Here is a 57,671-nt window from a genome sequence, read left to right on the forward strand (position 1 = left end):
CAAAATGACATGGAGAATGAATCCCATTATACTTCCTAGTATAGAACTAAAGACGCCATATAATAAGCCTTCTTTTAAAATCATACTGCTTATTTCATCTTTTCCCATTCCTATAGCTCGGATCATTCCAAATTCTTGTCTGCGCAGTATAATATTCATGCTTATTGTATTTATTATATTTATTATTCCTATAATAGCTATGATAATTACAAAGCTATATAGTATTACAGATATGCTTCTCTGAGCATCCTTATAAAATTCTAGTTGATCCTTATAGGATATTAGCTTTCCTTCTTTTTGATCTTTTGCATACTCATTAAGCCGTTTTTTTACATAATTCTCATATAAATCCTTTTTTGTATTTATTCTTAATACTTTATACTTATCTTCTTTTAACCAATTCTTTAAAACATCCTCATGAATAATAACCACAATATTAATTCCACGATCCATTGTTGGAAAGGGTAGCTTGTTTAATACTGCACCTATTGAAACTTTTTTATTATATTGGTTCCACGTATCATTCTCTTTCATAGCACTCTTTATATTAAGTTCATCGCTTATTATTAAATTTGTACTTTTGTTATTTGAAAAGTTTTGAACTAAAACTACTTTACTAGTATTCTTCATATCTTCTATATCTAGCTTTCCATCATCTAAATATTTGCTCATTTTTTTCAATTCTTCATCATTACATCCATATAATTCTATTGGAACATTATAAATATTACTTTTTGTATTGGAATCATCCCTATTATTCTGTAAAGATACTTTATTCAATTTTTCTTTGTATGCTTCTGTAATTTTATCTCCAAGAATGTCCAATGATGCTCTAAAATATAAACTTTTATTAACAGAGGTTATACCTTGTATATCTAATATTTCACGTACAACATTCCTATCGTAACCTGCATTTTTTTCACTATCGCTGGCAGTTAAAATATAATCAGAATTTATATCTGCATCTACGTTTTTTACGGGATCAACCCATACACAAAAGCTTGTCACTGTAATAAAAAGTACTATACTTATACTTAAGGATATAACTGTTGCTAAAAATCTTTTTTTATTCCTTGTTAAGTTTGTATATGCCATGCCTGTTGTGAATTTACCGAACACTCTAATTTTTTTCTTACCCATTGGATTCTCTAATTGCTCTCCTTGAACAGAGGTATTATTTATTGCTTCCATTGGAGATACTTTTGCCGCTTTTTTCGTTGGAAAATATATAGATATAAATATAGCTATAAAACATACTATAAACGATATCAGAATTCCACTAAAAGGTATTCCTGAACTACTTTTCAAATTAGTACTAAAGTTAAATAATTTATTTATTTCATTCATAGAAATGAGGCTTAATAAAATCCCAAGTGGTATAAATATACAGCCTAATATGATGCCCTCTCCAAACATTAATTTTTTAATTTGCTGTGTATCTGCCCCAATGGCTCTTAAAATCCCAAATTCGTGTATTCTTTCTACTACTGAAATACTATATATATTATAAATTACAGATATAGCCGAAATTATTATTATTATACCTAAGGAAAAAAAAATCATATTTGCTTTTTGCGCAGAATTTAAAGTATTTATGTAGCTATAGTTCTCACTAATAGAAACTCCTTGTATTTTACCTATGCTTGTCAATGTTTCTTTTATATCAGCAGATGGCTTAAGTGTGAAATGATGTATATATCTATATTCATCCTGTGTAAGTGTATTTTTCACACTATCTATAGTCAAATACCCTTTAGCTTTTTTGTCTCTCATTGAATCCAATCTGTTTTCCAATATACCAGTTAAAATAAATTGTTTTTCTCCAATTTTAACCCCAGGTAACTCCTTATCACCTTTAAACTTTATATAATTGAATATATAATTAAGATTTACCTTGTCACCTATTTTAAGTTTATCTTTAAATTTATTAAGCACCCATTTTTCTAGTGCTACTTCTGAATCTTTCTCTGGAAATCTTCCTTGTTCCAATCTAAAATCCAAAAGTTCTCTATCTATCTTGTCATAACCATTTAATTCAATTTTATTATCAGTGTCAAAAGTTTTAGCATAACCCATTAGTATAGTAGTTCCAAACTTATCTATTAAGGGTTCACTTTTTAGTGTTTTTATACTTTCAAAATTTCCTGCTTCCGTGCAAGAAGCATAATAATGACCTCCACTTTGTTTTTTACCGTTTTCTATTTTTTGCTCCTTGTAATTTGATAATGTTAAACTTAGACTTGTAATTAACATGGCCGAAAGTAATATACTTATGGATATAAATAAGGTTCTCTTTTTATTTTTTATCAAACTCCTTGGTATAAGACCCCAAAAACTCTTCATTGGCTCATCCTCGTGTCCTCGATAATTTCTCCATCGGATATAGTTATAACCCTATCTGCACAGGCCGCAACCTTAGGGTCATGGGTAATCATAACAAGAGTTTGATTATATTTTTTTATAGACATGGTAAGGAGCTCCAAAACCTCCTTACTATTTTTACTATCTAAATTTCCAGTAGGCTCGTCCGCAAATATAATTGAGGGTTTAGTAGATAGTGCTCTTGCTATAGATACCCTTTGCTGCTGCCCTCCTGATATTTCTCCTGGCAAGTGATTTTTTCTATTTTTTATATCTAAAATTTCCATAAGCTCATTTATATAATCGTTGTCCACTTTTTTTCCATCCATTAAAATTGGAAGTTTAATATTTTCTTCAACGGATAATATGGGAATTAAATTAAAAAATTGAAATATAAATCCTATGTTTCTTCTTCTAAATCTAGATAATTCTTTTTCACTCATAGAATAAATATCGGCTCCATTAATATACACATGTCCTGACGATGGCTTATCAAGACCAGCTAATAAATGTAGAAGTGTACTTTTTCCTGAACCACTTGGCCCTACTATTGCAGTAAATTCACCTTTTTCAATAACTAAGTCTGTGGATTTTAATGCTTTAACAGATGCCTCACCTGTGCCATAGATTTTTTGTAAATACTCTGTTTTTAATAACTCCATAATCCATTACCTCCAGATATCATTATTTTCAATAGCACTTATTTAATAATATTAATAAGTTCTCACCTTAAAATAAATTCAATTATTTTCTTTAAATGTTTTAATATTCTATAACTAGTATAAATTAATTTATTGCAAATGCAACATTTTTCCAAACTATTTATGTTGTTTTTGCGTTTTAATATACGTATTGTAATATATATCATGCTATTGGTTAGGTACTTTTATAAATGAGGATATCAAAATAGGAAAGCTTAATATTTTTTTATTATATTTTAAATTTTTTCGGGGGATTTCTTCCTTATTTGTTACTAAATATATGAAAGGCCTTGAAAATATGGTAAATTAAGAATGATTCTAGATATTATAAATTAGGACTACAAATGGTTAGGTGGAGATAGATGATAAAAAATATTTTTAATATGAACAAAGAAAATTTCAAGGAAATATATGATACAAATTTTAACTATGTTTATTCTTTTGTATTTTTAAGATTAGGAGCAAACAAAGAAGCCACCGAAGATATAGTTCAGGAGACTTTTATCAGTGCAATGAAAGGACTTATAAGCTATAAAGCTGCAAGTTCCTGTAAAACTTGGCTCTGTGGAATAGCAAAAAATAAAATATTAAATTATTATAGAGATAATATCCGTAAGGAGGGTTTTGCCTGCATAGAAGAACTGGATTATTTAGAGGATAATCAAGATATTGAACTTATGCTTATCAATTTAGAAACTAGAAAGGTAATCTTAGAAACTTTAAATAATTTAAAGCCTATTTATAAGTATGTCCTTATTCTCAAATATATAGATGATTATAGTGTAAAGGGCATTGCAAAATGTTTATGTAAAACGCCAAAGGCTATTGATGGTATATTACAAAGATCAAAGAACAGTTTCAAAAAAGAATTTATCAAGATATCAGGAGATGAATTATATGATAAAAGAGGATGAAATCTTAAAAGAAATGTTTAAATTCATAGATGTAGAAATTGAACCGCCAGAGGGAACTAAAGAAAGAATATATCAAAAAGTTCTTTATGACTCAAATCAACTGGGTTGTTGTTATTTACCTTGTGTTTCTTTGATTTTAGAAAAAATTTTGAAATTTATAATTCAATTATGGCTTTTAATATGTATATATATGACCATTTTCACCCCCATTATTGCATGGTAATTTTTACGAGGAGGAGAGTTAAGTGAAACTATTAAAAAATTTTATAAAAGGGTGGGTACCACCAATACTTGCAGCAATAATTTTGGCAGCTTTAATAAGAGGATTTCTATTTTACCAAGTCAGAGTTCCATCAGAGTCTATGTATCCTACAATTAAGATAGGAGATAGAATTGTAGTTACAAAAGTTTATGATAAAACTAAATTAAAAAGAAGCGACATAGTAGTCTTTTATTCATATGAATTAAAAGAGAAATTAATAAAAAGACTGATAGGCCTACCAGGAGATGTAGTTGATGTAAAAGGTAATGGAGAAGTTTTTATTAATGGAAAGAAATCTGAAGAACCATATGTAGTATACAAGGAGGATTTAGGTAAACAATTTAAGGTTCCCGAAAATAAATATTTGTTTTTCGGAGATAATAGAGCTAGGTCCTTGGATGCTAGAAAATGGGAAAATCCCTATATAGATAGTAGTGATATAAAAGGAAAGGCACAGTTTGTTACATATCCATTTAAGAGATTCGGAAAATTTGTAGTTGGAAATGATGCTATTAATCATTAGAATAAATATATAGCTTTTTATGGAATTTTTCTAATGTGTTATGCATATTATATTATATAGTGTACGAATGAAGTATGCGATAGTTAGTGGCCATTCTCCTTAAGAGAGTGGCCATTTTTTTAATTTTTTATATAACCTTTTACACGGATTATTCATGCAACACTAAAAAGCTATGCCTTACATAGTCGGATGCAGGACTTTTATTATATAAAGAACTACAACTATGATAGGTAATAATTTTAGCTACTGCTTATGTAAGCCAGAAAAATGTTGGAGAGATCCCTTAATCAATATAACCAATAAAAGTATATGAATGATATTATATGATTTTTTTACTTTAATTGACACCTTGAAAGTGCTATGTTAATATACTAGCATCTTGGTCAAGAAAATATATTTAGAAAGAAGTATGTGTATTAAAAGTAAAAATGAGATGGTGTAAGGGCTTAATGTCTCTTAACGCTAGATATATTAAGGAAGTGAGTTTATGAGTTTATTTGCTACAATCAAAAGAGGTCTTAATAGAACCAAAACCATTTCGGTCTTTCTGTTTATTTTCTTCATTTCAATATTTGCTTTTTATATACAAGCTAGCTTTGATTTTGGACATCCAGCTATTTTTTTGCGTTCTGCTTATGAAAATACTCTGTTTACCGCACTTGGTATTAGGTTTATAATGCTTATCATTGCTATAGTGGGTCCATTGATTATTTCTTTTGCATTTGGTGATATATATTTTGATGATTTAGAAAGTAATTGTGTTTCTCTTATATTAACAAGAGAAAATAAGAAGAAATATCATAGAAATAACCTTTTAGCAGTTTTTATATTATCATTTATCATTATGCTAATTCCTTTATTAATTAATCTTGCATTATGTTTGTTTACATATCCTTTAGAAGGTTTAGATAACGGAACCTTTACGCCTTCATTTGTAATCAATTTACCTAAAGGTAATTATATTGAATATTTAAGGATTCTTCATCCTTTAGCTTATAATATGTTTTACATTCTTACTCCTTCAATAATTTTTGCTCTTTTTGCCTGCATAACTTATTGTTTATCAATGATAATAAAAGCTAATAAATACCTTTGTTGTTTTGTATCTTATGGACTTTATATTGGCTTAGGTATTATTTTAGACAAGCTTCACTTAGAAAAATACAAATTTTCTAGTTATATTAACATATTGTCTGTCAATGCGGGAATTGGTGGTTTTATTAAAATCACTATAATTTTAATAGCAATTATATTTGTAATGTATCTAATAGGAGTAAATAACGAAATAGAGGTGAATTAAATGACATTTAAAAAAGAACTCTTTATGATTTTTTCGCTTTTTATAATATTGTATTTAACAAAAAGTTTTTATGATAGCTACCGTTTATTCGTATTTTTTACTCCAATCTATTTATGGCTTCTTTATGATAATTTAAGAAATTACTATTCATATTATTCAATTACACGATTTTCGGCTTTTTTTAGCTGGCAAAAAAAGCTACTTTTAATAATTGGGGAATATTCAATCATTGGTGCTTTAATATTGTCTATAGATAATGTGTTTATTTCAAATATACCTGCTAATACAAATTTAATTGGTGCTTTATTTTTACAATATTTTTTATTTTTATCTCTACTGGGTGTTGTGCTTATTATTTTGCAGCTTAGCTATAGACGTAGCATTATCGCAGCTGTTATTCTTCTTTTACTGTCCATGACGGACATTCCAATATTTAGATTCTTAATAACACTTTATGATTTGAGACAAATAAAAAATACTAATATCTTTTTATCTATTATTTATTTCTTTGTATTAAATATAATTTCATACAGCGTTTACCTGATTAACAATAAGTTAAAGGGAGGCAGCTATGAATATAGCTAAGGTAAAAAGACTGATTTTTTATATGTTACTAGCAATTATGTTTATAGCATTAAAATACAATATACTTGATACTGCTAGTGATATAAGTACTGCTGTAATATTTATATATAATAGCTTTGATTATAGATATCTTATAGATGTTTATAGTATTTCCATATATGCTATTCCCATCGCTCTTTGGACTTTAATTATAACTATTAGTTGCAATAGCTTTTATGAAAATTATATATTTTTAGTAACTAGATTAGGTGGACAAAAGGTTTTTAAAAGTAAGATCTGTATTAAAGCTATATTTGAAACATTTTGTTTAATTCTATCTACTTACATATTTACTATGCTATTTCTTTACTTGTTGGGTAAATATTCTATTGGAAATATAGGCGTAATACTTTTCTCATTTACAATAAATTATTCAACTGTACTCTTTTTAGTTTTAATCACTCTTATTTTTAGAATTCATCACGCCTTTTCTATTTCCATAGCTTTTACTTATTTAATAGAAATAAGTTTACTTGTGATAGGCGTGTTTTTCGAGTACTTTCAGGTGAATAATTTTTTGATTACTAATCCCTTAATGAGTAGTATATTGTTTTTCCATAATAAACCTTCTAAAAATCATATGCTTATTTCATCCAAAAGTATTGTAATTAATATAGCCTTAATAGTTATAGTATATATCCTATATAACATTCTTTTAAGAAAAAAGGAGGAGAGTTAATGCTTAAAATAAATAATCTATGCAAAAGCTTTAAACATAATGATGTACTTAAAAACATAAATTATACTTTTAAAGCAGGTACAATATATTGTATTCAAGGTAAAAATGGTTCTGGGAAAACCGTATTTCTTAAATCCATTTGTGGTCTTACAAAAGTGACAAGTGGAACAATTGAATATGAGGGTAAAATTTTAAATAAAGATTTTTCTATATTACCTTCTCTTGGCGTAATAATTGAAACACCTATATTTTGGAAGGATAAAACAGGTTTAGAGACCCTTGAATTTCTGACATCTATAAAGGGAAATGTTAAAAAAGAAGAATGCATTGAGGCTTTAAATAAAGTTGGGTTAAGAGATGTAAAAAATGCAAGAATAAGAAAGTACTCCTTAGGCATGAAGCAACGCTTAGCAATAGCCCAAGCTATAGTTGAAAAACCAAAAATTCTACTCCTGGATGAACCTACAAACAGTTTAGACGTTGATGGTGTAGAAATTTTTCAAAAAATAATGCTTGAAGAAAAAGCACGTGGAACTACTATTTTAATAGTAAGTCATGTTATGGATGACATTGAGCAAATTTGTGATAAAAAATTAATTTTGTCTAATGGTATATTAGAAGAAGTTAATTACCAATAAGGAGTATTAATATGAATAAAAAATTCCTATGGATTATCTGTATAACTATTGTAATTGGATCTTCATTCTTTACAGCTTTTAAAGTTAAAAATTCTTTTTTGCCAAGTCCTACACTTAAAGAGGAGAAGAAAATAAATCCGTCTGTTTCTTACTTGTGGCACGACGATGAATCCTTTAAAAGTTCATATCCATATTTTACACTTGATATCAATAATTTTACAGACATTGAAACTGCCTCTGATTTAATATTAGAAGTTGAGCCAGTAGACGACGGAAAACTTGTTGCTTACTCTCTTTTAAGAAAGTGTAAAGTAATAAATACTTTTAAGGGAAAACTAACTGAAAATACAATTTATTTATATGAAAATAGTTATTTTCATCATAGTTGGAATTATTTTTGTTATGAAGGCTACATTAATATGAAAAAAGGTGAAAAATATATTGTTTTTCTCAATAGAATTGAAAACTCTGATAAAGTAGAGAAATCAGAATTGCGTAATGGATATATATTTACAACTCCTAGATTTGGCAAATACGAAATAAATCACCAAGCCAAATTAGTAGAACATGACCCTGATAAAGATGAAATTCATTTTAATGATATAGCTGATTTACCAGTTTTTTTTAATAAAAAATCCTACGTGGATACGTATAATAACATATTAACTGATATTGAAAGAAAATACTTTCAATAATTTCAGTTTTATTTAAGCAAACAATTCTTTACAAATATTAATATTTGAATAGGTAATACTTTCAGTCTTTGGTAGTTATACCTTTAATCCGCCTGCTTAAGTAGGTGAGTAGTTTGAAAAAGAGGGAAATGATATGATAACTTTAATTAAACTAGATTTAAAAAATTGCATAAAAAACGAAAAATTTAAAATATGTTTCTTATCTTTGTTAGGTATTTGTCTATTTTCATTTTTAGCTGTTTGTACAGATTCCTTTATGAGCAACTCATTACAATTAGATTTTACAAATAAAATGGGAATAATGTTAGGAACTAAGGTACGTTCAGTATTTCATTTTATATTATTAGCTATTCCTTTAATTGCATGTGGTATTTATTCTGATTCATTTATATATGAAAGAGATAATAACATATGTGTATATTATTTAACAAGAACTAATAAACGAAAATATTTTACATCTAAAATATTTTCGATTTTTATTATAGTTTTTTTTACTATATTATTGCCACTAAGTATAAATGAACTATTAACGTTTTTAGCTATACCCAATATAGGAATAAATCATGGATATGGCATTACTGTATATCAATTGAAAGCTAATATAAGTGAATTTTTTTTACAAAGTATCTACAATAATCATCCTTATTTATATAATTATCTATTAATTTTAATAACATCATTTTTTGGAGCATTAGTAGCTGTTATAGGGTTTAATCTATCTCTACTGTTTCAAATGAAAAAAATCAACTTGCTTATTTATATGTTTCTAGGAGTTCACTTAACGTCATTTGTTTTACCAAATAGGTTTCAAATATATAATTATATACAATCTTCTCCAGGCAAGCTTAGCGATTTTATTATTGCATTAATTGGGTGGATAGTGCTATGTATCATAAGCGGAACAATTGGTATATGGAAGGAGACTAGAATATAGTTATGAATAAATACATTTACTTAAAGAAGACGATTTTAAGTAAACAAGCTATTCTACTATGGATTCTACTGATAGTAGTAATATTAGTTTTATTTAAAATAAAAGAAAATCTAGGCGATAACAATTTGTCTATTTATATTAATTCTGATTGCTTATTTAGTTACGGCATAGTAATTATACAATTATACGATATTTGAATATTTCAGAATTAATGAAAGTTGTAATAATAAACATTATATTTTTAACATTAATATTCGTAATAGGTTTTAACATAATTCTGCTTATAGGAGTAAAATTGAATTATAAAAACATTTTAATTTTTAAAGATTTAAAATATATTTTATTTACAATCTTAATACAGTTTCTATCATTCTTAATTTTAGGGTTTATTTATTTAGTTATATTTTTTAAAACATACAGCGTAAAAGAATCTCTTATTCCAACTTTTATTATTTATATGATAGCTACTATGAGTAGTTACAAGATATGCTTATATTTTATATTACCTATAAAAGCTAATCAAATTGAAATAATGAATATGATTAGAAATATGCTAAGTATACATTTTATATTTTTATTGTATTTCATAAACAGAAAAAGTAAAGGCATAGAATTATATGAAAAGTAGATATAACAAACTAAATCTAATTTTATTAAATATATTCACAATGATGCTCATAGCAACAATATTATCTGGAGACTTACATGGAATTACTCTTGATATTAAAGATATTTTTATATACTATTATTCGCATACATTTTTAGGAGAAAAAATCACCATAATAAATATACTCACTTCGGCATTTCCTATTATAATAGTGATTTCTATATTTGCAGATGAGGTATCGGTTGAGCTAGAGAAAAATGCAACTTATATATTTACTAGATCAATAAAACGTAAAAAGTGGATTACTTATAAGTTTATACATATTTTTATTAGTCTTATAAAAATTCAATTAATCCAATTTAGTATATCATTTATGTATTTTAGTGCGTTAGGGTATAGAATAAATGATCTAAAATCATCACTAGTAGTTATTATAGAACTGTTTATATTAACCATATTAACTCAGTATATTCTTATAGTAATAGCTAGTTTAGTGACATTAAAAACAAATAATATCTATGGATATATTATCTGTAATTTTATATTTTTAATTAACATACTAATTTTTCATTTGTTTTACTTTAAAAAACAAACATTAGTGAAATATTTACCTTTTACTCAATATATTTTATCTATTCAAGAAAATATATTAGTTAATAGAGATATAAGGTATCTCTCTAATTTTATTGCTGGGTATAATTTTACTCAGGCCGTAATTTACGATATTATAATTACTTTAATATTAATTGGAAGAAAAATAATAGAAAAACATGAATTTTATTAGGAGGAAATATGAGTTATATAGAAATTAAAAATCTTACTAAAACTATAAAGGGAAATAAGGTATTAGACAATATAAATATTAACTTGAGTAATGGGAAAATATATGGATTTATAGGTAGGAATGGTTCAGGGAAGACTATGCTGTTTAGGGCCATATGTGGGCTAATAAGGCCTACTACTGGAGATGTTACTATAGACGGAAAAATTATTTCAAAAGATATAGATTTTCCTGATTCCTGCGGGGCAGTTTTAGAGACACCAGGATTTTGGGATAATCAAACAGGCTTAGAGTGTTTAAAAAATATAGCAAGTATAAAATCAATTATTAATAAAGATATAATATCTCAGTGGATGCTTAAATTAGGATTGGACCCAAAAGACAAAAAAATCTTTAAAAAATATTCATTAGGAATGAAACAAAAGTTAGCTTTAGTACAAGCTCTTATGGAATCACCGGATTTAATCATTTTAGACGAACCAACAAATTCTCTAGATGAAGAAAGCGTTTTTATTTTAAGAGATATTCTAAGAAAAGAAAGAGAAAGAGGCGCAACTATATTACTTTCTAGTCATAATAAAACAGATATTGAAGAATTAAGCGATAAAATTTTTAAAATAGATGCTGGTAGGGTCAAAGAGGTGTAGACATGAAAATTACAAATAAATTATTTCTTTTTATAATAACTATTTCTATATCAATATCTTTAATTGCGGCTATCGTAGTTAGGTTATCCATTTCAAAATTTGAATATCCTGATATTCCTAGGTTAGCAAGTAAAATTATTTATTACCCATATGTAGAAATTGAATTTAGTGGCTCCTTTAAGGATGTACGCGCAACGAAAGATACTAGCACACTTTATAAATATATAGTAAAAGGCAAAGCAACAGGACATAGAGAGATTTTAAAAGGTGCAGTACTTACAGAAATCGAAGTTAATAATGTATTGCAAGGATCTATAAATAGTAAATATATTTATATTTATGAGCCAATAGATATATCTATTGCTAAAGTATCGATGTTATCTACGTTTGAGGGATACAATTTTATAAAATATAATAAGGAATATATTTTTTGTTTATGTGATTTAGATAAAAAATATTATAATATTTTTACTAAGGGTAAAAAAAACATATTTATGTATACAACCCCTTTCTTTGGGAAGTTTCCATTAAAATATAAACCCGAGGATTTTGCTGTAATTAGTGAAAAGGACTTTCTGGTTAAACCTTTTAAGTATTATAATGAATATAGTCATTACGAACAAATATTTAGTTCAGAAAAAACAAAAAATAAATACTTTAAAGAATATAATAGACTTTTAAAACTTACTTTAAAATAATTTTGTCACCTCATTATTTTGGGCACGGCAACCATTCACTGCTAGGTTACCACCCAGTCAATTCTTCCCTTATGCACTCCTTTTGGGCACATAAAGAATATTATTCTTTATGCCTCGCTAACTTTCTGTCTACGCTTAGAGATGTTACGTTACCGCAACATCTCTAAGACTCAATCTTATTTATTCATATTTTCAGATAGGTTCAATAGGTTACCTGATACTTCGCTTAATCTTTGACTGCCAGATGCAATTTGTTCTGCTTGTGCAGCCTGTGATTCACTTGTAACAGAAAATTTGCTTAAGACATCCATTATGGCATTTGTATTTATTTTAATCTTTGCTAGTGCTTCACTAACCTGACCTGTAGAGTTTTTACTATTAGTAGCAAGCTTTCTTATTTCACCAGCTACAACATTAAATCCTATCCCATGCTCACCAGCTCTTGCTGCTTCAATTGCAGCATTAAGACCTAATAGATTTGTAGTGTCTGCTATACTTTTTATATATGAAATTATACCATCCATACTTGTAATGCTGCTTTGAGTTTCAGCTACTAAATGGCTAACATTTTGACTATTTGTAGCTAATTCCTGCGTAGAAGCAGCTAGTTCCTCAGAAGATGCCGCCAACTCTTCTGAAAATGCCTGTAATTCATTGGCCATTTCATTTAGTTCAATTTCTTTTTGCAAAGAAATTGCATAGGTTATTGTGCCAACTACATTTTTGGTACTTGGATTAATTACTGGTATCCCATAGGCAGTAATTGGAAAACCAAAAGTTTCTTTTGAGTAATGTATCGATTGCCTATGTCCTGTTTTTATGGCAATTTCAGAAACCCCGCCCGCTACTACTTGCATACCCTCGTTAATATTTAATTTAAATGTTTCTGCTTGCTTAACAAATACATACTTTCCCTTATCTGTAATTGACATAGATACATCTGATGCGAATAAGGTTGGTAAAATGCTATATACTGTTTTTAATGCCTCAAAAAATTCTTCATCGCTTGTGTTCATTGTTTACTTCCTCCTCATTAACCTAATTAGCTTATATTATATAATCTTTATTACTAAATAGCTATTAATTATTATTCATATAAACTACATATTTATAATTTATTATCTATTTAGAAAAGGAGTATTATACCATTACTTTATGTAAACCAACACCAAAGGTAGAGTTTTTGCATGAATGTTTGATGTATCCCATTATGGTGCTTGTATAATTATTACCGCAAGATTTAAGGGGGAAAGTCGTCTATGTCTACTTCTGAAGTAGTTAATTACAGCAGCGCAGATGATGATTTAATTGTAAATGGCTTTTGCATTTCTGAATAAATCCAATCAAGTCTTTTGTTAACCTCCTGGATGCTACCCTCACCTGCAATCCTTATTGTTGGATACACTTTTTCCATTCTAAATGGTCTAATAATCTGATATAAATCATTCATTTTTTCCTTTTCTTCAGGACTCAACTTATAATTTTCACAGTAGCCTTCCAAAAATTTTGATAATTTACCTTCCATTTCAAGTAATTCTTCTTTGGTGTTCCAAAAATCATCACTCCAATAGGCAAGAAAAATACCTTCTTGTAGCATGTGATTGACAAAAACATCATTCCCACCAATATTAAAATCAATAATCCCACACAAGGAATGATTAGTATCCACCAAAATATTATTTGTTGATAAATCACCTTGAATAGCACCATTTGGCAAGATATCGTAACCTATCTTAATTCTTTCTCTTATTTCATTGTAATTTTTCCAGATTTTTTCTAATAAATCATGATTAACAGACATTTTTTTCAATTCCGTATATAAGGTATATGCATTTAAATAATTTTCATCAAATTCATCTTCTTTACAGAATTTATCAAATAATACCCAAGCACTATTCCAATTAAATTTGAAATTTTTATCTTTAGCTGCTGTATGCATTCTGCCAAGGTACTTTCCTAATTGCCCAAATAGCTTTTCACTTATATGCTCACCTAGATTTAAATCATCTAATGTTTTACCTGATAAATAATCCTCTACCCAAATTAAATATTCTTTTCCTTCAAATTCCTTTAAAATAGCATAATTGCCATCTGAAAATTTTTTGAACTCTGGAACGTTAATTTGCTGCTGTTTATATATTATAGCTAGTTTTGCCCATCCATTTACTTTTTCTATAGTATCATAGTTATTTTTATAAAATTTTACTACATAAGATTGGTTATCATCTGTTTTAACTATACAAATAAATCGGTCTTCATTTTCTCTTGAACGGTCTATAACATTATATTCACTAATTTTTTGTGGTATATCTAACTGACATAATACACTTTTTACATTATAACTGTTCATATCGGCCCCCCTGATATTTTAAGATGTTTTCAAAAATTACAAAAACATTCTGAACCTCATTATATAAATAATTTGTGTTTTTCTACCATTATTTCATAACAAAGTACAGTTGTGACTCAATGTCTAAAAATGTGTCTTAATATTTATATTCTATAAATTTGTTGAACATTGATATTTATAATTTCTACATATCATTCCTTGAGATTTTATCATGCCTAATTTCTTATAAAAAGATTGTAGGCTTTCATCACAGCATAAATCAACCATATAAAAATTATATAATTCTTCTAACATTTTTTTAACCAATTCAGAACCAATACCCTGTTTTTGATATTCAGGTAATACTTCTAAAAGAGGAATATAAGCAGATAAAATTCCATCGCTAACAGCATTTATAAATCCAATTATTTTATTGCTTTTTTCATCTATTGCAACTAAAGACTTATAACTTTTTTCTAATATTTTCCTATGATTTTCTTGACTAGGAGGGTTTGGCCAATCTTTAAAAAAACCTTCTCCTATTTCTAAATTTTTCAAATTGGAAGAATAGATTTTATATAAAATCAAAATTACCACTCCTTATTTATAACTTATTTAAGTTGAACCATTAAGCTGTATAATTCTACCCTTACGACACAAATGATTTATTTAATTATACCATTATTACCTTAAATTAGGTTGAAAAACGAATGTATGATTTTAAGTTAAAGCTTACATTCAATTCTTATAAATTTTGTGGAATAGCCTCAAAGTTAATGTAATTCAATCACTATTGTGGTAATTTATCTTAATTGAAAGTGAAATAATAGTAGTAAGCTGTAACTATAGCTATTTTATAGAAAAATGTTTTTTTATGTATTTTTGTATTTTTATTTAAAAAAATACAATTTTTATAAATAACTAAAGTTTTACATTTTAATCTCGATAACTATAATAATTATGTATTATTCTTTGAGACTTTATTGAGGTAGTAACCGCAAAGTGTAAATAATTGGCTTAGCATTGTAAATTTACGATTTGCGAGTACTACCCTTATTTGAGAGGGGAAATAGAAAATGATTATTGGAAATGTAAATTCTTATGCAAAAAATCCATATATGAACAATAGTAACTACAAACAACTTCAAAAGGTACTCAATAGCAACAATAAAATTGCTAATATTAATAAAAAAGAGGCTAACCAAACCCCAAAAGACCTTATAAGGCAGAAAGTAATGATTATGAATACTCAATTAACAGTCATTCAAAATTCAGAACAACAAATTCAGAGTGGAATGACAATCTTACAAAAAAAAGAGAGTGGTTTAGACAATATAAATGATGTAGGAAACCAACTTAAAGAATTAGCTACACAATATAAAAAATCTGATTTGAGTGAAAATGATAAGTTAGAAATTGAAAAAAAAACAGGAGAGTTAGTAAAGAATTTAGGAAACCTAATCAACAAAAATGACATTGTAGGCGATAAGATAATTAAGATGAATGGTTCTGACGGTGAAACGAGCATTATATTATCTAAGGGTATTGATATAACCTTGGATTTTGGTAAATTAGACGAGGTTAAGCTAAACAATAAAAATAAAGCAGATGATGATAAACACTTTTTTAGCAATGTTAGTGTAAAAACTTTGCTAGAAAACCATTCTATAATTGAAGAAAGGATATTAAAACCAGTACAAAAAGTTATAGAAAAAGTAAATGATGAAAAATCAATTGTATATAATAAGTTTATAAAAGAGTATGCGTCAGCAACAAATTCAATTGATGAATTGTTTAAAATAGGTGGAATAAGTGCATATGCAAAAGATGTAAAAATGTTACAACAGAAATCAATGTATATTGCTGTTTCTGAATTATACTCTCACTCTTCGAATATGAATAAAGATAATGTCTCTTAATTACTGAAATTTATGTATATAATGTTTTTTTTATAAAAGCTAGGATGGAAAGAGAATGTGTAGTGGTACAAAGTTCAATACGTTCCTATATGGAAATCCATATAGGGGCTTTTTTTGTTGAAATGGAAGGAGATATTAATTGCGAAATTCAGTAAGTAGCTTAAAATTTTAAAATAAGTTAGGGATGCACAAAGACTTACTGGGGTGGTATAATACTCTGAAATACAAAGATCATCATACTATAACAGTTAATATAAATTTTATGTACTAATACTAATTTATAATACTAATTTATAATACTAATTTATAATATTAATATTTAATACTAATATATAATACTAATATCTAATACTAATATTTAATCCTGTATGACTAACACAGCAGATAACGACAATAATTAGAACTTTTTATAATTTTTGTTGGACAACAAAGTTTGGAGACAAGAAATTAACTCCCGCACAAAGACTTGGTAGTACGGATAAAGTTTTTGATTATAAAGATATAATATATTTCAGATAAGAAGATTATATTAGGGTATGTGAAGATTAATACGCAAAAAATTTAAGGAGAGAAAATTATCCATCCTTAAATTTACAGTATTATAATATTGCATATTTAAAAAAATATTTTAAGTACAGCAACAAAGAATAAGAAAAATCCAACTAAAATACAAAATATTGCTACTTTTTTATTCTTAATATTGTAATATCCGTTAAGTATACTAAAAATACCTGAGGATAGTAATATAAGTAACATTGAATTCATATCAATTATGCCCAATAAACTCAATAAGGTTAAACCCAATAATGTAAACCCAATAACAGTAACTACTGTAACTAATCTATTAATAACCTTTATTTTTTCCAACTTATCACCCCCCTAATTTTATATAAATATATATTGGTTATAGCTGATTTTCATACTGATTGTAACATAAATTTTAAATATTGGGAGTTATAGAATAATTTATTGAATTTAAATGCAATATAATTACTTACATTCAACATCGGCTGATATTAGAATAAACGCAGTTTAGTTGTGTTAAATCATCACCGGAGCAGCTGTTTATTTTTTCTTTGCCAAAAAACATACTATCTCTTAAAAGGCCACCATGGGCTATTTATGCTGCACTGTCTCTATACCTCTCAGTATTATATTTATAATAAATACAAGATAACAAGTAAATATAATGTATTATATTGATGTTACAGATTCGAAGAAGATGACTTAAGGAAGGTTAAGTGGCCTTAATCTGAATGTAACTAAAGTAACTATGAATATCTTCAAAAACTGTACCTTATTTGTAACCTATTTTGCATTGGGTACCCCTATACTTTAGATAAGAAATAAAGCAATAGTATATGATATTATGCTTTAAGGGGGAATTAGATTGAAAAATATTAAGATTTTAACACAATTCAAACAAAAAACAAAGGTAGTTATAGCTACTACTATTATGGGTATTGCCTTGGTATCTGTAGGGGGTATCAACAATATAAATTATAATAGTAGTACAAATAGTGTGGATAAATATACACAAGTATTTGGCAGTGTATACGAAACACAGCAGGGTGTAACAACAGGAAGTAATTTGAGTGTAAGAAGTGGAGCTGGAACAAACTATTCTATATTGGGAAGTATGAAAAGTGGGACCAAAATTAGTATAATCGGAAAGACAAATAATTTTTACAAGATAACTTATGGTAGTAAAACGGGGTATGTAAGTACGCAGTATGTAAAAATAACAGCTAAGCCAGTTGTTGCAGCTAAAGCAGCCGTGGTAGTTCCATTCGAAACACAGCAGGGGGTAACAACAGGAAGTGATTTGAGTGTAAGAAGTGGAGCAGGAACAAATTATTCTATATTGGGAAGTATGAAAATTGGGACTAAAATTAGTATAACCGGAAAGTCGAATAATTTTTACAAGGTAACTTACGGTAGTAAAACGGGGTATGTAAGTGCTCAGTATGTAAAAATAACAGCTAAGCCAGTTGTTGCAGCTAAAGTGGCCGAGGTAGTGCCATACGAAACACAGCAAGGTGTAACAACAGCAAGCAGTTTGAGTGTAAGAAGTGGAGCAGGAACAAACTATCCTATATTGGGAAGTATAAAAAGTGGGACCAAAATTAGTATAACCGGAAAGACAAATAATTTTTACAAGATAACTTACAATGGTAAAACGGGCTATATAAGTTCACAGTATGTAAAAATAAGCTAGGATTGCTCCTGGCTTTTTTCAATAAGGTTTAGAATTTATATAGATCTAATACAAAAAAATAGTGTATATAATTAACCACCATTATTTTCATCATACTTATGCTCTTAGCTACGGATTATCCTCTAGGAGCATACATAATTATAGTAACTCCAACTAGCGCTATTACCCCACCAATTAAATCAAATTTATCAGGGAGCATATTATCAATTTTCCAACCCCACAAGATAGATAATACAATAAAGATACCACCATAAGTTGCATATACTCTACCAAAATTAGCACTTGGTGGTTGTAATGTAGGAATGATGCCATATAAAATTAATGCAATTGCGCCAATAACTCCGTACAATATGCTTTTTCCTTCACGCATCCATAGCCATATAAGGTAACCACCGCCTATTTCAAATACTCCTGCTAATATAAAATAAAACATTGACCTAATAAATTCCAATTATAGTCCTCCTTCGTTAAATGCTATATCAAAGCAAATACTGATATTAATTCTCATTATCAATATAAATGCATTATAATCTTACTATATTATCTTATGAATATCAAGAAAATATAAAATAGGTATTTTTGTGACAGTTTAAATGTGAAATTCTGCAAAGAATATGATAGCAAAAGCCTAAAGCAGAAATATTATATTTCATACTTTAAGCTTAAATCATCACCCGCACAGCTGTTTATCTTCTTCGAAGCTGCAATATTAACGACTTCAGAAGGAAATTTAGACTCCCACTTATAGAAGTAGGAGACTTTCCTTCTGAAATGTCGTTAAAATTTTATCTTTACCATTTTTCGCTGAGGGGAACTATCACACTATATTTCCTTGAGTAACCTTAATTTCTTTTCCTTTAAACACAATAGCGAGTTTTACTATATCTTTTATTCCTTTTTCTAATAACTCTGTTTCATATTTCTTATCTTCTATTTGCTTTAATGCTTTTGCTGTTCCTTCTTCTATTGTATAAGATAAAAAATCATCAATTTTCTTAAATTCAATAATAATTCCTATCTTAGAAACATCTTTAGGAATTATCATAACATCATATCTCCCATATCCACTTTCTTTATTTGACTTAACCTCATAACCTTTTGAAAGTGAAATAAGCATTCCCAGTACAAATGCATGATAAACCCTTTCTGGTTCTTTTCCTGATACATCAAAGTAACTTATATTATTTATTACAAATTCTTTGAATAATCCTGCAAAAATCTCTATATTACCAGTTATTAAAGTCTTTAACATCAATTCATATTTTTGGTTTGTCGTTGATTCTTTAAACCATTTTTCAATCAAGTTATTATAGAAAATAAGCACTTCTTTATTAGGAATTTTAAGTTCACACTGCAATATTCCTTCTATATTTTCTGTTTTTATAGCCTTTAAATATCCACACATAAGTAAAAAGCTCCAAATATTTTCATTAGAATCTTCAACCTCTGACATTACAATGCTATCATCAATTGCTTTACTTATTGAGTTTCCAGATATAAGCTCTTCGAGTTCTAGTTTCATATTTGTGTCACCTTTTAGTAACAAATTCTTTATTAAATCATTGCTACTACTATTAATCCAATAAGGCATAAAACCCATTTCATTATTATCAATATAATTTAAAACTGACCATGGATTATATATTGTTTTCCCGCCAAAAACATAGCCATTATACCATTTCTTTATATCATCACTTTTATCTTGCAAATCATAATAAGTTAATAATTCTTTTAATTCTTGTTCTGTAAATCCAAATTTATCTTTAAACTTTAATCCAAGTATAGTATTTACTTGCAAATTATTAAGTCCTGAAAAAATACTTTCCTTTGCAACTCTAAGGATTCCTGTTATCATTGCTTTTTCTAAATATATATTATCTTTAAGTGCATCACTTAGCATATTTCTTATTAATGAAATCATGTTATCGTAATAGTCTCTCATATAACTTTCTTGAATTGGTACATCATATTCATCGATAAGCAAAATTACCTTCTTATTGTAATATTTATATAAATAATTAGTGAGATTTTTTAGAGAAATTGTTAATAGAATTAAATCAGCTTCTCTATTTATAATTTTATTAAAATCTCTCTTTTCATCTTCTTTAAAAATTTCACTTTCCATTAAATATCTATACTCTTTATACACTTCTGACATAAGCATTTCAATTGCACTTATTGCATTTTCAAAATTATTATATTTGACTCCCTTGAAAGTAACAAAAACAACAGGATATTCTCCTTGAAGGTTCATTATTTCTTTTTCATTTTCTATTTTTAGACTTTTAAACAAATCTTTTGTATCTGCTTTAGTTCTTATGTCAAAGAAATATCTAAGCATACTTAAATTTAATGTTTTACCAAATCTTCTTGGTCTAGGCGTTAATATTATGTCCGCACCATTCTCCATAAATTCTTTTATGAGCATACTTTTATCTACAAAATAATTATTTTCTTCTATTAATTTCTTAAAGTCAGATGTTCCTATTTGTATACTTTTTTTCATTTAATGCACCTTCTCTCTGCTACCAGTTTTAATTTCATTATACATTATTATAGCCAATTTAACTGTGTTTTAATAATATTAGGCACAAAAAATAACAGACTCGCATAGCTTTGTTTGCTCTAAATATACTTCACAATATATAGCAAAAGCCTAAAGCAGAAATATTATATTTCATACTTTAAGCTTAAAATTTTATCTTTACCATTTTTCGCTGAGGGGAACTATCACACTATATTTCCTTGAGTAACCTTAATTTCTTTTCCTTTAAACACAATAGCGAGTTTTACTATATCTTTTATTCCTTTTTCTAATAACTCTGTTTCATATTTCTTATCTTCTATTTGCTTTAATGCTTTTGCTGTTCCTTCTTCTATTGTATAAGATAAAAAATCATCAATTTTCTTAAATTCAATAATAATTCCTATCTTAGAAACATCTTTAGGAATTATCATAACATCATATCTCCCATATCCACTTTCTTTATTTGACTTAACCTCATAACCTTTTGAAAGTGAAATAAGCATTCCCAGTACAAATGCATGATAAACCCTTTCTGGTTCTTTTCCTGATACATCAAAGTAACTTATATTATTTATTACAAATTCTTTGAATAATCCTGCAAAAATCTCTATATTACCAGTTATTAAAGTCTTTAACATCAATTCATATTTTTGGTTTGTCGTTGATTCTTTAAACCATTTTTCAATCAAGTTATTATAGAAAATAAGCACTTCTTTATTAGGAATTTTAAGTTCACACTGCAATATTCCTTCTATATTTTCTGTTTTTATAGCCTTTAAATATCCACACATAAGTAAAAAGCTCCAAATATTTTCATTAGAATCTTCAACCTCTGACATTACAATGCTATCATCAATTGCTTTACTTATTGAGTTTCCAGATATAAGCTCTTCGAGTTCTAGTTTCATATTTGTGTCACCTTTTAGTAACAAATTCTTTATTAAATCATTGCTACTACTATTAATCCAATAAGGCATAAAACCCATTTCATTATTATCAATATAATTTAAAACTGACCATGGATTATATATTGTTTTCCCGCCAAAAACATAGCCATTATACCATTTCTTTATATCATCACTTTTATCTTGCAAATCATAATAATTTAATAATTCTTTTAATTCTTGTTCTGTAAATCCAAATTTATCTTTAAACTTTAATCCAAGTATAGTATTTACTTGCAAATTATTAAGTCCAGAAAAAATACTTTCCTTTGCAACTCTAAGGATTCCTGTTATCATTGCTTTTTCTAAATATATATTATCTTTAAGTGCGCAGGTTAATATATTTCTTATTAAAGAAATCATTTCATCATAATATCCACGCATATAGGCTTCTTGAATTGGTACATCATATTCATCTATGAATAACATTACTTTCCTTCCATAATGTTTATTCATATATATCATGAGGTTGCTTATACCCTCAGAAAATACCCCTAATTGTGCTTTTCTAGAAATTATTTCTTTGAAATCAGCTTTGTCAAATTCTGATAATTTGTCACTGTATAATAAATAATCATGCTCTTTGTATAAATTAGATAATAACATCTGAATTCCATCTTTAAAATCTTCATATGATAAGTGCTTTTGATTTTTAAAAGTAACAAAAATAACAGGATATTCCCCTTGAAGTTTCATTATTTCTTTTTCATTTTCTATTTTTAAACTTTTAAATAATTCTTTAGTATCTGATTTAGTTCTTATGTCAAAGAAATATCCAAGCATACTTAAATTTAATGTTTTACCAAATCTTCTTGGTCTAGGCGTTAATATTATGTCTGCACCATTCTCCATAAATTCTTTTATGAGCATACTTTTATCTACAAAATAATTATTTTCTTCTATTAATTTCTTAAAGTCAGATGTTCCTATTTGTATACTTTTTTTCATTTAATGCACCTTCTCTCTGCTACCAGTTTTAATTTTATTATACATTATTATAGCCAATTTTACTGTCTTTTAATAATATTAGGCAAACAAGTAATAGACTCGCATAGCCTTGTTTGCTCTAAATCTACTCCACAAGATATAGCAAAAGCCTAAAGCAGAAATATTATATTTCATACTTTAGGCTAAAAATTTTTAATAAGACGTTTGATACTACTATTTCACCCAGAAAAATCTTCTGTCTTAGAGCTAAATGTTTTTTTATGCTTTTTCTTAATTTCATTTCAGTATGTCTGTTGTTGTTTTAATAGTTTTACATACAACAAGTTTTAAAGATTTTAGGCATAGCACAAAGCATTAACAACTATGTTTTGTATTGGCCCTTATGAATATTTTAGATATAAGGACTTTAAAAGAAAAGTATTGTTACAGGCACAAAAGGAAAATTAGTTTATTTTAAATATGCAAAGTAGTATTGTGTTCTTATATAAATCTTATCAATAATATTGAAAATAATACCAAAATATGGTAAAATATTTTTATGTTTCATATGTTGAGGGGACTGTTGGCAAAGCATAAATTTACTGATGAAAGATTAGACATATATGAGGAGCTTTTAGAGGATATTAAAAAGGTGTTTAAGGGGAGATACCATAAAAGATAGATAAGGTAAAGGTTGATGCTTTGGAGAAAGTGGACCAGCTACAGATTAAGTATGGGATATAATTTAATGAATACTGTGAAATGAGGACATATTAAAAGTAAAAGGTTTATAAGGAGATAAATCATGAAAAATAAAATAGCGTTTATAGTAGCATTATTAGTAACTTTAAGCTGTCAAATAGTATTTGCAGACATAGCAGTAGTAACTAGATCACCTTCGCTAGATGTAAGAAGTACTGCTTCATCCAGCGCTTCCATTATAGGTTCACTACCAAAGAATTCAAAGGTAAACACTCTTGGAACTTCAAATGTTTTTTATAAGATAAATTACAACGGAAAAATAGGATATATAGAAAGTTCTTATACTAAAATAGTAACAAAAGTTCAGAAAATACCAGTGTTAATGTATCATAAATTAACAACTATTAGTGCTAAACAAGATGGTCTAGTAGTATTACAATCAGCATTTAGATCACAGATGAACTATTTAAAAACACATGGTTATAATACAATATCATTAGACCAGTTCTATGATAACTTATCTAAGGGAACTGCATTACCTAATAAACCTGTATTAATAACATTTGACGATGGATATGTAAATAATTATACATTAGCATATCCAATACTAAAGGCAAATAAGCAAAAGGCTACAGTATTTATGATATCAAAGGATATAGATACAAATCCAGGTTCGATGACTTCAAAACAGTTAAAAGAAATGGATGCTAACGGATTTAGAGTAGAAAATCATACCAATAAGCATGAAAACTTACCAACTTTATCATATACAAATCAATTAGCTACAATAACTAAAACAAAGCAGGTACTAGAAAAACTATTAGGCAGAAAAGTTGTTTATTTGGCCTATCCCTATGGTGCATACAATTCTAGTGCAATAAAAGCAGCAAAAGCAGCAGGGTGTAATTTAGGAGTAACTACAGACGCAGGACTTACTTCAAACGAAGATAAACCATATGAAATTAATAGAATATTTATGGGTCCACTAGATAATTTGACAACTCTAGCACATAAATTAAAGTATGGTGAATAATACTGACGTAATTATTTGCGTTAGCTGAAATCTAGACTGTATATCATGATATAAACGGACTTTTTAAGAAAAAATAATATTATTAAAAAAAATCCTTCACTTTAAATATGAAGGATTTTTTTTATTTGTCATGACAAAAGTTTAGCCTTGCAAAAATGCAAACCATCTATCTCAAATTACTCTGCATATAAACTATCCGCATAGCCTTCAATTAATTTACTTACTAGGGAGCTTATATAAAACTTTTTTGTTTTTGAGGTTTTCTTTTGTGTTATGATTACATATTCCTTTTTATGGTATTTCGTAAATTAGCATCTGCTATGCCAACTATTCGTTATGAATTTACTAATATAGAATTAACATATAAATTTGTTAAATATAGTAATTAATATTAGGACTTCAAAGTAAATTTATACCATACCTTGTGGCAAATTAGAATTACCAGTTTCTATATTACATAATATATGAAAAACAATCAATATGTCATATTAGAGGTAATTGGTAATTTACATTTTTTTACAACACTAGTGTTTGAGCCATTTCTTATCTGACACAAGCCACTTGTGTCAGATTGCCAATATATTACAAATAACTATTGTATTTGTAATATATGTAATTACATTATTTGGAATTATTTTTTAGAAGGTATTTTTTATATATTGCTATTTGTTTAACCTTAGCTTTGGAAAAATATTTAACATTTATTACAATTAAATATATAAAATAAAAAGGGTGGCGTTTATACTGGAGAGTTTAGTTAAAAAGGAAAAAATGTAAATAGAAAATCTTTGATGGATACTATTAACTAGAACAGTATTAATTGCAAAAAATTACTTAGTTATAAAATCCTCAAATCCATCAGCATATTTTGTAGGTAAAAACTCAACTATTTCGTATTCAGCAATTTTGTTAATATAAAATGGGTCTTCGCTAATTATTGTTTTAACTTCTTCCATATTTTTAGCATTACAAAGGATTATTCCACCACTCCTCGGATTTTTTCTTCCTGAACAAATAAATTTTTGTAATGAATAGTATTTTTCTAAATATTGTATGTGTGCTTTTATTTCCCTGTCAACTTCTTCAAGTGGTTTTATGTAATTTAATGATAAAATAAACATTAATAATCTCCTCCTAAAAACTATTCTTAATTCTCCTTAATATACAAATGTATCTTAAATATTATATCATGAAATTTAAATATTCTTAAATATAGCCCAATAATCAAAAATGAAGAAAGTAGTAAATCCCCTTGATGGTAAAGGGATTTACTACTTTAGTAAGAAGATTGTTCATTGCTAAAAACATTTTTGTTTCTATGCACTTAACCTATCATCTAAATCAGGTTCATTCTTGTCATGTATTATTCTCATCACATTTCTTGCAATAGGCTGTACAATAAGCAGTTCCAAAAATATAACTACACAAAAGTTGCGTGGCCAGGAAATTGGGAACTCTTTAATGACTTCTAGACTGAATCCACTTGCTAAAGTACCTCCCACAGTTGTCATAATAATGGACATACCAATAACGGTAAAAAATGTCCTAAACAGAATATGAGCATTTAAACTATCTGTTGGTGAACTAAAAACATTCACTAGTTTACCTGCTATCTTTCCTACAACAAACGTTTCTAGTATCATTGCGATTATAAAAACTAATGGAAATGCTTTTAACGATGTAACTATTGCTTTTCCTGACACTCCACCCATGTTAATAGAAATATTCATAGTTGCCATGAATATGCAAGTCAATGAACATATAATACCCCCGTAAATTAATCCTTCTTTCCCATTTCTAGGCATACATTTTTCCATAATTTCCTCCTCGATTTTACTTAAATTAAAAAAAATGCGCTGTATCGACGATGATATGACCGTCGGTACAACGCATTGAATTTGATTTGACTTTTATAGTGTAGCATAATTTTTTAATTCATGTAATAGCCTAATTTTATTTTGTTTATTTTGTTAAAATTACACATAATATTTAAGGGTACGGCAACATACTCATAAAGTTAAATCATCTTCTGCGAAGCTTCAATATTAACGACTTCAGAAGGAGATTTACCCCCTTGTAGACCCCTGGAGCAGATAACAATTCTCAATTGTTATCCCCCCACTTATAGAAGTAGGAGACTTCCTTCTGAAATGTCGTTAAAAGAAGTTAAGAATTAATATTCTTTAGAAGTTAAGAATTTAATTGGATTTTTGGATAGTTTTATATTAGCTACTAATCTAACAAATATTTCAAAAGTTCTTACCACAAGCAACTACCCTTTTGTCACCTTTTATTAATTTACTTTTATCTATTCCAACTTTCACTTTTATTTTTTTCATATACATTCAACCTCACCTTATATAGATTCTATTATTAAGATTATGTCCCAATATATGTAAAATTATACTTGTACCATAAAAATCATTTCAAGTGAAATAAAGCATCAAATACTAATGTATTTAATGCTTTAATAACTACATTTTTTATATAAATGTTTGTTTATATACCTTCTTATTAAAGCCCCTAAAATAAAAGGGGGTACTATATTTGAAAGCATAATATTATAATCAAAATCATTGCTTCTAAACACCTCTGTTTTTGAACCAAGAACAAAGAAAAAAACAGCAACTATTAGTAAATTTAAATCATAATTCTTATTTGACTGTTTCAACAATAACTTTCCAAATATAAAGCCTATTAATAAAAGTATAAATGCTAATATATATTCCATTCATTAGACCTCCTTAATTTACCATAATAAATTGTTCACCAATCATAGTTTTGTGATAACTGCACAATAAAAGAATAGAACTAAATTATAAGTAAACAACCATTATGATACAAATAATTTATTTGATTATACCATTATTACCTCAAATTGGGTTAAAAACTAATGTACTTATATATTCTAAAAACCCTGGGTTATATTTTTGAATAGCACCTTCGTTAACAGCTCTAAAATTATAAGTTGCTACATTGGACTATATTCACACCACTAGATTTCTAATGGTCTCCAGACCCCTCAAAACAGAAATAAATATCCTGCTCTTTAATGAGAAATGTTGGTGAGAATCTATTATAGACGGAAAGTATTATTTTAATTAATTTTTAACTTGGAGAAAGTAGAATGTTTTAGTAAAATTATATATATGTTACATTCTTTAAATGAATACATATGGTGATGAGCCATTAAGTTAAAAGAGTTAACAAAAATAGTGGTAAACTTAATGATTAATCATTAAGAGTGATAGGAGGAGGACATTATGTCAAAAGTAGCACTTTTAGTAATAGACATGCAAAAAAATTGTAAAGAATCCACATCTTGCAGGCTATCCTTTGAAAAAGCAGTAGAATATATTAATGAAATCAGTGAATATTTCCGCAAGAAAAAATATCCTGTGGTAATCATACAGGACATTGAAGCAGGGGGTGCAGAGACTGAGGGCTTTAAATGTGTAGAAGAATTAGTAGTATCAGATAATGATTTATTTGTACATAAAACCTATAGCAATGCTTTTTGGAAAACAGAGTTAGATACTATTCTAAAGAGTGAGGGTGTAGACTGTATTGTTATAAGTGGATTTGCAGCAGAGCATTGTGTTCTATTTACTTACAATGGTGCTATTGAAAGGGGTTATAATACTTTTTTGCTTCAAAATGGTATCGCGGGGTTTGATGATGATGAAATTAAAGGCATTCAGTCCTTAAGATCTGTTGTAAGCTATGGAGCCCTTGAGTATTTTTTGAAATAACCTTTGTGAGATGTAATTCAGAATCAATACTCAATTTGAGTCATGACGGATGGGCTATTCAATGAGTAACCCATCCTATCAGTAGTGCCAAATTTTTTTTTAAGTTTTTGATTTACAGTTTATCGAAAATGGGAAAATACTGTCTTGTGGCTGTTTTTTGCAGGAATAGTTGAGTATCCCTAAAAATGCCGTAAAATTCAATTGAATACTATTATACTATTGTAGTTGTATCAATATTTTTTAATATAGCTGCAACTGTCTCACCTAGTTCAAGGTCTTTTGGTATAAGTAATAATGTATCCTTTATTAACTCAAAACAATTCTTTAAATTCTCTTTAGTATCTTTTATACATATAATTGAATCTATCCTCTCTTCTAGATTTTCTGGTTTTATCTCTAGATTACTGATTATATATTTTGTCCATTTCCAATCTGGTTCCCACTGTCTATTTATTGCATATAAAATTCTTAAAATCTTTTGGACATCTGGTATAATTCTTTGAAGGAATGGAATTTTATCCTCTCTCTTAGATAGCATTTTTCTAACATCTATTGCCAAACCCATAGTCCAAGGTTCAATTGTATTTGCTATAATATCTTTCTGAAGTTCTTTTGGATAAAGATTTAATTGTCCTTGTAAATCACTTAATATACCATTACCTCTGATAAAAATTGCATCTTTTAATACTGAAGCAAGAATAAGTTTATCATGGGTAATTACTTTACCTTCTATAATTGAAATTATGTTATTTTTCATGCTACTAATAGTCTGCCATCCAGATTCAATCCAATAATTTTTATACTTGAATATTATCCAAACTGATCCATCCCATAGTGGTACGCCATAGGGATGTATATCTGTTCCTCCAATCTGTTTAATCCAATTAATCATGTTTTCTTCTGATATTAAATTATCTACTAAAAATTCTATTTCAATATCAGAATCTTCATCTGCAAGATTTCTTGAAACAGAACCAACAATAATAATTTCCCTTCCATATTCTATTGAACATTTACTGGCAATTTCTCTTGCTAACTTAATTCTAGTTTCACACTCTTTATTAAATATATCTTTTGACATAATAAGTCCCCCTATCTCATAGTTTTTTTATTAAAACAGTATAATTATTATATACTACAAACCCGCTGAAATACCATTAAATGTATAATAAAATAGTTAAAATTTTTTTTTAAATCCACACTTTTTAAGTTAAGTCTTATTTTCATATTCTTTTTTATAATTACTTTAGGTAGCATTATCAATAGTATAATTCTACTTTAACGAACTTGTTTTCAGTAAAAAAATAAGAGCTTTATCATTTAATGATTAAACCCTAGATATATCAATCCTTTAAACTGGTACTTAGGTCAATGACATTCGAAGTATTTTATTGGTTATTTAATTTGCATTTTATAGCTCTTTTTATTTTGATGCACAAATTAGCAAAATTTGAAATAAAAAGTATTTTTAATATTAAAAATATGCAATAATAGATTTTGATGTAAGAGTTAAAATGAATGGAAAGATAATAACAATAAAAGAAAGAATATTATAATAAGGGGTGAAGTCATGAGAAATAGCGGTATTAAAGGGAATTTATTACTTTTGGTGGTTTTCATGTTAGTATTTATAGCCGGTATGGGAATTTTTACTTTTAATTCATTAAATAGTACTACGAAGCAGGGTCAAAATGATGTAGCTACTATCAATAAGTATATTGAATTAGTTGATAACTCTAGAAATATTCAAGTAACTTTTAAAAAACAAGTACAAGCTTGGAAAGATTTATTATTAAGAGGTTTAGATCAATCTAAATACAATACGTACCTTGCCGAATTTACAGGATATAACAAAGATGTACTAACTGAATTAACTGTTTTAAAGACCTCAATGGTTTCACTAGGAATAGATGGCGTTTTAGTTGATAAGGTTTAAAGTGAACTTGACCAACTGCAAATTAATTATACTAATGCGTTAAAAAGCTATGACAAAAATAATAAAGATAGTTATAAAATTGTTGATACCTTAGTTAAAGGAATGGATAAACCCCCAACAAATGATATGGATGCTTTGGTTAAATCAATAAGAGATAAATCAAATTCTCATATAGCAAGTATGAATTTGGCATCTAAAAACAAAAATAATCAATTAGAATTGTATTTATCTATTATTATTGCTATAAGTGTTTGTATAATTATTTTACTTACGCTGATGACATTACTAACTTATAAAAATATTGAGAAGTTTATAAACCAATTTCAAGTGCTTATGCAGAAAGCAGAAGATGGAGATCTTACTATACAGGGAACTGTTTTTTCTAAGAATGAATTAGGATTTCTAACTATTCGATTTAACAAGTTTATTGAAAACATTAAAGCTTTAATTTTAGAAACAAAAGAGATGAGCTACTTAGTGGCTTCTTCATCAAATGACATTCTTAAAAACTCCGATGAAGCAGCTAAAACTTCACAACAAATATCACAAACAATTTCAGACGTTGCAAATGGTGCAACTAGACAGTCTGCGCTAGCGGTGCAAAGTAATGATATGGTAGTCAGTGTAACAAAGGATTTAGATTCAGTTACTGAAGCTACTAATCATATGAAAAAACTAGCTATGGAAACAGATGAAATAGTTACACAAGGTATTTCGAGTATTAATTTTCAAAATGGTAAAATGTTAGATAGTAAAAATACTACTGAAGAAGTTTCATTATCGATTTTAAATCTTTCAACAAAATCAGCTGATATAGTTCAATTTGTTGAAGTTATTAATGGTATTTCATCTCAGACAAATTTGTTAGCATTAAATGCTTCTATAGAAGCTGCAAGAGCTGGGGAATCAGGTAAAGGCTTTGCTGTTGTGGCTGATGAAATAAGAAAATTAGCTGAGTCTTCTAGCAGTTCAACTAGTAAAATTGAAGCTTTAATTAAAGCAATTCAAAATGGAATAAATGAAACTGTATCTAAAATGGGAAATTTCCAAAAATCCATGGAGGAACAAACTGAATCTATAAAAAATACAGAAAATATATTTTGGAAAATAAAAGACTCAACCTCCAAGGTAACTAATGAAATTATAGAGATTTCAAAAAAGACCCAAATTATTGATAAGAATTCTCTTTCCCTTGAAAAAGCAATTAATAATATATCTAATGTAATAGAAGAAAATGCTGCCGCAAGTGAAGAAGTTGCAGCTTCAACAGATGAGCAAGTTTCTTCTATTGAAGAAATAACCCTATCTATTAGTAGCCTTACAAAGTCTTCAGATAAACTTAAACAGTTTCTAGATAAGTATAAAGTTCAATAAAAACAGAAATAAATATCCTGATCTTTAATGAGTAACTTGACACAGGTCTATGAATTTCATTATGCTGCGGTAGGCAATTGGATAATTATATAATAGTTTTCATTTTTTACGTCATAATAGCCACAAAATAGTAGTTCTGTTTTTGATTTATAATTCATCAAAAATGGAAATACTGTCTTGTAACTGTTTTTTGCACAAATCGTTACCTTATTCTATGCTCATTTTAGTCAAGTGAATTACTCTATATTTTTTATATTTTCAATATCTGAACTACAAAGGATTTCAAGATTATTAAATATTTTTTCTGCTGACCAATTCCACCATTTTAAGGCTAGTAGATATTGGATTAAATCATCATCAAAGCGTTTTCTTATGATTTTAGCAATATCTGATATTCAAAGTTTGAGTATCAAATGGAAAGTATTAGTATATTAAAATAACACCAACATGTTTTTTTCACAAACAAATTCACTAAATCTACTTTTAAAAGTAGTTATATTTCCACTTATCAAGTTGTTAACAGTAAACAAGTTCTTAAATTCGCCGCTTATACATTTACACGTAACAATATTTTCATCATCTATATAAATTATACCTTCATCAGTATTAGTGGTGAATATTTTTTGTTTTTTATTAATATCATAGATCTCTATACATTTCTCGTTGTTCAACACCCCATATAATTTTCCATTAAAATATGCTATATGGTTAAACACTTCTTTTATTTTAATAATTTCTGTTTGATTAAGTTTAAAATTAAAAAAGACCACCTCTGTGACATTTTCCTTAAAATATTGTGTTAAATAGATAATTTTATCGTTATCAGTTCCAATAACACTTAAGCAACTATTCATATCACATCTTTGTATAAGGTTATTTTCAGGTATTTCTAATTCACATTTGGTATTATTTACAAACTCATCCAGTTTGCAAACAATCAAAGTTTCTAAATGATCGGGATATTCTGCAAAAATGCCTTTTTCTTTTTGGTTATTCCAAATTTTTCTTTTTTCAAAAGGCCTAATTCGTCCTGTTTTAAACATAACATATTCTCCATTATTTAAAATATTAATGTCATCTATTCTCAATAAAGTATCTAATTTTTTAATTGTGTCCGGTATTAAGTAGGCTTTATTTTCAAAAGAATCAATTAAAAATACCTTATGAAAAAATGGTGTTCCAAATTCATAGTTTTCCTTTGGGATTGCCAATAATACGTATCTTTCACTTAGTCCAGTAATAATGCTATTTTCTAAGTTATAACCATAAGACTCATTATCTTCACTAACTTCCATATCAATAGTCAGTATATTTTCATCATTCCAATTAATACAATTAACTTTATTTAAATTTATACAATAATTACCTTTTTCATTATTGATATATGCATAATAAATTACAGAATGACAACTCGTATATGTAATTAAGTCAACTGGTTTACTAAATTGAAATTTATAGAAATCCTGGGTTATATAATTAAATCTTTGAATACTAATATAGCCTGATTGCTGATCTGGCTTAGTAAAGAAATCTGGTCGCTCTATAAAAACCATACTATTTTCAAAAAACAAATTGGTTTTAAATATATTACCGCTTAATAATTTATGAACCTCTAGTGTTTGTAACATAATTTCTCCTTTCATTTATATTGGTTTTATTTCTTCACCGCCAAACAATAATTCACATTGTCAAAGGCTGCTATAGGATGATCTGGATTTGCTTGATTATATTTTTTGAAATATTGCTCTGTTATTTCACTTGGTGTCAAATGCTCATAAATCAAGAAATTGTTATCAGCCAATAGCCTTTCAAGCTCTAAATAAGAATAGCTTGCAAGCATTTTTTCTTTAGCCACACCAGCCATTGCTACTTGATTTTGGGCTCGCCTTCCTGCTTTTGGGGTATAGGTATCCTCGTCTGGATAATCAAAAACAATACTACTACCTTTTGGTACAATACGTGAAATAGTGTTGATTGTTTCAGCAAAAGTCTGCTTAGATAAATAGTAGCTTATCCCAAGTAAACTGCAAAAACTGATTTTACTTTGAGAAAATTCTGAACAGGCAATTAAATTGCTTTCCCAGTTGTTTTCTGTAAAATCCACAGATACATAGTGCAGATTGGCAGGCTTTTCTGATACTACTGATTGAATACGTTTTTGCTTGTCAGAACCAGTGAAGGGGTGGTCAAGTTCAAAGATTTGAATTTTTGATGCCCAGTCAGGCTGACGATATGCAAATGTATCATATCCGGCAGCAAAAATCATATATTGCTTTGCGCCAATTCTCACAGCATTTTCAAGTGCTTTTTCTGCAAATGCCGCTCTACCAAGTGGGGATGGAGATAATTGATTATCTACAATCCAACGCAAAGCTTCTCCCTTTGTACCATCAAATGATGGATTGAAGAAATTGATTCCTTTTGACATATTACTTGCAATTTGTTCGTATTCGCTCTGAGTTAAAATGTCCTTTGCCAAGTAATCATCAAATACTTTCTCTGCATTTTGCACTGAATGATATGCCCTTGAAAATGCACTTACCAATGCAGTCATGCTGCTTTTTTGTTCCATAAAATTATCACCTCTAATAATTAATACCATTTCATCGCTAACAGTACAAGACTTGAAATTTTCCTTATTTTGTGGTATAATAAAGGTAGAAAAAATGAATAATTTACAAAACCGTCACATTTATAGTGGTGGTTTTTTTAATACAATAGCATAGCAAAATATTTATTTAATAAGAAAAGTTAGGAGGTTCTATGAAGAAAATAATAAAATTAAAGCTACCATTACTTGTAATCTCACAGATTTTATTTGTATATACATTTTATCTTAGTTATTATAGTAATAATAGAAATCATACTACTCTTAACCTAGTTGCTATATTAAGTACAATTGTAGCTGCTATATCTTGCTTTTTATATGGGTTAGAATATATTTTTATAAAAAAATCAAAGAAATTGGGATATATACATTGTATAATAGCTATTATTATGCCATTTCCAATTGTATTTTTGATATCTAAAGTTAGCATGTAGAAATAGAAGCCTATAAAAAATTACTAAAATTTTTATAGGCTTTTTACTATGATATATTTTCCATTAACTGCGGATGCCTCAAGAACAACTTATTATGTAAGGGAAAACCAAGATAAAAGACTTGACCTGTACATTATAGACACTGTTAGTATAAAGTTAAATATTATGAGAGTGAGGGATTGATATCTCATGGCTTCGTGATTTATAAAGCATTTGCACAATAAAATAAACTAGATTATAATAACATGTATAGAATAATATAACTAATAAATTATTGGAGGTTATTTAAATGTCAAACCAATTTTGCCCACATTGTAATGCATTGAGAGATATGGTTTTATCAACATATGAGAAAGATGAAAAAGTTGATAAGGAGAACCTTGTAAAAATTATAACGAATAACTATCATTGTTCAATATGTAATTCTTTTGTATATTCCACAGATGTAAAAATTCCAAAAGAGAATTAATAAAATAAACAATTATGTTAGATAGTGAAACAGAGAGTCATTTTGTTATTGAGGCTTTAAAAAGGTATTAATACTAATTTATCATATTTTAAAACATGAATTAAGGACCGAATGTCAGCAAGGGATAATTCAATAAAGAATTTACAGTGGAAGAAAAAGGATTTTAAGTAAGTTAAAGAATATTACTTCTAAAGAAGTTAAGAATTAATATTCTTTAGAAGTTAAGAATAGGGGTGTTTTTGCCTATCACCACAAAAATGTGGAGTAAGCAAATTACTAATTAGGAAGTGTCTTAAATTTAGCTGAGCAATAAAGCACCAAATACTAATGTATTTAATGCTTTAAAATAACTACATTTTTATAAATATATTAAAACCCAAATTTAATGATATAATGCTCATACAAGTCCTTTGCTAATATATTCCCATTATTAAATGTTGTATTTGTTTTCTCTGGTATAATCATCTTAAACCCATACTCAAATGCAACTTTACAAGTAGTATCAATGCAATACTCTGTTTGTATACCTGTAATAATTAATTGATCTATTCCCTCATTATCTAGATAGTCTATCAATAGAAAAAATAAAGTGATAGGTTGTTTTAAGTTCAAAAATATCTTTATATTATACCCCCTCCCTAATATCAACATCATTATAATAAGCATATTCATCAATCTTTCTTAAAACAGTTCCCTGTTTATCTAATAACGGAAGTAAAAATGTCTATGTTCATGTAAAAAAATGGATTTTAAAATTTAATAGTTGTTTATCATCATTCTTAAGAAAAAAGGCATTGCTGCCTTTTGGGTTAGTGTACTTTTTATGAAAAGCACTACATTTTCCGTGACAAATTTTTATAAACAATCAAGCCACCAATATATTGGAATATTGTCAATCCCCAAAGGACAAACAAAATCCACGTATCAACATTTACTAATGTAAAAATCATATCTATAGCTAATAATACATAAAGCATAATTTGATACATAACCTGACCAGATTTTTGTCTTAACATTACTTTTCTCTCATCATTAAGATTTATTTTTTCTACCTTTAGGCGTTCTTCATAAATAGGTCTATTCTTTGGAGTTGACCAATGATAATATTTATATATGCTAAAAATGCCCGAAACTATCAATGAACACCCCCATCCAAATATACTTGAACCATGCTTTAATGTTTCAATAAAAACTCCTGCAAAAACCAATACTACACCGCAAAGTATAAAAACTATTCCCCCATACAAAATATTTTTTTTCATTTTAATTCCTCCTCATAAATAAAAATATCTTCCAGTGACATATCAAAATATCTGGCTATTTTAAAGGCTAATATAATAGATGGATTATAACGCCCATTTTCCAGAGAGCCTATAGTTTGTCTTGACACTCCTAATGCGCCTGCTAAATCCTCTTGGTTTATACCTCTCTCCTTTCGTAGTTTCTCTAATCTATTTTTCATAATACCACTCCTCACACAAGTAAAAGGAAAGCATGCTTTCCTTTTATATAATATCACTTCTTTTTAAAAATGTAAAGTTTGCTTTCCTTTTATAACAAAAAAATAGTAGGCTAATTAATCACCTATCAAAATTAAATACTCTTATTAACAATATATAAAGCGTTCGATATATTTATTTTTTTTGTATTTTTGAAGGTTCATATTAAATGATTAGTATTCTCAAATACTTGATGTGCATATGTCAGGATTAATTGTAACCATATATTTACACGCTTAAGGACTAAATTTTTTTAAAAAAGTGTTGACCCTAACACTATGTCATAGTGTAATATAAAAATAGAGTTTGACGACATTTCAGAAGGAAGTCTCCTACTTCTATAAGTGGGAGACCTGTACTTATAACAAAAAGAAAACTTCAGTGGGGGGATAACAATTGAGAATTGTTATCTACTCCAGAGGTTTATAAAGGGGTAAATATCCTTCTGAAGTCGTTAATATTGCAGCTTCGCAGAAGATGATTTAATTATATTGACAAAAACTCATAGCCGGAGAGTGTTAGACAGTATTGATAGCTCTAAAATCAAAGTTGGGGGTGCAGCAATGAAAACCATAAAACAAGTTTCGGATTTGACAGGAATAAGTGTGCGCATGCTACATTACTACGATAAAATAGGATTGTTAAAGCCAAGTAATTTCACAGATGCGGGTTACAGACTTTATGACGATGAATCTCTTGAAACCTTGCAACAGATTTTATTTTTTAAGGAACTTGATATACCACTAAAAGAAGTTAAAGAAATCATGGCTAGTGCCCACTTTGATAAAATGCAAGCACTAAAAAGTCATGAAAAATTGCTTATTTTAAAACGCAACAGATTGAATGATTTAATAGAGCTTGTAAATAAAACATTAAAAGGAGAAAACACAATGAGTTTTAAAGAATTTGATATGAGTGAATATTATAATGCACTAGAAGAGTTTAAAACTGAACACAAAGATATTATAATTAAATCTTATGGTAGTATAGATAAATATAATGAATTTATTGAAACATGTAAATCTAAGGAAGCTGAAATTGCTAAAATGGCTATAAAGCAATATGGAAATATTGAAAAATATGTTAAAGCTATGAAGAAAAATTTTAATAGTGACATGTTTATTAAAGAAGAACAATTTAATGAGTTTAAAAAAGATTGCTTGGAAGATAAACATCCTAAATTAAAAGAACTATATAAAAAGCTTGCATCTGACTTAAGTAAAGATCCTTCGTCAAAGGGAATTCAACAAATTGCGAAAGAGATAACAAATACAGCTAAAAAAGATTATGAAATTTTCAAAATGGATAATGGAGATGATTATTGGTACTCTATGGTACAAATTTATTTAGTATATCCTAAGTGGATAGAAGAAGTTGATAAGAAATATGGAAATGGTGCATCTAAATTTATAGGAGAAGCCTTAAAAAATTATTTGGCAGATAAGCTGCCTAAAATAAATACATTATATGAAAAATTTACATATGACTTAAGTAAAGATCCTTCTTCAAAAGAGATTCAACAAATTGTTGAACAAATAGCAAATGAGAGCAAAAAACAGAATGAAGCTTTAAAAGTAGATCAGGGAGAAAATCATTGGGGCTATACAGCAGAACTTTATTTGTCAGATTCTATGTGGATAAAAGTAGCTGATGATAAATATGGAAATGGTGCATCTAAATTTATCGGAGAAGCTTTAAAATTTTATTCTGAAAATAATAAGTAATGAATATAATGATTTAATCTACTATTTAAACAAGAAAACACAGGCTAAAAACCTGCGTTTTCTTTGAGTTTAATTTAATATGAGCCCAAAAAGAATAGTTCTAAATATCCTTCTGAAGTCGTTAATTACAGCTCAGAAGGAGATGATTTAATTCGCATTTTATGGATATTATTCACATAAACCCTTGTCAAGAAAATAATTTCGTTTGCTAAAAGTATAGACTAATATTATAATTGAGCCTATCATATTTGCGATAAGGAAGGAAAGGGTAAAATTACCTACAACTAAAAAGCATATTGTGTAAATTATCATAGCCCAGTAGCCCCATTTTTTAAGTTTTAAATATCCATAACTTATTATCAAAGAAATTATAGCAAATATTAATATTTGAACATTTCCTGATATAATTGATACTCCAAACTTAAATGAAGTTTCAAATTTTTTTGTAGGATTGGTAATTATCATTACTATAATTGCTATTGCCGACAAAATATATAAACATCCAAGTAGTGTTATACCGAAAGGTCTTTTTTTATGCATACAATCACCTTCTTTTATGTATAATGTTTCATATAGGTTAAATTTACCAGTATATCTTTATTTAATTATACACATATTAGTATTATTTTTCAAATATTTAACATAATTACATATAAATTTATTTCCTAATTTTAAAAATAGAGTATATTTACACCACTCAAAATGAGGAATAGGAGCAATGTGAATGTAACTCAATTGGTATTGTGTTACATTCAGAATATCAATATACACTTAATATATTAAGTGTGCGAATTAACTCTACTTCATAGTATGCTCATAATCAATATCTACTTACAAATCAAGATACCAAATAAATTGGATCTCATCCCTACTATCAACATCATTATAATAAGCATATTCATCAATCTTTCTTAAAACAGCTCCATGTTTATCATAAAACTTACAGGCAGGTACATTATTATTTTGACATTCAAATTTCATTTGCTTAAAGCCATTGCTTCTTGAACATTCCACATCAAAAATAAAAAATTAGTACAGGAGTAAATTCCCATACTAATTTCTAGTTAGATATACACTTCTAAAATTATTTACACATTTATAACTTGGCATAGAATATTTAAAAAGTTTTCAGATAATTTGCTTTTTCCACCTTTTCGGGGGGATGGGCAAAAACACCCAAGTTCTTTAAGACAGCGTGTCCACCCATAAATGGTGAAAAATACAATATTGTAGCATTGTAGATAATGATTTAACATCTAAGTTTACTTTTAGTCATTTGAAATAGTTTGTTCTTTTACTGTTATTAATAAAATAGTCACTAAACTAATTAATACAAATGCTGGAACCACGCTTATAGGATGCTTTGAAGTAATGAATGCCTGGCCTGTAACATTACCATATGCCATAAGGGAGGTCATACCAATAAATGTTGGAAGTATAATGCTTTTATTATATTTCTTCTTTTTAGTAAATCCATATATTAAAGCTTTAAACATGGTACCCCACCAAGAAAAGAAAAATACTAGTGCAAAAGGTACGCCGAATTCAGTAGCTACATTTAAAAATATATTATGAGCATCGATGTATGCTTTTTTTAGTTCCGGTGCATATGCTGGAAAATAATACTTGAAATTAGCTGGACCTACTCCAATATAAGTATGATCTTCTAGCATTCTAAATGCTGCTGCTCCGATAGGCCTTCTATTACGAGTCTGTTCACTTAGTTGATAAAAGAATCCTTTATTGTTTGCTACAGTTCCTTCAATTTTAGGCACTCCAACATTTACAATTGATTCCTTTATCTCTGCCATTTCACCCCTTTGGAATACATTAAAGGTAATACACCCTAGTATTAATAGGGACACTACTAAATATTTTTTATAATTTTTATGATCTATTATAATAATAGCTACAAAGGTTATTATTAACGCACCCAAGAAACCTCTAGATCTTGAGGTACATAAATTAACAATCTCAATTAATAACAGTAACTTGTATATAGAGTTATACTTGCCTGAAACTTCTTTGTTAACAGCATATATTAATATAAATGGAAGTACCATTAAAGTATATCCAAGCATAAAATTACTGCCTAATACTCCATACAGGTGAGTATTTTCCCCACTTAATATTAGACTATATAGAGCTATAAAAGTATCTGGTATTCCTGATATTGCAACTCCTATGCATAAAAATAAAATGATCTTTTTATAAAAATCATGCTGCTTTATTTCTAAACATATTAATATTAAACTATAAAGAAGCATAAATATGACTCCGATAAATGTTAATCTAAATGCTTCAAATTTATAAGCACTTAGCAATGATGAAATTAGTGCAATAGCACATAGGAAAACATATACTATGGTAACTATTCCATATTTGCTTTTTATATTAATCTTTTTAAAATTCAATTTTTCTTTTCTTATACCAATTATTAAAAATATAAAATATACAAAATACATTGTAGCACCAATACTATTTTGATTCAATCTATTTAATAAGTATAACTGCATAGGCAGTATTGGTATGGAAATATTATATATTAGTATGGCAGTTTTTGAATCCTTTAACATTAAAACTAATGAACTAATTATAAATATTGTTGTAAAAAAACTAGCTGCAAATATAAAATAATTGGTTTTTCCTATAAGCATATATATACCTAATTGACAAACTAAATATGCTACTAAAATTAACATTTTATATTTTAATAAATACTCTAAATATTCTTTTGACCCATCTTTAATATCCTTTAGTAAATTCATTTCTTACCTCCTGTTATTAAACAAACCATGGTAATTATACCATATATTATAACCCATATGGCATTAATGAAGTAAAAAGTCCCACTAGATACAGCTATAAACAAAATCCCATATATAAAGTGCATAACATTAAAGACAGTCTGTTTGCTCTACTCAAATATTTGACCTAAAATTTATCCGCTATTCTTTAGATAATTTTGGTAAGGACTATTCCTATCTTAGTTGATCTTTTATCAATAAATAAGCATAAAGGAACTGAATAAATCATTTTCTTTATGAAATATAAAAAATTATATAATAAAGAAAAAACTCAAATTTTATGGTTTTAAAGTTAAAACCACATAGAATTTGAGTTTTTGTGTTTATTTTAATAATCCTATGTATTTCATCTAAATCACATAAAAGGCTATAACTTAAACTTTAAGTATCCTCCACCTTAACCAAAAATTTCTGAACCAATTATTGAAGTTGTATGCAAGTACAATTTCTTGAGGTTTATTAGCATTAGCTATAAAGTTCAGGCGATGCTTTAATAAAGAATATAAGTTCTTAAGAAGTTTTAAATTTAAGAATTTAAGAATTTAATATATATTTCCCAAATACAGGTATATTAAAACAGTTTTCAAACATATGTATTTTGAAATGATTAGTGAAAAAAACAGCTACAAGACAGTATTTTGTGGAGGGTATGACATAAAACAAGAAAGATGTGTACTAACTAATTATAGAAATTTTTTCATAATAATAGCTGGTAAAATTTTTCCTGTCCAATTTAATTCTATATCTTTAATTTTAGAAAAACCATTTTTAACCCAGAACTTAAGTACGCTATCATCATAGTTAATAACTACATCTATTCTTATACATTTACTTTTTACTGATGTAATATATTCCTCTAAAGCCTGATAGATTAATCTTCCAAACCCTTTATTTTTATAATCATTGTGTATCAATAATAATGATAAATAAGTTTCCTCACCTATTTTGAAATCTATTATACCAATTATTTTACCTGAACTTTTTTCAACTACCTTACAAGAATAAAAATCGGCTTTTTTCATGGATTCTAACTCTTCAACTATCCATTCATATTTAATAATGTCCGTATCCATATGATTTATTAAAAAATATTTATTTGAATTATATACTTCAACAATATCCTTTAAATCTTTGTTTTGAACTAAATCTATATAAAAACCTTTTGATTGAAAAATCATTTTGATTCCTCCCCATACTTTAAAAGCATGACTTATTCATAATTTTATCAATATTATACCATTGCTTTATGCAAGCTGTCACAAAAAGTAATATAGGACTTCTGTGATAGTATTCAGAGTTTAATATTGTACTATGGCTGTTTTTAAGCAAGTAGCCGGTAATCTTCACGAATACCAACTTTCAGAACCGGATTTGCCAATTAAGGCATCTGAGCCACTATATTAATATTAGTGAAAGATTCCTAGTTAGAATGTATTAAATACTATAGACATCCACTAAAATATATTAAATTAATTAAAAACGTTTTAAATATTAATTATTATTAAGATATGATATAATTCTATTAATAGTATTGAAATATGATTAGATTAGATAAAAGTCATATTAATCGATTAAAAGTATTTATAAGTGGCAATATTATATATAATTAGATTAAACAAATTAAATAGATTGATTTATAAAAAATAAGGTTACTTGTAGGAGGAGTGATATTTATGTATACTAAAAAATTATTATCTTCAGATGTTTTTAAACCCTGCAACTTTCCAGAGCATACATACATACCAAGAGAGTCTAAATTCGGAATAGACTACGAGCAAAGGCTTAATTTAGCTCTAAATGTATCAGGTACACTAATTTCAATAATTGGTGCGTCTAAAATGGGTAAAACTGTTTTATGTGAAAAAGTTATCCCCCTTGAAAGACAAGTTAACATATCCGGTGCTGATTTTTCAAATGGAGAGGACTTTTGGAGTGTAATTGCACAGAAGATTGGGCTACCTTTTGAGGGTAAAACCACTGAAAGTAAACAAATTAGCAATACTGAGCAGCATAGTAAAACCGAATCTTTTATCTTGACTAAGGATATGGTTATTAAATATTTTGCTAGTAATAATAAAGTCTTAATTTTAGATGACTTTCATTATGCGTCAAATGAAGCCCAAAAGAGTATTGCAAGTCATCTTAAAGATGCCATAAGGAGAGGTTTAAGATCAATTATAATTTCATTACCACACAGAGCAGATGCTCCCATTAGAAATAATGCTGATTTAGCTGGAAGATTAAGTTTAATTGATATTGAAGCATGGAAAATAAATGAATTAGAAGAAATAGCTATAAAAGGATTTAACCAACTAGATGTTAAGATTTCAGAGCAGGTTGCTAAAAATATTGCTATAGAAAGCTTAACTTCACCACAGCTTATGCAATATATATGTCTAAGTATTTGTATTGCACTTAATGTTGATAATGGAGAGACTGAGGAAATAACATCGGATATCCTAGAGAAAGCTTATAAATTTACAACGTCTAATCTTGACTATGCAGATGTTATAAAATTAATTTCAAAAGGTCCTTTAAGTAAGGGTAAGGAAAGAACTATGTATGCCACTAAATTTGGTGAAAAAATGGATTTATATAAATTAGTAGTGGAATCTCTATCTAAAAATCCACCATTAATGGGACTCACAATAGATGATATTAAAGAAAGGGTAGCAGATTTAATAGAAAATGATACTCTCAAACCAGATAGACAAAAAATCAAAAACACAGTGACTCAAATGCAAAAAATAATTACTGATAAAGATGATATTTTCAAGGTATTAGAATGGAAAGATGACATGATTTATATAACTGATCCTTTATTTCTTTTTTATTTAAGATGGGGGAGATAATTATGAAATATAATATATCATTAAAATATTCTATATGTGAAGTTTTAGATTTCTTGAATAGTCAAATAAATGAACTTTCTAGCACCCATAATACTAAGGATATCTCTAATATACTGAATAATACTGCATTTAAAGTATCTAAATTGCATTGCTAGTTATTTAAATGAAGATATGCTACATTGTGTTTTTACTTGTAATTTTGTTTATTCTTTCTATTACTCCATTCCCGCCAGAATTTAATATATCCATTATATTCAAAATCATTTGTTGGAATATGTTTTTGTGGAATATTTTTTTCTTGGCACTTCCTATAAAAGTCTTCAATTTTATCCACAAAACTAAATACTATTTCCCGATATGAATTTAGTTCTATATCCACCTCGTTTCCTTTTTCTGTAATTAATTTTACATAGTCATTAGTGTGCAAAACAGACCAATCTACCCCTGTAGGACAACCACTTATTTCAACAGTATCATCAACGTCATTCGGAATAATAAAAAAACCACAACAGGGTAACATCTGATTTTGACTTTCTCCGAGTACATGGTTCTCTTTAAGCGATTTCAATAAATATAATCCAGTTGAACTTACTGTACATGAATAGTTATCTGCAACTATCTCCTCACCTATTCTTACATAAACATCACCATGAAGGCACAAATCCTCTGGATTATCTTCTTCGTCGTTTTCACCATGTGTCCAGTATAAATCTAATATATTGATAACAAATTGATATTTATCCATGCTTTCAGCCTCCCTATTTCTATTCTTATAATATCATTATTGAGTTCGCTACATTATACAGTTGTGACATAGCTTAAGAATATTCTGAAGTGACATACTTTTAAAAGGTTAAAATTCTATTGGTTATTATAAGAACATAGAAAATTATAATTTATAAAATCCTTTGAATTGCTACTTATCTTACTTTTCCAAATATTGTTACTTGATAGTTTGTCATCATTGACCAAATAATAGGCTATATTATTTTTTTCTTCAAATACTTTTAAGTAATTATACTCAAATTCTCTATATTCCAAACTTGCAAAAGCATCTCTTGTACCATCATATATACCATAATATTTATGGTTACTATATACAATTTTTGTTATTAGAGCATCTCCTCCATCTATATAATTAACAATGGTTATTGAAGATGATTTTCCGCTTTTAGAATTAGAAACAAAGGCATCCATAACACTTATTTTCGATGCTAACACTCCATCTACAATGACAAAGCAACCATCTTTAACAGCCATATTTTCATTGTATTTTTTTGGAAAAAGCGATAATTCAGACTTTATTTTATTAAAATCATTATTATCCACTAAAACTTTCTTTGCTATATCACTGCACCCAATCAAACTAAATGAAAATAAAACAAACATCAATATAACACTCACGTTATTTAATCTTTTTCTCATAAAGCTCCTTTCTTTTAGTTCACATCATTCTAATGTTGCAACACAAAACATTTATTTAATTATACTATTATTACCGTAAATTGGATATAAAAAGGAATGTATGATTTTAACCTAAACATTAAATCATTGACATATTAAAAAAAAAAATATATAGTTGCATAGGCAATCATTTTAAAGGAGGTAATCTTTTGACATATTATTATGAGATTTTTCATCGACTTTTAAAACTCTCTAGAACTCTTGTTAGCAACTTCAATAAAGAAATTATTGTACATAATCTTCATCATTCTCAGTGGAGGATTATCCGCTTTCTAAAAGAATTTGGTCCTTCTACGCTTGTGGATATAGCTGATTATTTAAGTGTAGAAAAATCGTCGGTTACTCGTACTGTAGATCGTCTGAAAAAGAGTAAATTCATCCAAGCAGTGCCCGGAAAAGATAAGAGAGAAAGAAGAATCAAACTAAGTGATTTAGGAGAAGAAGCATATGTTTTAGGTTATGAAATTGCAGTAAAGTTTGAAGATAATGCAATGAAGGGTATTTCAAAGGAGGATTTAGAAACTACTTTTCAAGTGCTACTTAAAATAATGAACAATATAAATAATGAACCTGGAGGAAAAAAATGAATAAATCTAAACTATGGACCAAAGATTTTACAATTATTACTTTAACTACATTTTTTCTTTATCTAACTTTTTACTTATTAATGACCACATTGACTGTTTATGCTATTAAACAATTTAGTGCTTCACAAAGCCAAGCGGGTCTTGCTTCTAGTATGTTTGTCATTGGTGCACTTTTTTCACGTATTCTAGCAGGAAAATATATTGAAGTAATTGGACGTAGAAAATTACTATTCACAGGCTTAATTTTGTTCTTGATTGCTGCTATATCATATTTTCCAGCAGACAATTTGAACTTATTATTAATTGTTCGTTTTATACATGGAGCAGTTTTTGGTATTGCATCTACAGCAATGGCAACAGCTATAATGGATATTATCCCTAGTGAGCGTCGTGGAGAAGGGACAAGTTACTATTCATTAAGCATAACTCTTGCATCGGCAATTGGACCTTTCTTAGGGCTTTTTATCACTCAACATGCAAATTTTAATTTAATATTTGTTGCTTGTACTGTTTTTTCAGTAATTAGTATTGTTGTTATGTTATTTGCAAAGATTCCTGAAGCAAAATTAACAAAAGAACAGACCAAAGCTATGAAAGGATTTAAATTGCAAGATTTCTTTGAAAAAAAAGCCATTCCTATTTCAATTATTGCATTTATTATGGGGATAGCTTACTCAGGAATTCTGTCTTATATTAATTCATATGCACTGGAAATTAATTTAACACAAGCTGCGAGTTTCTTTTTTCTTGTATATTCTATAGTCTGTCTTATTTCAAGGCCATTTACTGGTAAGTTGTTGGATAGTAAAGGAGATAATACTGTGATGTATCCTTCACTGATATTATTTGTTTTGGGACTAGCATTAATTAGTCAAGCTGGCACTGGTATCACTTTTTTGTTAGCAGGAGCATTAATAGGTCTTGGCTATGGAACTGTCTATACTTGTACTCAAGCCATTGCTATAAAATCATCACCTAAGCACAGAGTAGGACTTGCTACTTCAACCTTTTTCATTTTTATGGATGCAGGAATAGGAGTTGGCCCTTTACTAATAGGAACTATAGTACCTATAGTTGGTTTTCGTGGAATGTATATGACACTAGCTACTATTGTGTTTTTGTCTATCTTTTTATACTATTTTATATATGGAAAAAAATCAGCATTAATACAACGGTCTTCAATTGAAAATCAAGAAATAAAACTAGATAATGTAAATGAATTAATTTAAATCATACATTAATTTTTTTAGGCTATATGCTTTAGAAGGAGCAGTACAGGGAATCCGATGGCATAATCTTTCAGGAGAAATCAAAGAAGAGTTAAAAGAATTTTATAATATTTTCAAATGATTGTATGATTTGGAGGAATAAAATGCTTGAATCAAGATGTGGCGTATGCTGTAGCCGTTGTGTACGTAAGGGGTGTCTCAATATGGGAAAAGATCAAGGCTTTGATCCGTTACCTAAAATTGAGCAATGTAGAAAATGGATGAATGAACAAGATTATGAGGATAATCCAAAATAGTTTTATTATTGTTCATCAATCATAAATCTGCGATTTATGAACAATCGTATTTATTAGTGAACTAATCAGCTTTAAGTATTTCGTAACCCTCATTTTCAAATATATTCCTGTAAATAAGCTACTTCTATTAAGAATTCTTACATTTCAAAACATAAGCTGGTGGAAGATTTAAAAGTACTTTTTTTCTTTTAATTTTACTAAAATATGAGTTAAAGACTTTCATTTTAAATAATGTATATTGAAAGGATATAAACTCACCTTCACCTTTAAGTATTTCTTTTGTAACTTTCAGTATTTTATTGCTCATAGCATGTGGTAGACTTGCAAATGGAAGACCTGATACTATATAGTCAACCTTATCAATATTATATTTATTTAAATATTCTTTTAAATTTTCTGCGGAGCCATTTATAAGTATAAAGTTTTTCTCAACCTTAAACTTATCATTTAAGATGTCACAAAAATCTCTATTATATTCTATAGCTATAAATATAGTACTATCTTTCTTCTTATTCAATATTTTTTCTGTAAAGACTCCTGTACCAGGGCCATATTCAACAATACATGATGCATTAAAAAAATCAACATCCTCAACCATTTTATGGGCTAAATTTTCTGAACTGGGAGCTATAGCACCTACAGTCCTTGGTGACTTAGCATATTCAATTAAAAATTTTATAAACCTCATATTAAAATCTCTCCTTTTCATTATAAGCATGAACAATTTAGCATTGCTAAGTTCGTTAAAACCAAATTGCAGTTTTAGTATGAATACTGTAAACCTAACATCTAATAAAAATTAAGAGAGCCTCGTAATGCAAGGTTCTCATAACTTTTTAATCAATTTGATTATTCCATTTCTTAAAATTAAAATAGCTAACTAGAATGATAACAACAAGCGTAGCAAGGAATACATATATGGAATAATCTGTGCTAATTCCTAAAAAAGTATATAGAAGAATAACAGGTGTATCAGCTATAAATACTGTTAAAAAGTATTTATTGAAGCTGATTCCACTTAAAACAGAAAAGAAACAAACAGCATCTGAGGGAACTAAAGGTGAAGAAACTCCTAAGGCTAAGATTTGTACGTTATTCTTTTTAATCATGTTATATATTTTAGGATACTTATCTATTATTTTGTTTTGATAGTTCATACCAAATGTAAGTTTTGTAAATAAAAACAATAAACTTTCACTTAATAAATTAGCTATTGTAGTTAAAATAAATGCTTCTAATGGACTAAATAACATAGCTGCAATAACTATAAAAACTGTACATGGAACAAGCGTGAAAATTCTTAAAGATGCAATTATAAGAAATAATAATGCACTATATTTGGGATAAGCATTTAAGAAATTTGTAGTTTTAAAAACTCCATCATTATATAATTGATACTTTAAAAATATAAATACAATTGATATCCAAAATAGAAAAATAATACTTTTAAATAGTTTAGTCATTAATACACCTCTGCTTGTACAGTTTAGTTCAAGAATAGCATAGCTTGCTAGTTTTTACTATACCATTTCTTTCAATTTTTTTATAACTACTAATTATAACAATTATATATTTCGATATACTATAATAGAAACTTCAGTGGGGCAGATAGCAATTGATAATTGTTATCCGCCCCAGTGGTCTACAAGGAAATAAATATCCTTATGAAGTTTTTAATATTGTAGCTTCGAAGAAGATATTTAACAACCTGTTAAGGCTTGTACATAAAATATGTAGTAGGATCTTTATCTTTTGTGGCAAAATTTACATTTCTCTTATGATATATTTGATTATCATATTCAGACCCTTGATTATCACATATATAAGCATAATCATATTTACCTGGGTTAACCCATTCCATAAATACATATGCGTGCGTAGGTCCGTAACCATAAGCTTTTGTAAAACATATATCTCCTGGACGAAGTTTAGAAAAATCTGTGCTTATACTCCAACCCATACTTTTTAGATTATTTGTAAGTTGTACTGTATTACATACAGATTGAGGTAATTTATTAAGCCCTGCTCTTCTTAATGCTTCACTTGAAAAATATACACAATTATTACTCAAATCTCCATCATGTAATTGGATAGCTCTTTTCATTACTGATTGTCTATTTTCTTCATTCATAAGATAATCATATAAGTTTTTGTTTAAAGTGCCTCGTGGTTGTAAATCATTATCATCACTTGGTTTTTCTATAGGAGTTGGAAATACTATTAAATTTAACAATACTTTTTTTTCATATCCAGAAACCTCTCCACAAAAAACATATGTACCTGGTACATCAATATTCTCAGGACAATCAGACCAATTAACATTTACTTGTTTAGCAAGACCATCACTCATAAGTGCATCTACTGTAGTAGGTAACTCGAATTCCTCTTTTTCTTGTATAGCTAGGTTAATATCAGCTATGTGTGTTATTGTTGCTTCTATAGCCTTATTGGTTATAAAATCTTTTGAAATTTCACTATTCAAATATTTATTTGTTTTTGACTTAACATTTTTATTAATAATTAAAGTATAATTCTTATTTGGTGAATATTTACAAGAAACGCTCAAAGTTTTATTATTTTCTTGAAAATCTATACTAATATTTGATTCTTCATTTGTATCTTTGTCTATAATTCTTACATTATTCTTTACACTATTAATATCTAATTCATTATTAAATTTAATTTTCCAAACCTTATTCACAGATACACTTGCTAAGGTTGAATCAGTATTAACTTTGGCACTAACAGATTTTGATAAATTATTATGTTCAGTAGGACTTTTTTCATCTACCTCCAAATTATAATCTACATCGTTTGTGATTTTTAAACTACCGATTTCTGCATTTGTTTTAATTAAAGTGTTTTCTTTTGCAAAAACAATATTGCATTTTAAGCTCTGAAACACAGTACAAATAATAAAAATTCTAGCTAAGTTTTTAATATGTTTTTTCATTGTATATATTTACACCCCATCTTAAATTTAGGTATTGGCAAAAGTAGCGAAGCAACCCTTGCTTTAATCCTTTGATTTCTAATAATTATATATATAATTTGATCTTCAAAAAATTTCAAGGTAAATTAATGACTTTTTACATTATAATTCCAAATACTAAAAAAAGAGCCAGTTATAAGTATGATTAATCAGTTAAGCAACGTAAGAAAAAAACATTGGTTCATAGCTATAATTACAAGTTGTCCAATTTTTTTATTAGCATAACACTTTTTCGCAAGCAAAAGCATTAACTATGATGCTACTCAAAAGTTATAGGCATACAAATAATGATGATGAAGTTTCAAAGGAGCTTGCAAACCATTCAACATTTAGTCATAAAATTACAATTGAAATATCTAAATTTCTTATATATGATTAATTTTACCATACATTTGGTATTGGTAAGTACTTTTGGAGAAATTTAGGCAAAAAAATTTACTGAATTTTTCTCAGGTTACTTTTTCTACTCTGTCTTCAGCGAGAGTAAATAATTGTATTATATTTATTGACAATATGTTTATATAGTGATAGTATGAAGCAAGCTTCACATGAAGCTTACTTCATATTGCTTGGAGGTGTATAAGTGAAAAATAGAGTAAAAGAATTACGAGCCCTAGCAAATATAACACAACAGCAACTTGCTGATTTAGTTTCTGTTTCCTCAAGAACGATTATTTCACTTGAGAAAGGTCAGTACAACCCCTCAATTATGCTGGCATATAAGATAGCTTGTGTTTTTAATACAGATATTGAAAATTTATATTATTTAAAGGAGAATTTAGAAAATGAAGAGAAAAATATATAATAAAAAGAAATTTGCGAGTGGTATAGTATTTTTATTATTAGCAGTAATTAGCATTCCAAATACAATTACACGTTTTAATGATTTAAATGCTTTAAGAATTACCAAGTATATTATATTGGATATTTTTTGTATCCTATTTGGAGTGATAGAAGTATATAGAAGTTTAAGCAGGCAGTGTACAAAAAAAGATGAGCAAAATGATGATGAACGAGTAAATTTAGTTAACATGAAATCAAAAACCAGTGCTTTTAATATTACACTGTTCACTTGTGCTACTATTTCACTACTATCAATGATTGCATGGGGAGTAACAAAAAATGAGGTGTATCTCGGCATTATTTGTTGCTTCGGCATGACTATTTCGATCATGTTTATTGCTGAAATAAGTAGTTATCTTTATCATGACAAGCGAAATTGATTTTATAATTAGGTGATATATTTAAATAAATTTATTCGTAACTTCATATATTGTACACCAGCCCCAAAGGCAGAAATGCCTTTTTTCTTTTTCTTAAGATTAATGATAACCACCTTTTCATTGCATGTCGTGGATTAGCATAGGTATTAATATTAGACCTGTGGTAATTTCCAATAATATTGCAGCATGGCAAATGATGATTTAATAAAGAATATAAGTTCTTAAGAATTTAAGAATTTAAGAATTTTTAAATTTAAGAATATAATGTATACTTAAAACTATAAACCTAGGTGCTGCAATAGCAAAACTTCGATATATTAAAATTCACTCGAAATTTTGTTTTAGGAATTGAATAGTTAGTAACATATTGTAGCTGCTGGTATGACGTAAAATATGAAAAATGTATCGTAATTCATTTAGCCGAACGATAGCTCTATATATTCTTTTATAAAATTTGTATTTCCTGAAATTTCATCAAATTTTCTTTTGGGTAGTAAGCAATAAATAATATCAATAAAATTTGATATATCAAGCTCTTGTATAGCCGGAATTAGTGATTGTATTATAGCAATTATTTTCAAATCATCCTTACTTGTTTTGTCACCTATCCATGATATTTTTTCAAATTCCATTAATAGATTTAATTGTTTTGGACTTTTACCTTCAATTACCATATATAAACAATTTTTATAAAATAAATATATAGGATCAGGCAACGTTATAAACTCGTTGTCTATAACGTCATTTAATGCAAGTGCTCCGCCTTTTAGTATATTATCCATTAATTTTATAGATACACCTATTAATTGATCTTGCCTATTATAGAATGAATTATTCATATAGACCACCTCCAATTGTATTAGTTAAACTTATTTATAGAAGCATGTGACAAGCAAGTGCAAATACTAGTTTAAATAATCCTGATGCTAATTGAATATATTTTTAGGCGTTTTTTTTACGATCAAGAGTTTGAAATATAATTTCTGTAGCAATAAGTAAAATTGCCATAAATATGTAAATATTAAGATTATATTGAGATGAAAATTTGGATATAGCAAATACCGAAATACCTGTAATTAATATTTTTATCAATAAATTAGGTATTAAAAATTTTTTCTTCATAGATTATACCTTCCTTTCTGGGACATTTCGCAATCCAAATCTAACTGCAATTCCATGTTATTCTGTAGTATTTGTGAATAATGTTGTTATTAATATAATTACAGCAAAAATATAAAAATTTCCAATGAATGTTATGCCTAAAGGTCTTTTTTCACCTATATATATCCCTCCAATTAGTTTTATAATAGAATATTTTAAGTCAATTATACCATTATGTTCCATGCATTACTGCTTTTTAGAGTGGGATTTATAAAAAATTTATACATTTTATGTCTTAGTATGGGTTTTTGTGGAAATGTTGTGCTAACCCTTTAAGAACATAAGAATATTCCTCACGACACAAATGGGGGGCTTTACTTTTATAGAATTTTCTTAGCTTGATGGCTATGGGGTGGAGCCAACGGAACCGACAAAACCCACGTTAAGGAATATAGTACCATAAACCTACGTTTTAGGTACTTAAATATAAGCCTTAGAACTAGTCACTTTATACGTGATTTTCAGTTCCAAAACTATTATCAAAACCAAAGTATCAAAACAGCTCTAACATAACCCTTTATGGCACTTATTTTTAAACACTGTTTGTTTAACGTAGGCAAAAGTCACGTTTTATATCCATTTTATGTCTTAAAGGGGGTTTTGTCGGAAATGCTAGCTCTACCCCATTTGGGTTTGCAAACTTTTGCTCATTGATATAATCTCTTAAAATATTCTTAGAAATTTCCGACATAAAAATACTCCTCCTTACAATTTTTGGATAATTAGCTTATCTCAATTATTGTCAAGAAAGAGTATACTTTATACTGTTGGGGTATAGCCGACATACGTGGTGCGTCCCGACAGGGCGTATATTCTAGCAGGTGGGAATCCTGCCAAGGTAAGATTTAGCAAATCGCTTTGTATCGAGTCTTAGAGATGTTGCGGTAACGTAACATTTTAAGCGTAGACAGAAAGTTAGCGAGGTAGAATTGACTGGGTGGTAACCCAGCAGTGAATGGTATTGAGCTTCGAAAAGTTGGTCGATGATGTGGCAGAAGCGTTCACGTACGTGGAAAGCAACATTTATTTGTGCGTTAAAGCGAGTGCAAATAAACACATCCGTAGTCAGAGGCCCTACCTAGCTAAACATTGAGAATATAGGGAAACTCGGGGAGATCCTACTTGGTCTTTTCAAATGAAAAGTATGCAGTACAAACTGAAGAAGTAAGGAACGCAAATGCCAGTAGGAAGTCGGATACTTTCATAGTACTGAAGATAACGGGTAATTCCGGAGGAAGGAAGGAGAGTAGCATATGGAACTGCTTAAAAGAGAAACACTGCCCGGACTTAGAACTGGAATAACAGTGAGAACAAAACTTGTAAGCATAGCACAAGTAGCTCGCAGAAATAAAGAAGCAAAATTCTGTTCATTGGCTTATTTAATGAACAAGAATACTTTAAAAGAATCATTCAATAGACTGAATGGCTCGGCCTCTGCGGGTATAGATAAGGAAACTGGGTGTTTTTGCCTATCCCGCCAAAAAGGTATATTAGTAGATTATATAGAAAAAAGGCATTGCTGCCCTTTAAAGTTGATGAACTAACTTAACTTCTAATTATGCTTATAATGCAGGAGTGATATGTTTGTTTTTTTCATCTCTCCATTGATTTAACAATTTATTCATTTTCCTTCTGCTGTCAATAATCCAAAAAGTCTTTTCAAGATGTTTTTTATGTAAATCTATTATTCTGATTTTTCTTGTTTTATTAAAATTAAGTATTTCTTTACAAAATCCAATAAATCTCTTGTCAAATTTCTCGTCATAATAATGTTCTATTGCAGTATCAGAGCGTTCTTTACCTTGCCTTTTAAATACACCCGCAAGACATATAAATCGGTTTATATCAAGAAAAATAATTAAGTCCGCTGCCTCAAATCGTAAATCCATTGTACCACCATGACTACACATTCCGTCAATAATCCATTTTTCTCGTGAAATAAATCCAACATTTTTCTTCAACCATTCTTCCTTTGACGGCATTTCCCAATTTGGAAGCCAAAATTCTGCATCAAGATGAACGAGCGGCAAACCCGTGATAACAGACAATTCTTTAGATAAATAACTTTTTCCGCTACCATTATTACCAACAATAATAATGCGATTATATCCAAATATATTCAATACTATCACTCCTAAACATAAATAATCGTTGATTCGCAAAATTATACGACTGCGTCGTAAGTCCTATATATAATATTATCATTATTTACCACACTTTTTTACAACCGATATTTATATCGACCATTAAAAGCCATTCCACTAGCCTAAATTAGACTGTAAATAAACTTCTTTCTTTTGTTCTTCAGTAATTCCAATGTATCTTAAAGTCTGTGTTTTTGAAGAATGATTAAATATATCCATAAGTAATTCTAATGAAGATCCATTTTGATATGCATGGTATCCAAAAGTTTTACGAAGAGTGTGAGTGCCTATTTCGTTTTTTTCTACAAGACCTACAATTTCAGCTGCATTATTAAGAATCCTATATGCTCGTTGCCTTGTTATAGGCATATTTTCACCCTTTCTACTTTGAAACACATAATTATCCATATCTAAGTTAGATAAATCTTTAATATAATTTTCAATAACCTTTTTCACTATATCACCGATATAAAACTTCTTTGTTTTACCTGTTTTCTTTTCTGTAATAATCACATAATCTCTTACAGTTTTAGAGTTTGATTTTACTAAATCTTCTATCTTCAATTTCAATATGTCACTAATTCGAAGTCCTACATTAATTCCAAATATGAAAAGTAATTCATTTCTTACTGATTGACCTTTTAAAATAGAACGTATATTTTTAATTGTTTTTATATCTCTAATTGGCTCAACACTATTCATTAAATTTCCTCCAATTTTATCATTTGCTAAAGTTACATAGTATTAGTATAATATATAATTATGTAACATTCAATTTAATAATTATATATGAAAACCTGCAAACCGTTGAAAAATAAGGAAAGTGAAAGTTACACAATCTGATTGTGTAACTTTCAAAAATAAGAAGGACTAGCGTTAGGTTGCTGCTTACGCCTGCCGCAGAAAGGGGAAATCTATGGCGATTCGACAGAGTGATGCTGATCAAAAACGTCTTGGAATTCTCGGTGATGATGAATTAGAGACCATTTATGGCAGACCGCTTTTTACCCATGAAGATCGATGTAATTATTTTTTTCTCTCCACTCCGGAAAAAGAGATGCTACAAGTATTACGCTCTATTAAATCACAGGCTTACTTTGTTCTACAACTTGGCTATTTTAAAGCTAAGCACCGTTTTTTCACATTTGACCTTTTTGAAGTTGAGGAAGACTTGCAGTATGTATTGAAAAAACATTTCGCCAATAGCATTATTACTGACTTAAATTCCATTAAAAAGTTAACCAAGCTAAAACATCAGAAATTGATTCTTGAACTAACCAACTATCTTAGTTGTGATAAAAAAGAACGACAACGATTAGAGGTAAAGGCTCGCATAGCTGCAACCGTTTGTGGCAAACCAATCTACATCTTACGTGAAATCATACATTATTTATCAGAGAAACACATTGTTACCCCTGGCTACAGATTTATGCAAGATATTGTAGGAAAGGCAATAACCTACGAACAAAACCGATTGATTATAATTATTCAAAACAACTTGGAAACTGTTGATATAGAAGCCTTAAAGCAACTTTTAAATGATTCTTCAGGACTGTATGAAATAACGCAGATTAAACACGAGCCAAAAGATTTTAGTTTGGGTGAAATAAAGCGTGAAATTATCCGTGGTAAACAAATAAAGCATTTATATCTGCTTACCCAGAAGTTGATGCCAATATTAGGTGTTTCAAATGAAAGCATAAAATACTATGCCTCATTAGTAGATTATTATTCGGTCTATAAGATCAAGCAACTTAATGAATGGATAGGGTTTGTTTATTTATTATGTTTTGTCCTCCATCGCTATCAAAGTATGCATGATATTCTTATCAACACACTTATTTATAACGTAAGGCACTATATAGATGAATCTAAATCCAAAGCCAAAGAGCAAATATATGAGTGTTACACAGAAACTAGTAAAAATATAAAAAAGGCGGGTCAAGTGCTTAAAATATTTACTGATGATAGTATTGCAATTGACACGCCTTTCAAGGATATTCAGGCTACGGCATTTACTATTTTAGAACGCCAAAAAATTATAGATATAGCCGATCATATTTCCACAAATGCTAAATTAGATGAAACCGCTTTCCAATGGGATCACATTGGGAAGTTGTCCCCTCAATTTAAAAGGCATTTGAGACCTATACTTTT

64 protein-coding genes and 2 pseudogenes (2 of these 66 cut by a window edge) are annotated in these 57,671 nt (G+C 28.1%); 33 read left to right on the forward strand and 33 right to left on the reverse strand.

The annotated features are described in order from the left end of the window. Together G9F71_RS25940 and G9F71_RS25945 are read right to left on the reverse strand one after the other, a co-directional pair. Positions 1–2,343, reverse strand: the 5' portion of a protein-coding gene (locus G9F71_RS25940; RefSeq protein ID WP_164951712.1) for an ABC transporter permease. The gene continues 165 nt to the left of window position 1, outside the view; 2,343 of the gene's 2,508 nt are visible here — the first part of the coding sequence; it begins with the start codon at positions 2,341–2,343; its stop codon lies beyond the left edge, outside the window. Then, complete coding sequence (locus G9F71_RS25945) at positions 2,340–3,023, reverse strand: ABC transporter ATP-binding protein (RefSeq protein WP_164951711.1); 684 nt, start codon at positions 3,021–3,023, stop codon at positions 2,340–2,342. The genes G9F71_RS25940 and G9F71_RS25945 overlap by 4 nt, the downstream gene beginning before the upstream one ends. A 401-nt stretch (positions 3,024–3,424) precedes the next feature. On the opposite strand from G9F71_RS25945, the gene G9F71_RS25950 reads away from it, so the two are divergent. The 14 genes from G9F71_RS25950 to G9F71_RS26015 all read left to right on the forward strand — a co-directional run bounded on the left by G9F71_RS25950 (position 3,425) and on the right by G9F71_RS26015 (position 12,364). After that, positions 3,425–3,976, forward strand: coding sequence for an RNA polymerase sigma factor (locus tag G9F71_RS25950; RefSeq protein WP_164947690.1), 552 nt, complete (start codon positions 3,425–3,427; stop codon positions 3,974–3,976). Continuing rightward, on the forward strand, positions 3,960–4,199 hold the full coding sequence (locus tag G9F71_RS25955; protein WP_164947689.1) for a hypothetical protein: 240 nt from the start codon (positions 3,960–3,962) through the stop codon (positions 4,197–4,199). Before G9F71_RS25950 ends, G9F71_RS25955 begins: the two co-directional genes overlap by 17 nt. Positions 4,200–4,221: 22 nt before the next feature. Beyond that, positions 4,222–4,761 (forward strand): signal peptidase I, encoded by a 540-nt coding sequence (lepB, locus tag G9F71_RS25960; protein WP_164951710.1) that lies wholly within the window; start codon positions 4,222–4,224, stop codon positions 4,759–4,761. A 487-nt stretch (positions 4,762–5,248) separates the two neighbouring features. Then, on the forward strand, positions 5,249–6,061 hold the full coding sequence (locus tag G9F71_RS25965) for a hypothetical protein (RefSeq protein ID WP_164947862.1): 813 nt from the start codon (positions 5,249–5,251) through the stop codon (positions 6,059–6,061). Next, entirely contained in the window at positions 6,062–6,646 is a 585-nt protein-coding gene (locus tag G9F71_RS25970) for a hypothetical protein (RefSeq protein WP_164951709.1), read from the forward strand. It begins immediately after the preceding gene. Further along, complete coding sequence (locus G9F71_RS25975) at positions 6,633–7,364, forward strand: hypothetical protein (protein WP_164951708.1); 732 nt, start codon at positions 6,633–6,635, stop codon at positions 7,362–7,364. The genes G9F71_RS25970 and G9F71_RS25975 overlap by 14 nt, the downstream gene beginning before the upstream one ends. Continuing rightward, positions 7,364–8,002 carry an ABC transporter ATP-binding protein gene (locus tag G9F71_RS25980; protein ID WP_164947865.1) on the forward strand — a complete coding sequence of 213 codons (639 nt, stop codon included), beginning with the start codon at positions 7,364–7,366 and terminating at the stop codon, positions 8,000–8,002. The genes G9F71_RS25975 and G9F71_RS25980 overlap by 1 nt, the downstream gene beginning before the upstream one ends. An 11-nt stretch (positions 8,003–8,013) precedes the next feature. Continuing rightward, entirely contained in the window at positions 8,014–8,697 is a 684-nt protein-coding gene (locus G9F71_RS25985; RefSeq protein ID WP_164951707.1) for a hypothetical protein, read from the forward strand. A 133-nt stretch (positions 8,698–8,830) separates the two neighbouring features. Beyond that, complete coding sequence (locus tag G9F71_RS25990; RefSeq protein WP_164951706.1) at positions 8,831–9,631, forward strand: hypothetical protein; 801 nt, start codon at positions 8,831–8,833, stop codon at positions 9,629–9,631. Between the two features lie 2 nt (positions 9,632–9,633). After that, complete coding sequence (locus tag G9F71_RS25995; RefSeq protein WP_164951705.1) at positions 9,634–9,828, forward strand: hypothetical protein; 195 nt, start codon at positions 9,634–9,636, stop codon at positions 9,826–9,828. Between the two features lie 98 nt (positions 9,829–9,926). Then, the gene (locus G9F71_RS26000; protein WP_224626921.1) at positions 9,927–10,259 is read left to right on the forward strand and encodes a hypothetical protein; all 333 of its coding nucleotides are present in this window, start codon (positions 9,927–9,929) and stop codon (positions 10,257–10,259) included. Continuing rightward, complete coding sequence (locus G9F71_RS26005) at positions 10,249–11,022, forward strand: DUF2705 family protein (RefSeq protein WP_164951704.1); 774 nt, start codon at positions 10,249–10,251, stop codon at positions 11,020–11,022. Before G9F71_RS26000 ends, G9F71_RS26005 begins: the two co-directional genes overlap by 11 nt. Before the next feature lie 8 nt (positions 11,023–11,030). Continuing rightward, positions 11,031–11,666: an ABC transporter ATP-binding protein gene (locus G9F71_RS26010; RefSeq protein WP_164951703.1), complete on the forward strand. Its 636-nt coding sequence runs from the start codon at positions 11,031–11,033 to the stop codon at positions 11,664–11,666. 2 nt (positions 11,667–11,668) lie between these two features. Further along, entirely contained in the window at positions 11,669–12,364 is a 696-nt protein-coding gene (locus tag G9F71_RS26015; RefSeq protein WP_164947871.1) for a hypothetical protein, read from the forward strand. A 176-nt stretch (positions 12,365–12,540) separates the two neighbouring features. Here G9F71_RS26015 and G9F71_RS26020 read toward each other — a convergent pair whose 3' ends face one another. The 3 genes from G9F71_RS26020 to G9F71_RS26030 all read right to left on the reverse strand — a co-directional run bounded on the left by G9F71_RS26020 (position 12,541) and on the right by G9F71_RS26030 (position 15,281). After that, positions 12,541–13,380: a methyl-accepting chemotaxis protein gene (locus G9F71_RS26020; RefSeq protein WP_164947872.1), complete on the reverse strand. Its 840-nt coding sequence runs from the start codon at positions 13,378–13,380 to the stop codon at positions 12,541–12,543. A gap of 266 nt (positions 13,381–13,646) precedes the next feature. Beyond that, the gene (locus G9F71_RS26025; RefSeq protein WP_164947873.1) at positions 13,647–14,714 is read right to left on the reverse strand and encodes a phosphotransferase enzyme family protein; all 1,068 of its coding nucleotides are present in this window, start codon (positions 14,712–14,714) and stop codon (positions 13,647–13,649) included. 150 nt (positions 14,715–14,864) lie between these two features. Beyond that, entirely contained in the window at positions 14,865–15,281 is a 417-nt protein-coding gene (locus G9F71_RS26030; protein ID WP_164951702.1) for a GNAT family N-acetyltransferase, read from the reverse strand. 488 nt (positions 15,282–15,769) lie between these two features. On the opposite strand from G9F71_RS26030, the gene G9F71_RS26035 reads away from it, so the two are divergent. Next, positions 15,770–16,612, forward strand: coding sequence for a hypothetical protein (locus tag G9F71_RS26035; protein WP_164951701.1), 843 nt, complete (start codon positions 15,770–15,772; stop codon positions 16,610–16,612). Between the two features lie 615 nt (positions 16,613–17,227). Here G9F71_RS26035 and G9F71_RS26040 read toward each other — a convergent pair. Beyond that, positions 17,228–17,479, reverse strand: coding sequence for a hypothetical protein (locus G9F71_RS26040; protein WP_164951700.1), 252 nt, complete (start codon positions 17,477–17,479; stop codon positions 17,228–17,230). A gap of 523 nt (positions 17,480–18,002) precedes the next feature. Between G9F71_RS26040 and G9F71_RS26045 the strand changes: the two genes are divergently transcribed. Next, positions 18,003–18,830, forward strand: a complete 828-nt coding sequence (locus tag G9F71_RS26045; RefSeq protein ID WP_164951699.1) for an SH3 domain-containing protein — start codon at positions 18,003–18,005, stop codon at positions 18,828–18,830. Positions 18,831–18,945: 115 nt separating this feature from the next. Here the strand turns inward: G9F71_RS26045 and G9F71_RS26050 are convergent, their stop codons facing one another. From G9F71_RS26050 to G9F71_RS26060, 3 genes are all read right to left on the reverse strand, one after another. Next, positions 18,946–19,281: a YnfA family protein gene (locus G9F71_RS26050; protein WP_164951698.1), complete on the reverse strand. Its 336-nt coding sequence runs from the start codon at positions 19,279–19,281 to the stop codon at positions 18,946–18,948. Positions 19,282–19,647: 366 nt separating this feature from the next. Then, positions 19,648–21,336 (reverse strand): AAA family ATPase, encoded by a 1,689-nt coding sequence (locus tag G9F71_RS26055; RefSeq protein WP_224626923.1) that lies wholly within the window; start codon positions 21,334–21,336, stop codon positions 19,648–19,650. A gap of 224 nt (positions 21,337–21,560) precedes the next feature. Beyond that, a complete protein-coding gene (locus G9F71_RS26060) occupies positions 21,561–23,249 on the reverse strand; it encodes an AAA family ATPase (protein WP_224626925.1) in 1,689 nt (562 codons plus the stop codon). 784 nt (positions 23,250–24,033) lie between these two features. Here G9F71_RS26060 and G9F71_RS26065 point away from each other — a divergent pair. Further along, positions 24,034–24,963: a polysaccharide deacetylase family protein gene (locus tag G9F71_RS26065; protein WP_164952367.1), complete on the forward strand. Its 930-nt coding sequence runs from the start codon at positions 24,034–24,036 to the stop codon at positions 24,961–24,963. Between the two features lie 830 nt (positions 24,964–25,793). Here the strand turns inward: G9F71_RS26065 and G9F71_RS26070 are convergent. The 3 genes from G9F71_RS26070 to G9F71_RS26080 form a co-directional block, all read right to left on the reverse strand. Further along, positions 25,794–26,084 (reverse strand): YciI family protein, encoded by a 291-nt coding sequence (locus G9F71_RS26070; RefSeq protein WP_164952368.1) that lies wholly within the window; start codon positions 26,082–26,084, stop codon positions 25,794–25,796. A gap of 195 nt (positions 26,085–26,279) precedes the next feature. Continuing rightward, complete coding sequence (locus G9F71_RS26075; RefSeq protein ID WP_164952369.1) at positions 26,280–26,780, reverse strand: DUF2798 domain-containing protein; 501 nt, start codon at positions 26,778–26,780, stop codon at positions 26,280–26,282. 650 nt (positions 26,781–27,430) lie between these two features. After that, positions 27,431–27,694: a hypothetical protein gene (locus tag G9F71_RS26080; RefSeq protein ID WP_164952370.1), complete on the reverse strand. Its 264-nt coding sequence runs from the start codon at positions 27,692–27,694 to the stop codon at positions 27,431–27,433. 532 nt (positions 27,695–28,226) lie between these two features. Between G9F71_RS26080 and G9F71_RS26085 the strand changes: the two genes are divergently transcribed. Beyond that, a complete protein-coding gene (locus G9F71_RS26085; RefSeq protein WP_164952371.1) occupies positions 28,227–28,715 on the forward strand; it encodes a cysteine hydrolase family protein in 489 nt (162 codons plus the stop codon). 211 nt (positions 28,716–28,926) lie between these two features. Here G9F71_RS26085 and G9F71_RS26090 read toward each other — a convergent pair whose 3' ends face one another. Next, the gene (locus tag G9F71_RS26090; protein WP_164952372.1) at positions 28,927–29,796 is read right to left on the reverse strand and encodes a DUF4037 domain-containing protein; all 870 of its coding nucleotides are present in this window, start codon (positions 29,794–29,796) and stop codon (positions 28,927–28,929) included. 489 nt (positions 29,797–30,285) lie between these two features. Between G9F71_RS26090 and G9F71_RS26095 the strand changes: the two genes are divergently transcribed. Both G9F71_RS26095 and G9F71_RS26100 read left to right on the forward strand, forming a co-directional pair. Continuing rightward, positions 30,286–30,651 (forward strand): hypothetical protein, encoded by a 366-nt coding sequence (locus tag G9F71_RS26095; RefSeq protein ID WP_224626927.1) that lies wholly within the window; start codon positions 30,286–30,288, stop codon positions 30,649–30,651. Positions 30,652–30,753: 102 nt separating this feature from the next. Then, positions 30,754–32,025 (forward strand): methyl-accepting chemotaxis protein, encoded by a 1,272-nt coding sequence (locus G9F71_RS26100; RefSeq protein ID WP_224626929.1) that lies wholly within the window; start codon positions 30,754–30,756, stop codon positions 32,023–32,025. A 236-nt stretch (positions 32,026–32,261) separates the two neighbouring features. Here the strand turns inward: G9F71_RS26100 and G9F71_RS26105 are convergent. The 3 genes and pseudogenes from G9F71_RS26105 to G9F71_RS26115 form a co-directional block, all read right to left on the reverse strand. Further along, a pseudogene (locus tag G9F71_RS26105) lies at positions 32,262–32,408 on the reverse strand (acetyltransferase); the annotation flags it as partial. A gap of 48 nt (positions 32,409–32,456) precedes the next feature. Next, a complete protein-coding gene (locus G9F71_RS26110; protein WP_164952373.1) occupies positions 32,457–33,668 on the reverse strand; it encodes a hypothetical protein in 1,212 nt (403 codons plus the stop codon). A gap of 11 nt (positions 33,669–33,679) precedes the next feature. Further along, positions 33,680–34,597, reverse strand: coding sequence for a class I SAM-dependent methyltransferase (locus G9F71_RS26115; protein WP_164952374.1), 918 nt, complete (start codon positions 34,595–34,597; stop codon positions 33,680–33,682). A 191-nt stretch (positions 34,598–34,788) separates the two neighbouring features. On the opposite strand from G9F71_RS26115, the gene G9F71_RS26120 reads away from it, so the two are divergent. Both G9F71_RS26120 and G9F71_RS26125 read left to right on the forward strand, forming a co-directional pair. Beyond that, complete coding sequence (locus G9F71_RS26120) at positions 34,789–35,067, forward strand: hypothetical protein (RefSeq protein WP_164952375.1); 279 nt, start codon at positions 34,789–34,791, stop codon at positions 35,065–35,067. A gap of 289 nt (positions 35,068–35,356) precedes the next feature. Next, positions 35,357–35,536 (forward strand): hypothetical protein, encoded by a 180-nt coding sequence (locus G9F71_RS26125; RefSeq protein ID WP_164952376.1) that lies wholly within the window; start codon positions 35,357–35,359, stop codon positions 35,534–35,536. Between the two features lie 369 nt (positions 35,537–35,905). Here the strand turns inward: G9F71_RS26125 and G9F71_RS26130 are convergent, their stop codons facing one another. The 3 genes from G9F71_RS26130 to G9F71_RS26140 all read right to left on the reverse strand — a co-directional run bounded on the left by G9F71_RS26130 (position 35,906) and on the right by G9F71_RS26140 (position 36,998). Beyond that, positions 35,906–36,148 carry an isochorismatase family protein gene (locus tag G9F71_RS26130; protein WP_224626931.1) on the reverse strand — a complete coding sequence of 81 codons (243 nt, stop codon included), beginning with the start codon at positions 36,146–36,148 and terminating at the stop codon, positions 35,906–35,908. 221 nt (positions 36,149–36,369) lie between these two features. Next, entirely contained in the window at positions 36,370–36,798 is a 429-nt protein-coding gene (locus tag G9F71_RS26135; protein WP_164952377.1) for a hypothetical protein, read from the reverse strand. Continuing rightward, positions 36,795–36,998: a helix-turn-helix transcriptional regulator gene (locus tag G9F71_RS26140; RefSeq protein ID WP_164952378.1), complete on the reverse strand. Its 204-nt coding sequence runs from the start codon at positions 36,996–36,998 to the stop codon at positions 36,795–36,797. The genes G9F71_RS26135 and G9F71_RS26140 overlap by 4 nt, the downstream gene beginning before the upstream one ends. 600 nt (positions 36,999–37,598) lie before the next feature. Between G9F71_RS26140 and G9F71_RS26145 the strand changes: the two genes are divergently transcribed. Further along, positions 37,599–38,759: a MerR family transcriptional regulator gene (locus G9F71_RS26145; protein WP_164952379.1), complete on the forward strand. Its 1,161-nt coding sequence runs from the start codon at positions 37,599–37,601 to the stop codon at positions 38,757–38,759. 168 nt (positions 38,760–38,927) lie between these two features. On the opposite strand, the gene G9F71_RS26150 is transcribed toward G9F71_RS26145, so the two are convergent. From G9F71_RS26150 to G9F71_RS26165, 4 genes are all read right to left on the reverse strand, one after another. Next, the gene (locus tag G9F71_RS26150; RefSeq protein ID WP_164952380.1) at positions 38,928–39,299 is read right to left on the reverse strand and encodes a hypothetical protein; all 372 of its coding nucleotides are present in this window, start codon (positions 39,297–39,299) and stop codon (positions 38,928–38,930) included. Positions 39,300–39,590: 291 nt separating this feature from the next. Further along, positions 39,591–39,740, reverse strand: coding sequence for a hypothetical protein (locus tag G9F71_RS26155; protein WP_164952381.1), 150 nt, complete (start codon positions 39,738–39,740; stop codon positions 39,591–39,593). 287 nt (positions 39,741–40,027) lie between these two features. Further along, the gene (locus G9F71_RS26160; protein ID WP_224626933.1) at positions 40,028–41,527 is read right to left on the reverse strand and encodes an O-antigen ligase family protein; all 1,500 of its coding nucleotides are present in this window, start codon (positions 41,525–41,527) and stop codon (positions 40,028–40,030) included. A gap of 722 nt (positions 41,528–42,249) precedes the next feature. Further along, positions 42,250–42,744, reverse strand: coding sequence for a GNAT family N-acetyltransferase (locus G9F71_RS26165; protein ID WP_164952338.1), 495 nt, complete (start codon positions 42,742–42,744; stop codon positions 42,250–42,252). A gap of 495 nt (positions 42,745–43,239) precedes the next feature. Between G9F71_RS26165 and G9F71_RS26170 the strand changes: the two genes are divergently transcribed. Both G9F71_RS26170 and G9F71_RS26175 read left to right on the forward strand, forming a co-directional pair. Beyond that, a complete protein-coding gene (locus G9F71_RS26170) occupies positions 43,240–44,418 on the forward strand; it encodes an ATP-binding protein (RefSeq protein WP_164952337.1) in 1,179 nt (392 codons plus the stop codon). A gap of 2 nt (positions 44,419–44,420) precedes the next feature. Further along, a complete protein-coding gene (locus G9F71_RS26175) occupies positions 44,421–44,573 on the forward strand; it encodes a hypothetical protein (protein WP_164952336.1) in 153 nt (50 codons plus the stop codon). A gap of 32 nt (positions 44,574–44,605) precedes the next feature. Here G9F71_RS26175 and G9F71_RS26180 read toward each other — a convergent pair whose 3' ends face one another. Both G9F71_RS26180 and G9F71_RS26185 read right to left on the reverse strand, forming a co-directional pair. Next, positions 44,606–45,163, reverse strand: coding sequence for a hypothetical protein (locus G9F71_RS26180; RefSeq protein ID WP_224626936.1), 558 nt, complete (start codon positions 45,161–45,163; stop codon positions 44,606–44,608). A gap of 116 nt (positions 45,164–45,279) precedes the next feature. After that, positions 45,280–45,843: a DUF4362 domain-containing protein gene (locus G9F71_RS26185; RefSeq protein ID WP_164952335.1), complete on the reverse strand. Its 564-nt coding sequence runs from the start codon at positions 45,841–45,843 to the stop codon at positions 45,280–45,282. A 188-nt stretch (positions 45,844–46,031) separates the two neighbouring features. Between G9F71_RS26185 and G9F71_RS26190 the strand changes: the two genes are divergently transcribed. From G9F71_RS26190 to G9F71_RS26200, 3 genes and pseudogenes are all read left to right on the forward strand, one after another. Continuing rightward, positions 46,032–46,469 (forward strand): MarR family winged helix-turn-helix transcriptional regulator, encoded by a 438-nt coding sequence (locus tag G9F71_RS26190; RefSeq protein WP_164952334.1) that lies wholly within the window; start codon positions 46,032–46,034, stop codon positions 46,467–46,469. Then, a complete protein-coding gene (locus G9F71_RS26195; protein WP_164952333.1) occupies positions 46,466–47,698 on the forward strand; it encodes an MFS transporter in 1,233 nt (410 codons plus the stop codon). The genes G9F71_RS26190 and G9F71_RS26195 overlap by 4 nt, the downstream gene beginning before the upstream one ends. A gap of 19 nt (positions 47,699–47,717) precedes the next feature. Continuing rightward, a pseudogene (locus tag G9F71_RS26200) lies at positions 47,718–47,819 on the forward strand (TfoX/Sxy family DNA transformation protein); the annotation flags it as partial. Positions 47,820–48,121: 302 nt separating this feature from the next. Here the strand turns inward: G9F71_RS26200 and G9F71_RS26205 are convergent. The 3 genes from G9F71_RS26205 to G9F71_RS26215 form a co-directional block, all read right to left on the reverse strand. Next, positions 48,122–48,682, reverse strand: a complete 561-nt coding sequence (locus G9F71_RS26205; protein WP_164952331.1) for a class I SAM-dependent methyltransferase — start codon at positions 48,680–48,682, stop codon at positions 48,122–48,124. Positions 48,683–48,830: 148 nt separating this feature from the next. Further along, positions 48,831–49,457: a VTT domain-containing protein gene (locus tag G9F71_RS26210; RefSeq protein ID WP_164952330.1), complete on the reverse strand. Its 627-nt coding sequence runs from the start codon at positions 49,455–49,457 to the stop codon at positions 48,831–48,833. Between the two features lie 248 nt (positions 49,458–49,705). Beyond that, complete coding sequence (locus tag G9F71_RS26215) at positions 49,706–50,947, reverse strand: Ig-like domain-containing protein (protein WP_164952329.1); 1,242 nt, start codon at positions 50,945–50,947, stop codon at positions 49,706–49,708. Positions 50,948–51,239: 292 nt separating this feature from the next. Here G9F71_RS26215 and G9F71_RS27475 point away from each other — a divergent pair, with 292 nt between their 5' ends. The 3 genes from G9F71_RS27475 (at position 51,240) to G9F71_RS26225 (ending at position 52,209) form a co-directional block, all read left to right on the forward strand. Further along, a complete protein-coding gene (locus tag G9F71_RS27475; RefSeq protein WP_263488334.1) occupies positions 51,240–51,365 on the forward strand; it encodes a hypothetical protein in 126 nt (41 codons plus the stop codon). Between the two features lie 204 nt (positions 51,366–51,569). Then, the gene (locus tag G9F71_RS26220) at positions 51,570–51,791 is read left to right on the forward strand and encodes a helix-turn-helix transcriptional regulator (protein WP_164952328.1); all 222 of its coding nucleotides are present in this window, start codon (positions 51,570–51,572) and stop codon (positions 51,789–51,791) included. Next, positions 51,772–52,209, forward strand: a complete 438-nt coding sequence (locus G9F71_RS26225) for a DUF2178 domain-containing protein (protein ID WP_164952327.1) — start codon at positions 51,772–51,774, stop codon at positions 52,207–52,209. Before G9F71_RS26220 ends, G9F71_RS26225 begins: the two co-directional genes overlap by 20 nt. A 416-nt stretch (positions 52,210–52,625) precedes the next feature. Here the strand turns inward: G9F71_RS26225 and G9F71_RS26230 are convergent, their stop codons facing one another. From G9F71_RS26230 to G9F71_RS26240, 3 genes are all read right to left on the reverse strand, one after another. Beyond that, a complete protein-coding gene (locus G9F71_RS26230) occupies positions 52,626–53,048 on the reverse strand; it encodes a hypothetical protein (protein WP_164952326.1) in 423 nt (140 codons plus the stop codon). Between the two features lie 103 nt (positions 53,049–53,151). Further along, positions 53,152–53,331: a hypothetical protein gene (locus tag G9F71_RS26235; RefSeq protein WP_164952325.1), complete on the reverse strand. Its 180-nt coding sequence runs from the start codon at positions 53,329–53,331 to the stop codon at positions 53,152–53,154. A 586-nt stretch (positions 53,332–53,917) separates the two neighbouring features. After that, on the reverse strand, positions 53,918–54,061 hold the full coding sequence (locus G9F71_RS26240) for a hypothetical protein (protein WP_164952324.1): 144 nt from the start codon (positions 54,059–54,061) through the stop codon (positions 53,918–53,920). Positions 54,062–54,623: 562 nt separating this feature from the next. Here G9F71_RS26240 and G9F71_RS26245 point away from each other — a divergent pair. Beyond that, positions 54,624–54,914 carry a hypothetical protein gene (locus tag G9F71_RS26245; RefSeq protein ID WP_164952323.1) on the forward strand — a complete coding sequence of 97 codons (291 nt, stop codon included), beginning with the start codon at positions 54,624–54,626 and terminating at the stop codon, positions 54,912–54,914. An 18-nt stretch (positions 54,915–54,932) separates the two neighbouring features. Here G9F71_RS26245 and G9F71_RS26250 read toward each other — a convergent pair whose 3' ends face one another. Together G9F71_RS26250 and G9F71_RS26255 are read right to left on the reverse strand one after the other, a co-directional pair. Then, positions 54,933–55,493, reverse strand: a complete 561-nt coding sequence (locus tag G9F71_RS26250) for a hypothetical protein (RefSeq protein WP_164952322.1) — start codon at positions 55,491–55,493, stop codon at positions 54,933–54,935. A 138-nt stretch (positions 55,494–55,631) separates the two neighbouring features. Further along, entirely contained in the window at positions 55,632–56,216 is a 585-nt protein-coding gene (locus G9F71_RS26255; RefSeq protein ID WP_164952321.1) for a tyrosine-type recombinase/integrase, read from the reverse strand. Between the two features lie 214 nt (positions 56,217–56,430). Here G9F71_RS26255 and G9F71_RS26260 point away from each other — a divergent pair, with 214 nt between their 5' ends. Continuing rightward, positions 56,431–57,671, forward strand: the 5' portion of a protein-coding gene (locus G9F71_RS26260; protein WP_202018021.1) for a DUF4158 domain-containing protein. 163 nt of this gene lie beyond the right edge of the window; 1,241 of the gene's 1,404 nt are visible here — the first part of the coding sequence; its start codon is at positions 56,431–56,433; its stop codon lies off the right edge, out of view.

Origin of the sequence: Clostridium sp. FP2 (assembly GCF_011065955.2) — a bacterium.
Classification (GTDB): Bacteria; Bacillota; Clostridia; order Clostridiales; family Clostridiaceae; genus Clostridium_AD; species Clostridium_AD tagluense.

Coding starts and splice junctions, on each gene's coding strand:
- G9F71_RS26195 (WP_164952333.1), top strand. CDS start 46,466: ATGAATAAATCTAAACTATGGACCAAAGATTTTACAATTATTACTTTA.
- G9F71_RS26010 (WP_164951703.1), top strand. CDS start 11,031: ATGAGTTATATAGAAATTAAAAATCTTACTAAAACTATAAAGGGAAAT.
- G9F71_RS25980 (WP_164947865.1), top strand. CDS start 7,364: ATGCTTAAAATAAATAATCTATGCAAAAGCTTTAAACATAATGATGTA.
- G9F71_RS26170 (WP_164952337.1), top strand. CDS start 43,240: ATGTATACTAAAAAATTATTATCTTCAGATGTTTTTAAACCCTGCAAC.
- G9F71_RS26230 (WP_164952326.1), bottom strand. CDS start 53,048: ATGAATAATTCATTCTATAATAGGCAAGATCAATTAATAGGTGTATCT.
- G9F71_RS26210 (WP_164952330.1), bottom strand. CDS start 49,457: ATGACTAAACTATTTAAAAGTATTATTTTTCTATTTTGGATATCAATT.
- G9F71_RS26245 (WP_164952323.1), top strand. CDS start 54,624: ATGGAACTGCTTAAAAGAGAAACACTGCCCGGACTTAGAACTGGAATA.
- G9F71_RS26015 (WP_164947871.1), top strand. CDS start 11,669: ATGAAAATTACAAATAAATTATTTCTTTTTATAATAACTATTTCTATA.
- G9F71_RS26165 (WP_164952338.1), bottom strand. CDS start 42,744: ATGATTTTTCAATCAAAAGGTTTTTATATAGATTTAGTTCAAAACAAA.
- G9F71_RS26115 (WP_164952374.1), bottom strand. CDS start 34,597: ATGGAACAAAAAAGCAGCATGACTGCATTGGTAAGTGCATTTTCAAGG.
- G9F71_RS26075 (WP_164952369.1), bottom strand. CDS start 26,780: ATGGAAAAATGTATGCCTAGAAATGGGAAAGAAGGATTAATTTACGGG.
- G9F71_RS26235 (WP_164952325.1), bottom strand. CDS start 53,331: ATGAAGAAAAAATTTTTAATACCTAATTTATTGATAAAAATATTAATT.
- G9F71_RS25965 (WP_164947862.1), top strand. CDS start 5,249: ATGAGTTTATTTGCTACAATCAAAAGAGGTCTTAATAGAACCAAAACC.
- G9F71_RS26080 (WP_164952370.1), bottom strand. CDS start 27,694: ATGGAATATATATTAGCATTTATACTTTTATTAATAGGCTTTATATTT.
- G9F71_RS26120 (WP_164952375.1), top strand. CDS start 34,789: ATGAAGAAAATAATAAAATTAAAGCTACCATTACTTGTAATCTCACAG.
- G9F71_RS26065 (WP_164952367.1), top strand. CDS start 24,034: ATGAAAAATAAAATAGCGTTTATAGTAGCATTATTAGTAACTTTAAGC.
- G9F71_RS26240 (WP_164952324.1), bottom strand. CDS start 54,061: ATGTCGGAAATTTCTAAGAATATTTTAAGAGATTATATCAATGAGCAA.
- G9F71_RS26155 (WP_164952381.1), bottom strand. CDS start 39,740: ATGAAATTTGAATGTCAAAATAATAATGTACCTGCCTGTAAGTTTTAT.
- G9F71_RS26185 (WP_164952335.1), bottom strand. CDS start 45,843: ATGAGAAAAAGATTAAATAACGTGAGTGTTATATTGATGTTTGTTTTA.
- G9F71_RS26175 (WP_164952336.1), top strand. CDS start 44,421: ATGAAATATAATATATCATTAAAATATTCTATATGTGAAGTTTTAGAT.
- G9F71_RS26205 (WP_164952331.1), bottom strand. CDS start 48,682: ATGAGGTTTATAAAATTTTTAATTGAATATGCTAAGTCACCAAGGACT.
- G9F71_RS26055 (WP_224626923.1), bottom strand. CDS start 21,336: ATGAAAAAAAGTATACAAATAGGAACATCTGACTTTAAGAAATTAATA.
- G9F71_RS26095 (WP_224626927.1), top strand. CDS start 30,286: ATGAGAAATAGCGGTATTAAAGGGAATTTATTACTTTTGGTGGTTTTC.
- G9F71_RS26100 (WP_224626929.1), top strand. CDS start 30,754: ATGGATAAACCCCCAACAAATGATATGGATGCTTTGGTTAAATCAATA.
- G9F71_RS26135 (WP_164952377.1), bottom strand. CDS start 36,798: ATGAAAAAAAATATTTTGTATGGGGGAATAGTTTTTATACTTTGCGGT.
- G9F71_RS26255 (WP_164952321.1), bottom strand. CDS start 56,216: ATGAATAGTGTTGAGCCAATTAGAGATATAAAAACAATTAAAAATATA.
- G9F71_RS26215 (WP_164952329.1), bottom strand. CDS start 50,947: ATGAAAAAACATATTAAAAACTTAGCTAGAATTTTTATTATTTGTACT.
- G9F71_RS26160 (WP_224626933.1), bottom strand. CDS start 41,527: ATGAATTTACTAAAGGATATTAAAGATGGGTCAAAAGAATATTTAGAG.
- G9F71_RS25990 (WP_164951706.1), top strand. CDS start 8,831: ATGATAACTTTAATTAAACTAGATTTAAAAAATTGCATAAAAAACGAA.
- G9F71_RS26005 (WP_164951704.1), top strand. CDS start 10,249: ATGAAAAGTAGATATAACAAACTAAATCTAATTTTATTAAATATATTC.
- G9F71_RS25970 (WP_164951709.1), top strand. CDS start 6,062: ATGACATTTAAAAAAGAACTCTTTATGATTTTTTCGCTTTTTATAATA.
- G9F71_RS26145 (WP_164952379.1), top strand. CDS start 37,599: ATGAAAACCATAAAACAAGTTTCGGATTTGACAGGAATAAGTGTGCGC.
- G9F71_RS26225 (WP_164952327.1), top strand. CDS start 51,772: ATGAAGAGAAAAATATATAATAAAAAGAAATTTGCGAGTGGTATAGTA.
- G9F71_RS26110 (WP_164952373.1), bottom strand. CDS start 33,668: ATGAAAGGAGAAATTATGTTACAAACACTAGAGGTTCATAAATTATTA.
- G9F71_RS27475 (WP_263488334.1), top strand. CDS start 51,240: ATGATGCTACTCAAAAGTTATAGGCATACAAATAATGATGATGAAGTT.
- G9F71_RS25975 (WP_164951708.1), top strand. CDS start 6,633: ATGAATATAGCTAAGGTAAAAAGACTGATTTTTTATATGTTACTAGCA.
- G9F71_RS25985 (WP_164951707.1), top strand. CDS start 8,014: ATGAATAAAAAATTCCTATGGATTATCTGTATAACTATTGTAATTGGA.
- G9F71_RS26025 (WP_164947873.1), bottom strand. CDS start 14,714: ATGAACAGTTATAATGTAAAAAGTGTATTATGTCAGTTAGATATACCA.
- G9F71_RS26020 (WP_164947872.1), bottom strand. CDS start 13,380: ATGAACACAAGCGATGAAGAATTTTTTGAGGCATTAAAAACAGTATAT.
- G9F71_RS26085 (WP_164952371.1), top strand. CDS start 28,227: ATGTCAAAAGTAGCACTTTTAGTAATAGACATGCAAAAAAATTGTAAA.
- G9F71_RS26180 (WP_224626936.1), bottom strand. CDS start 45,163: ATGGATAAATATCAATTTGTTATCAATATATTAGATTTATACTGGACA.
- G9F71_RS25955 (WP_164947689.1), top strand. CDS start 3,960: ATGATAAAAGAGGATGAAATCTTAAAAGAAATGTTTAAATTCATAGAT.
- G9F71_RS25995 (WP_164951705.1), top strand. CDS start 9,634: ATGAATAAATACATTTACTTAAAGAAGACGATTTTAAGTAAACAAGCT.
- G9F71_RS26060 (WP_224626925.1), bottom strand. CDS start 23,249: ATGAAAAAAAGTATACAAATAGGAACATCTGACTTTAAGAAATTAATA.
- G9F71_RS25945 (WP_164951711.1), bottom strand. CDS start 3,023: ATGGAGTTATTAAAAACAGAGTATTTACAAAAAATCTATGGCACAGGT.
- G9F71_RS26090 (WP_164952372.1), bottom strand. CDS start 29,796: ATGTCAAAAGATATATTTAATAAAGAGTGTGAAACTAGAATTAAGTTA.
- G9F71_RS26140 (WP_164952378.1), bottom strand. CDS start 36,998: ATGAAAAATAGATTAGAGAAACTACGAAAGGAGAGAGGTATAAACCAA.
- G9F71_RS25950 (WP_164947690.1), top strand. CDS start 3,425: ATGATAAAAAATATTTTTAATATGAACAAAGAAAATTTCAAGGAAATA.
- G9F71_RS26035 (WP_164951701.1), top strand. CDS start 15,770: ATGATTATTGGAAATGTAAATTCTTATGCAAAAAATCCATATATGAAC.
- G9F71_RS26070 (WP_164952368.1), bottom strand. CDS start 26,084: ATGTTTATTTTATCATTAAATTACATAAAACCACTTGAAGAAGTTGAC.
- G9F71_RS26150 (WP_164952380.1), bottom strand. CDS start 39,299: ATGCATAAAAAAAGACCTTTCGGTATAACACTACTTGGATGTTTATAT.
- G9F71_RS26125 (WP_164952376.1), top strand. CDS start 35,357: ATGTCAAACCAATTTTGCCCACATTGTAATGCATTGAGAGATATGGTT.